A 56935-nucleotide genomic window follows, 5' to 3' on the forward strand; every position below is an offset into this window, starting at 1 on the left:
TTCGATCACTCCGGAATACATCGGCGAACGGTCGAGGTTGGCCGCGATGATTTCGTGGGTATGCGCATTGGTGTGGGTGATCCAGCAGCTGATCTGACGCGGTTGCTGTTCGGCGCGACCGAGGAACGACATCAGCGGGGTTGGCGTGTCGCCCGGTTGTTCGGTCATCACCGAGAAATCCACCGAACGGCCATCGATTCGGGGCGGCGTCCCGGTTTTCAGGCGACCGACGCGCAGCGGCAGCTCGCGTAGACGTTGTGCCAAGGCAATCGAAGGTGGGTCGCCAGCGCGACCGCCTGAGTAATTCTGCAGGCCTATGTGGATAAGTCCGCCGAGGAAGGTGCCAGTGGTCAACACCACGGAATCCGCGAGGAAGCGCAGGCCCATCTGGGTGACAACGCCTTTGACTTCGTCGTTTTCGACGATCAGGTCATCAGCTGCCTGCTGAAATATCCACAGGTTGGCCTGGTTTTCCAGGGTTTCGCGAATCGCAGCTTTGTACAGCACACGATCAGCCTGGGCACGAGTGGCGCGTACCGCTGGGCCCTTGCGGCTGTTCAATACACGGAACTGGATACCACCTTTGTCGGTGGCTTCAGCCATGGCACCGCCGAGCGCGTCGATTTCCTTGACCAGATGGCTCTTGCCGATCCCGCCAATCGCCGGGTTGCAGCTCATCTGCCCGAGTGTTTCCACGTTATGGGTCAGCAGCAGGGTTTTTACCCCCATGCGTGCAGCTGCCAACGCAGCTTCGGTACCGGCATGACCGCCGCCGATGACGATCACCTGAAAACGGGAAGGGAAATCCACCACGCACCTCGTGCCTGTTGAGAAATGGGGGGCTTTTTGGGTTGAAAAGCGGGAAAGGCGGCAAGTATAGGGATTTAGCTGGTGTGAAAGAAGCCTTTTGCACAAAAAATAGCCAGTTGGTTTTGGCCGTGTGCAAGTCGCTCGGTTAATAAAGAATAAAAGAGAGAATTTTTATAAAGCCTTGTTTATATGTTTATTACTTAGCAACGGCTTTTCTGTGGATAGATTGCTGCAGGGCAATGAATTAAAGGCTTTCAGCGTTTAAAAAGTCTGTGCTGATCCTGCCATCTGCCTGTTCAGTTGCCGTACGCAAGTTGTGGATGAAACCTGTAGTTATCCACAAGTGCGGTTATCCTCCGTTTTATCACCGGGTTATAGGCAGGGCTTAGGCCGGGTTTTCCACAGGGCTTAGGTGGATAAATAATTGCTTGGCCGTACCTATTTCGCCCAGGCTAAGACCTTCCCGAACGGCATTAGTTGGGACTTCAGGGGGCAGGATGGATTAGACGCAGAGAGGGTATTGCGGATGCAGGCATGATTCGATGCGCCGCAACCCATCAGAAATATCGTGCAGCTGATGGGTTAGGCGATGTGTTGACAGGTGAGACGGGGTGCGCCGTCCCGCCTATTTACCGATACAGAAGCTGGAAAAAATTCGCCCCAGCAGGTCATCGGAACTGAATGCACCGGTGATTTCGCCCAGGGTCTGCTGAGCCATGCGCAGGTCTTCGGCGAGCAGTTCGCCTGCGCCGGCCAGGGTTAGCTGGGCATGACCATGCTCAAGGTGAGCGGCCGCCTGACGTAGTGCCTCCAGGTGACGCCGGCGCGCGCTAAAGCTGCTCTCGGCGGTTTGCTCGTAACCCATGCAGGCTTTCAGGTGTTCACGCAGTAGATCCAGGCCCTCAGTCGACTTGGCCGACAGGCTGATGGTCACGTGGCCGTCATTGCACACCTCTAGTACCACCGACTCGCCAGACAGGTCAGCCTTGTTGCGAATCAGGGTGACCTTGGCCGGATCAGGCCGCTGGTCGAGAAACTCCGGCCATAAAGCGAAGGGATCGTCGGCTTCCGGTGCCGTAGCATCGACAACCAAAAGAATACGATCAGCTTCGCCAATAGCCTTCAGCGCACGCTCGACGCCAATGCGTTCAACTTGATCCTCGGTATCACGCAGGCCGGCGGTGTCCACTACGTGCAGTGGCATACCATCGATGTGGATATGTTCGCGCAGCACGTCACGGGTGGTGCCGGCGATTTCGGTGACGATGGCCGCTTCGCGCCCGGCCAGGGCGTTAAGCAGGCTGGACTTGCCGGCATTGGGGCGGCCGGCGATCACCACGGTCATGCCATCGCGCAGCAGGGCCCCTTGGCCGGCCTCACGCAGCACACCGGAAAGGTCAGCACGCACGCCATCGAGCAGGCTGAGTACGTGGCCATTGGCGAGAAAGTCGATTTCCTCTTCGGGAAAGTCGATGGCGGCTTCAACGTAGATACGCAGGTTGATCAGTCGCTCGGTCAGGCCGTGTACGCGGCGGGAGAACTCGCCCTGCAGCGAGCGCAGGGCATTGCGCGCGGCCTGTTCGGAACTGGCTTCAATCAGGTCGGCAATCGCCTCGGCCTGGGCCAGGTCGAGCTTGTCATTGAGAAAGGCGCGCTCGCTGAATTCGCCGGGGCGTGCCAGGCGTGCACCGAGTTGTACACAGCGACGCAGCAGCAGATCGAGCACCACTGGCCCGCCGTGGCCCTGCAGTTCCAGCACGTCTTCGCCGGTAAAGGAGTTGGGGCCGGGGAAGTACAGGGCCAGGCCTTCATCCAGTACCTGCTTGGCGTCGGCGTAGAACGGCCCGTAGTGGGCGTAACGCGGCTGCAACTCGCGTTGGCAGATCGCCTGCGCCAATGTGCCGGCCAGCGGCCCGGAAATACGCACGATGCCAACGCCACCCCGGCCCTGGGCGGTAGCGACGGCGGCAATGGTTTCAACAACGGGGGGCATGCGCTTCTCCTGAATACGACATAGCAAAACGCCCCTGAAAAGGGGCGTTTTTTACAGCTTAGAAGCAATCACCGCTAGGCGTCTGCGGCCTTGGTTGCGGCTTCGATCTTGCGCGTAATGTACCACTGCTGAGCGATGGACAAGACGTTGTTGACCACCCAGTACAGCACCAGACCAGCCGGGAACCAGAGGAAGAAGAAGGTGAAGATGATTGGCATCATTTTCAGCACCTTGGCTTGCATCGGGTCCGGCGGCGTCGGGTTGAGTTGCTGCTGGATAAACATGGTCGCGCCCATGATGATCGGCAGGATGAAGTACGGGTCCTTGATCGCCAGGTCGGTTATCCACAGCAGCCACGGTGCTTGGCGCATTTCCACGGATTCCAGCAACACCCAGTAGAGTGCGAGGAATACCGGCATCTGCACCAGGATCGGCAAGCAGCCGCCCAACGGGTTGATCTTCTCTTTCTTGTACAGCTCCATCATCGCCTGGGACATTTTCTGGCGATCGTCACCATGCTGCTCTTTCAGCTGAGCGAGTTTCGGTGCAACGGCACGCATGCGCGCCATGGATTTGTAGCTGGCAGCGGACAGCGGGAAGAAGATCAGCTTGATGATCACGGTCAACATGATGATCGACCAGCCCCAGTTGCCGAGCAGGTTGTGGATAACTTCCAGCAGCCAGAAGATCGGTTGAGCCAGGAACCACAGAATACCGTAGTCGACAGTCAGCTCAAGACCTGGAGACAGAGTCTTCAGATGGCCTTGTAGCTTCGGGCCGGCATACAGAATTGCACTGGTTTCACCCTGAGCGCCGGCAGCAACCTGAATGGCCGGGCCGGTAAAGCCGACAATGTAGTTGCCTTGGCTGTCTTTGCGGGTCTGTACTTGGTTAGTGCTGTCTTTGCTTGGGATCCAGGCAGTGACGAAGTAATGCTGTAGCCAGGCAACCCAGCCTCCTTGAACAGTTTCTTTGAAGGCTTGTTTGTCGATGTCTTTCATCGACACTTTTTTGTACGGCTCTTCGCTGGTCCACAGTGCACCACCGAGGTAGGTCGCAGTGCCAGTAGCAGTGGTGGAGGACGGATCGTCGCTGCCATCACGCTTGAGCTGGGCAAACATATTGCCGCTCCAGGCCTGACCACTCTGGTTGTCGATCAGGTAGCTGACAGTCACCTGATAGGACGAAGGATCAACGCAGCCGGGTTTCTTCTGCTGTTGGTCCTTGGCCGCACATTCAGCGTTTAGACCACGCTTGAAGGTAAAGCGCTTGATGTAATTGACGCCGTTTTCGCTGAGCTTGAGGTCAACCTGCAGTTGGTCCTGATCGTCGGCCAACTCATAGCTCTTCTGTTCGCTGCTCCAAAGAGCACGACCGCTGGATTTGTCCGGTGCATTGCTGCCAATCAAACCGCTCTGCGCCAGGTAGGTGCGCTCGCCACCGTTGTCGAATAACTGGAACGGCACATCCGGACGATCCTGACGACGCGGGTACTGCGGCAAACGCAGTTGCACCACATCACCACCGCGCGGGTCGATGGCCAGATCCAGCACATCGGTCTTCACCCGAATCAGCTCATCGCTGGCTGCAGCCGGTGCAGCACTGATGGCGCTGGGCTCAACAGCCGGAGTGGCGCTCGGAATATCGTCGCTGCCAGCTGGAGTTGAAGTGTTGGCAGTGGTATCCGGCAAACCGGGTACGGTGCTGCTGGTCGCGGCAATTTCTGTCGGCAGGGCAGCTTGACCGTAGTCCTGGTTCCACTGGAGAACCATCATATAGGACACGATTGCCAGGGCGACGATCAGGATCGAGCGTTGAATATCCATGATTATTCGGCCATCGAAGAGGAACGGGAGGTTTTCACGCAGGGAACCGGGTCATAGCCACCGGGATTCCACGGGTGACAGCGGCCAAGCCGACGCAAAGTCAGCCAGCCACCGCGCATGACGCCATGATGTTCAATGGCTTCAAGCGCGTAGCAAGAACAGCTTGGGTAGAAACGACAGTGACTGGCCATCAAGGGGCTGATGGCGTAGCGGTAAAACTGGATAGGAAGCAAAGCCAGTTTACGCATGGGGACTGTCGTTCACCCCAGATGTTGCGACGGCTTCCGGGCTTGGCTTACTGCGTTCGAGGCGTTTCCAGAGTTTGCCAAACTGGCGAGCCAGTTCGATATTTTCCAGATCACCAAGGCCTTTACGCGCAACCACAACGATGTCCCATCCCACCAGGTTGTCCTGATTGAGACGGAACGATTCGCGGATCTGACGTTTCAGACGATTGCGCTCAACAGAGAGCTTGACGCTCTTCTTGCCGATCACCAATCCCAGTCGGGGGTGATCAAGTTCGTTGTTGCGCCCCAGCAGCAGGACATTTTTGCCCGGAGCTTTGCCGCTAGGGGAGTCGAAGACTGCCTTGAATTGTCGGGGGGTTAGCAGACGCTTTTCCCGACTGAAGTCTCGACTCACCACAAGACCGAAATTTAGACGGCGAGACGCTTACGGCCCTTGGCGCGGCGACGCGACAGGACAGCACGGCCGTTCTTGGTGGCCATACGAGCACGGAAACCGTGGGTGCGAGCGCGTTTGATAGTGCTGGGTTGGAAAGTACGTTTCATGGTGCGGTACCTGGGTGGTCGACTACGGGCCGGAATGGCCCCCGTTTTAAGAGACCGGCAATTCTAGAGAAACCCGAGGGTCAGGTCAATTTCCAACCAGGCTTTTCCTGAATAAAGAAATATAAAGAAGAGAATATTTAAAGATGTTTAGTGATGTTAGTAGCTATTAGCTGGTCATCGGTCTGTGCATAAGTGCTTGAAGGCCAACAGGTTAGGGCTGTTCAGCCAAGGGTAAGTCTGTCGAAAAGGCGTGCTGCAACTGTGTGGAACCCGTCCACAAGCTGAGGATGGAATGCCGTTTTACCCACAGCAGGGTTTTCCACCGGGTTTTACCCTGGGTTATCCCGTGAGCTTATGATTGGTTATCCACAGCCTTTTTCCGCCTTGCTCATAAGCAAGCTTACATGTGGATAACTCAAGCCTCGGCGGCTACAATGACGGCTGTTTTTTGCCTCGCGCCTTGCGATTTAGGGGATGTCCGTGTCTGTGGAACTTTGGCAGCAGTGCGTCGAGCTTCTGCGCGATGAGCTGCCTGCTCAGCAATTCAACACCTGGATCCGTCCACTGCAGGTCGAAGCCGAAGGCGACGAGCTTCGTGTCTATGCGCCGAACCGTTTTGTCCTCGACTGGGTTAATGAGAAGTACCTCAGCCGTTTGCTTGAGCTACTGACTGAACGGACCAATGGTCTGGTTCCTGTGCTTTCCTTATTAATAGGTAGCAAACGCAGTTCGGCACCGCGCGCGGCAGCTGCCAGTACCCCGTCCGCGGCACCGAGCATGCCTGCACCTGCTGCAGCGACTGCATCTGCATCTGCATCTGCGGCCGTGCAGGCAGAACCCTCGCGCGCCAGCTTTGATCCAATGGCAGGTGCGGCCAGCCAGCAGGCGCCGGCACGCACTGAGCGTACGGTGCAGGTTGAAGGCGGGCTGAAGCACACCAGTTATCTGAACCGTACCTTTACCTTTGATAATTTCGTTGAAGGTAAATCCAACCAGCTGGCCCGCGCAGCGGCCTGGCAGGTGGCAGACAACCCAAAGCACGGTTACAACCCGCTGTTCCTTTATGGTGGTGTTGGTCTGGGTAAGACTCACTTGATGCACGCGGTGGGTAATCACCTGCTGGCGAAGAACCCGAATGCCAAGGTGGTGTACCTGCATTCCGAGCGGTTCGTCGCGGACATGGTCAAGGCCTTGCAGCTGAATGCGATCAACGAATTCAAGCGCTTCTACCGTTCGGTGGACGCACTGCTGATCGACGACATTCAATTCTTCGCTAAGAAAGAGCGTTCCCAGGAAGAGTTCTTCCACACCTTCAACGCCTTGCTCGAAGGTGGGCAGCAGGTGATTCTCACCAGTGACCGCTATCCGAAAGAAATCGAAGGCCTGGAAGAGCGTCTCAAGTCACGTTTCGGTTGGGGCCTGACGGTTGCCGTCGAGCCGCCTGAGCTGGAAACCCGCGTGGCGATTCTTATGAAGAAGGCCGACCAAGCCAAAGTCGATCTGCCACACGATGCCGCCTTCTTTATTGCCCAGCGTATTCGCTCCAACGTGCGTGAGCTGGAAGGTGCCTTGAAGCGTGTTATCGCCCACTCGCACTTCATGGGCCGTGACATTACCATCGAGCTGATCCGCGAATCGCTCAAGGATCTGTTGGCCCTGCAGGACAAGCTGGTCAGTATCGACAATATTCAGCGCACGGTCGCCGAGTACTACAAGATCAAGATTTCTGATCTGCTGTCCAAGCGTCGCTCGCGTTCTGTTGCTCGCCCGCGTCAGGTGGCCATGGCCTTGTCGAAAGAACTGACCAACCACAGCCTGCCGGAAATTGGTGATGCCTTCGGCGGCCGCGATCACACAACGGTATTGCATGCATGCCGTAAGATTGCTGAACTTAAGGAATCCGACGCGGACATCCGCGAGGACTATAAGAATTTGCTGCGTACGCTTACAACCTAATACGCAACTCCACTAGGCAAGGGACTAGACCATGCATTTCACCATTCAACGCGAAGCCTTGTTGAAACCTCTGCAACTGGTCGCCGGCGTCGTGGAACGCCGTCAGACCTTGCCGGTTCTCTCTAACGTGCTGCTGGTGGTCGAAGGCCAGCAGCTGTCGCTAACCGGCACCGACCTGGAAGTCGAGCTGGTCGGTCGCGTCACCCTGGAAGAGCCTGCGCAGCCGGGTGAGATCACTGTACCCGCCCGCAAGCTGATGGACATCTGCAAAAGCTTGCCGGCTGATGCGCTGATCGATATCCGTATCGACGAGCAGAAGCTGCTGGTCAAAGCCGGCCGTAGCCGTTTCAGCCTGTCCACCCTGCCCGCCAATGATTTCCCGACTGTTGAAGAAGGCCCAGGCTCGCTGACCTTCAGCCTCGTACAAAGTCGGTTGCGTCGCCTGATCGAACGCACCAGCTTTGCCATGGCCCAGCAAGACGTGCGTTATTACCTCAACGGCATGCTACTGGAAGTACAGACCGGCATCCTTCGCGCAGTTGCCACCGACGGTCACCGTCTGGCCATGTGTTCGATGGAAGCGGCGATCGAGCAGGTTGAACGCCATCAGGTCATCGTGCCGCGCAAGGGTATTCTTGAACTGGCCCGCTTGCTTACCGAACAGGACGGCAGCGTCAGCATCGTTCTCGGTCAGCATCATATTCGCGCCACCACCGGCGAGTTCACCTTCACCTCTAAACTGGTCGACGGCAAGTTCCCGGATTACGAGCGTGTACTGCCACGTGGTGGTGACAAGCTGGTGGTTGCCGATCGTCAGGGCCTGCGCGAAGCTTTCAGCCGTACCGCGATTCTGTCCAACGAAAAGTACCGCGGCATTCGCCTGCAACTGGAATCTGGTTTGCTGAAAATTCAGGCCAACAACCCAGAGCAGGAGGAAGCAGAAGAAGAGATCGCCGTGGACTACAACGGCAGTTCGCTGGAAATCGGTTTCAACGTCAGCTATCTGCTCGATGTGCTGAGTGTAATGACTACCGACCAGGTGCGTCTGATTCTCTCCGATGCCAACAGCAGTGCCCTGGTGCAGGAAGCTGACAACGACGACTCCTCTTATGTCGTTATGCCGATGCGTCTGTAACCGCTGAATGTCCCTTACTCGCTTTACCGTCACCGCGGTGCGTAATCTGCACCCGGTGACCCTCTCTCCCTCCCCGCGCATCAACATCCTTTCCGGCGACAATGGCAGCGGCAAAACCAGCTTGCTGGAAGCCATTCATCTGCTGGGTCTGGCTCGCTCGTTTCGCAGCACTCGTCTGCTTCCTGTCATTCAATATGATCAGCTCGCCTGCACGATTTTTGGTCAGGTGCAGATGTCTGATGGTCGGCAAAGCAATCTGGGCATTTCGCGTGATCGTCAGGGCGAGTTTCAGATTCGTATCGACGGGCAGAATGCGCGCAGTGCTGCGCAACTGGCCGAGACCTTGCCGCTGCAACTAATCAATCCGGACAGCTTCCGTCTGCTTGAAGGCGCACCGAAAATTCGTAGGCAGTTCCTCGATTGGGGAGTGTTCCACGTGGAACCTCGTTTTCTGCCGGCCTGGCAGCGCCTGCAGAAGGCCCTGCGCCAGCGGAACTCATGGCTGCGGCATGGTACACTTGACGCCGCTTCGCAGGCGGCCTGGGACCGTGAGTTGTGCCTGGCCAGCGACGAAATTGATGGTTATCGGCACGCCTATATTCAGGCCCTGAAACCTGTTTTTGAACGCACCCTGAATGAGCTGGTTGAACTGCAAGATTTGACTCTCAGTTACTACCGCGGCTGGGACAAAGAGCGCGAGCTGAATACAGTGCTTGCCTCTACCCTCTCCCGCGATCAGCAACTGGGTCATACCCAGGCTGGCCCACAGCGCGCCGATTTAAGGTTGCGCCTGGGTGCGCACAATGCCGCCGAGATACTCTCGCGCGGTCAGCAGAAATTAGTTGTATGTGCTCTGCGCATTGCGCAAGGCCATTTAGTCAATCAGGCCAAGCACGGCCAATGCATCTATCTGGTGGATGACTTGCCGTCAGAACTGGATGAACAGCACCGTCGTGCGTTGTGCCGATTGTTGGAAGACTTGCACTGCCAGGTGTTTATCACCTGTGTAGACCATGAATTGTTGAGGGAAGGCTGGCGCACGGATACGCCAGTTGCCATGTTCCACGTGGAACATGGTGGCATTACCCAGACCCACGACCACCGGGAGTGAAGGCATGAGCGAAAACCAAACGTACGACTCCAATAACATTAAGGTCCTCAAGGGCCTGGATGCCGTACGCAAGCGGCCTGGTATGTACATCGGCGATACCGACGATGGCAGCGGTCTGCACCACATGGTGTTCGAGGTGGTCGATAACTCGATTGACGAGGCCTTGGCTGGGCATTGCAGCGAAATCACCATCACCATCCACCCGGATGAGTCGATCAGCGTGCGTGACAACGGCCGTGGTATTCCGGTCGATGTGCACAAGGAAGAAGGCGTTTCCGCCGCTGAAGTGATCATGACCGTCCTGCACGCCGGCGGTAAGTTCGACGACAACAGCTACAAGGTTTCCGGCGGTCTGCACGGCGTGGGTGTTTCCGTGGTTAACGCCCTGTCTAAGGAACTGGTTCTGACCATCCGTCGCAGTGGCAAGATCTGGGAACAGACCTATGTGCATGGTGTGCCCACAGCACCTATTGCCACGGTGGGCGACAGTGACACTACCGGTACGCAGATCCACTTCAAGCCGTCCGAAGAGACCTTCGCCAATATCCATTTCAGCTGGGATATTCTGGCCAAGCGCCTACGCGAACTGTCGTTCCTCAACTCCGGCGTGGGCATCCTGCTCAAGGATGAACGCAGCGGCAAAGAAGAGCTGTTCAAGTATGAAGGAGGCCTGCGTGCCTTCGTTGAATACCTCAACCACAACAAGACTGCGGTCAACCAGGTGTTCCACTTCACCGTGCAACGTGATGACGGTGTTGGTGTCGAAGTCGCCCTGCAGTGGAACGACAGCTTCAACGAGAACCTGTTGTGTTTCACCAACAACATTCCGCAGCGCGATGGTGGTACTCACCTGGCCGGTTTCCGTTCGGCGCTGACACGTAACCTGAACGCCTATATCGAGCAGGAAGGTCTGGCCAAGAAGCACAAGATCGCCACCACCGGTGACGATGCCCGTGAAGGCCTGACCGCGATTATTTCGGTAAAAGTACCGGATCCCAAGTTCAGCTCGCAGACCAAAGACAAGCTGGTTTCCAGCGAAGTAAAAACTGCGGTCGAGCAGGAAATGGGCAAGTACTTCTCCGACTTCCTGCTGGAAAACCCCAACGAAGCCAAGGCCGTGGTCGGCAAGATGATCGACGCTGCGCGCGCCCGTGAAGCGGCGCGTAAGGCGCGTGAAATGACCCGCCGTAAAGGCGCCCTGGATATCGCCGGGCTGCCAGGCAAATTGGCCGACTGCCAGGAGAAAGACCCTGCCCTTTCCGAACTCTATATCGTGGAAGGGGACTCCGCGGGCGGTTCTGCCAAGCAGGGCCGTAACCGCAAGACCCAGGCCATCCTGCCGCTCAAGGGCAAGATCCTCAACGTCGAGAAAGCGCGTTTCGACAAGATGATTTCCTCCCAGGAAGTCGGCACCCTGATCACCGCCCTGGGCTGTGGTATCGGTCGCGATGAGTACAACATCGACAAGCTGCGCTACCACAACATCATCATCATGACCGACGCAGACGTTGACGGTTCGCACATCCGTACCCTGTTGCTGACCTTCTTCTTCCGTCAGTTGCCTGAGCTGGTCGAGCGCGGCTACATCTATATCGCCCAGCCGCCGCTGTACAAGGTCAAGAAGGGTAAGCAGGAGCAGTACATCAAGGACGACGAGACCATGGATGAATACATGACCCAGTCGGCCCTGGAAGACGCCAGCCTGCACGTCAACGAAAGCGCGCCAGGTCTGTCTGGCGAGGCGCTGGAGCGTCTGGTCAACGATTACCGTCTGGTGATGAAAACCCTCAACCGTTTGTCGCGCCTCTACCCGCTGGAGCTCACCGAGCACTTCGTCTACATCCCGCGCGTGGAAGCCGAGCAACTGGCGGACAAGGCAGCCATGGAGCAATGGCTGGGCCTGCTCGATGCTCGCCTCAAGGGGATGGAGAAGTCCGGCCTGGTCTACAAAACCAGCCTGCACGAAGACCAGGAGCGTCATCTCTGGTTGCCGCAGGTGAAACTGGTGTCCCATGGGGTTTCCAGCTACATCATTTTCAACCGCGACTTCTTCGCCAGTAACGATTACAAGACCGTTACCACTCTGGGCGATCAGCTCAACAGCCTGCTTGAAGAAGGTGCCTTTGTGCAGCGCGGCGAGCGCAAGAAACACGTCAGCACCTTCAAGGATGCACTGGCCTGGCTGATGGCCGAAAGCACCAAACGCCATAGCATCCAACGCTATAAGGGTCTCGGTGAAATGAACCCGGATCAACTCTGGGAAACCACCATGGACCCGGAAGTGCGTCGCATGCTCAAGGTGCGTATCGAAGACGCGATCGCCGCCGATCAGATCTTCAACACCCTGATGGGCGATGCCGTTGAACCGCGTCGGGACTTTATCGAGACCAATGCACTGGCAGTGTCCAACCTGGACTTCTGATCAGCTGTCGACGGGCAGGTTAATTGTCATGATTGTGCGAGTTATTGTCATGATAAAACCTGTTACTACCCCGGCCTAGCGCCGGGGTTTTTCATTTTGGATCAGTACTTTAGAGAAAGCTGTGCAGTGTCGTTGAGCGTTATTTGTAGTGAAGCTACAGGGAAAGTAAGGAAAATATCGTTTTACGGATGTAAAAATCTGGGCGATCCGAGAGGCGGTCGATGCGTGGCAATTTAGGGCAATCGATACAGCGTCGCCCATCAGCGTTATAAAGGTGAGTCTATGAAGGCTGATGCGATGCGCTAGCCCTAACGCTTCAACAATCGATTCCTAGAGCGCTCGTTGCTTTGATCAAGAATTGATATCAATTAGCTCAACGTAGGAAGAAATATGAGCGACCAATACACCTTCGCGAAATTCTGGCGCTGTGCCCTACAGGTCAACCCTGTCGGCTACAACGGCACTTATCGGGGCGCTGACCACGGTCTGGATGAGCAGAGCTACAACCAATCCCTGCTCCAAAAATGCCTTGAGCTGGGCATCACTGTGGTTGGTTTGGCCGATCATGGCAGTGTTGGCAGCGTCGATGCTTTGCGTCAGGTTCTCCAGCCGCATGGGATCGTGGTGTTCCCTGGCTTTGAGATTGCCTCGAACGATAAGACCCATTACGTCTGCCTATTCTCTGAGGATACAACCGGGCAACTGCTCGAACGCTACTTGGGCAGCCTCGACCTGCTTGACCCGTCGGATGGTGTTCGTCCATCTAGGTTGAGTTCAGAGCAGTTGATCGAGAAGGTAGATCAGCTCGGTGGATTTATTTATGCCGCGCATTGCACGCAGGACAGTAGTCTTCTGAAAAACCACCTCCAGCATGTGTGGAAGCACCCCAAGTTGCGTGCGGCTCAGATTCCGGGCTCGATAGATGATTTGGCAGGTGTAGAAAGTGATTTCTATCGAAAGGTGTTACTGAATAAAAACGACGCCTACCGGCGCGACCGTCCCATGGCAGTCATCAATGCCAAAGATATCGCGAAACCAGAGGACTTGGAGCAGCCTGGGGCCACATGCCTGATTAAGATGACACACCCCAACTTTGCAGCCTTCAAGGTTGCGTTTCTCGACCCTGGATCGCGTACTCGGCTGAACTCGCAACAAGCTCAAAGCCCGATTGGAAAAGTGGTCAGCATGACCGTTTCGGGTGGCTACCTTGATGGCGTCCGAGTGGATTTCTCCGATCACCTAAACACTGTTATTGGTGGACGCGGGACGGGCAAGTCAACTTTGCTGGAATGTCTGCGCTTTGCCTTGAACTGCCCGCCCAAAGGGAAGCAGGCTCTGAAGCTTCATCTAGAGATCATCAAGGAGAACCTCGGGTGCTCGGCAGGCCGTGTAGATCTGGTTGTGGTCTCATCGACCCAGAATGGCAAGCAATACACCGTTTCACGGCGTTATGGCGAACCGCCAATGGTTCGTGACTCGGACGGCAACGTTTCTACCTTCCTCCCGCGAGATCTACTGCCCGACATTGATATCTATGGGCAGAACGAGATTTACGAGTTGGCACAGGATGAAAGCAGTCGGGTGCAGTTGTTGGATCGCTTCCTTCCTCAAGATGGGGAGTATGAGGAGAAGAGCGCTGATGTTCGCATGCGTTTGACCGAGAACCAGCAGAAGCTCGCTAAGTCCTTGTCCGACCTCGATGATGTGACGGCGCAGGTGGATCGCTTGCCCAAGCTAGAGGAACAGCTAGCCGGTTTTGAAGAACTGGGCATCAAGGAAAAACTAGCCAAGACAGCACTGCTCGCCAGAGAGCGGGAGATAGCGAAAAGCTCCACGGAGAGCGAGCAGTCCCTACGGGATGCCCTTACCAATTTTCGTGACAGCCTGCCTGACCTCACCTTCATCAATGATGAAGCCCTTGAAGGCGTGCCTGATGCTGCCCAGTTGATTGCCATGCGCACGACGCTGGAGGGAGCCAGACAAGGTTTCGCCTCTCATCTGGCTGAAATGAGTGCTTTGCTGGATAAGGCGGCCGGTTTGTTCACCGCACAGCATGAGGCTTGGCAGCAGGCCATTCAAAAACATGAGGTAGAACTGGAAAAGGCGCTTAGGGCGTTACCTGATACGGCGGGCAAGAGCGGGCAAGAGGTCGGTACTGCATATCAGAAGCTCATGACCGACATCGAGCGCATCAAGCCAATGAAGCCACGGCTGACGACGCACGAGGGGCAAGGCAACATTTTGAAGCATGAGCGTCGCAATCTGTTGGCCGAGTTATCTGACTTACGAGGGCAGCGCATTCAAGCCTTGCAGAAGGCCGCAAAGCGCTTGAGCAAGAGGCTAGATGCAAAGCTCAAGATCGAAATCGTGCCAGAAGCGGATCGCTCTCCACTGAAAAGCTTCCTGTTAGGATGCAAACTTGAAGGTGTCGGGGAAAAGCGGCTGGCCTGGATAGATGAGGCTGATGCGATCAGCCCCCTGTCGTTGGTGCAGTCTATCCAGGGAGGCTCAGTTCTTGTTCAGCTGGACTGGGGGGCCTCGCAGCTGGTGGCTGATGCCCTAACCAAGCTCCAACCGTCTCAGCTTATGGAGCTAGAAGCTCTGGAGCTGGAGCACCGGGTAGATATCTTCCTGAACGTTGCTCATGGGCAGGCTGATCCAGTGTTCCGCCCGCTCAACAAATTGTCGACTGGGCAGCAATGCACAGCAATCTTGCACATGTTGTTGCTGGAGAACACAGATCCGTTGTTTATGGATCAGCCGGAAGACAACCTTAGATAACGCTTTCATCGCGGATCGGATTGTTACCGAGCTGCGGGATGCCAAAACCACTCGACAGTTTCTTTTTGCGACGCACAACGCGAACATCCCCGTCTTTGGTGATGCTGAGTGGATTGGCGTTTTTACTGCTGCTGAGAACCAAGGTTGTCTCGGGCTGGATGCTCAACGGTCGATTGATGTGCCTGAAATCCGTGATCAGGTGGCCAGCATTTTGGAGGGCGGGCGTGATGCCTTTATTCAACGCAAGGAGAAATACGAGTTCTAGGCTAAACGCGCCGCCTTGGAGACTGTCGGGCGAATTTTCTGATGGCGTGGGTCGGCGGTTGGGGAGTCGAACCGGGCTGCGCATGACGGGCGCTATGTTCAATGATGCCCAGCTCCGGACAGGGTGCTGGCGACTACTTCAGCATTATGTGGCTACCGGGCACCTGGGGTGTGGTGCCGCAGTCAGGAGGCACTTGGTCGGTGTGTTACTGGCGGGGGTGCCAACCCGCTTGCCAAACGACGGCTACCCTGTCACTGTAAATACGAATGTCATTACAGTGAGGACCGCACCATGGCGTCCATCAATATCCGCATCGACGACGAGCTTAAGGCGCGTGCTTACCAGGAGCTGGAAAAGCTCGGCGTCACCCCCTCTGAACTGATGCGCCAGGCTTTGCAGTATGTGGCCGAGCGCGGACAGTTGCCATTTCGCCCGGTGCTGATGACCGAGGAAGATGAAGCGTTAGTCGCCACGGTTCGTGAGCGCCTGGCCGCTCCGCAGCGCGTGAAGGTCTCGCTGGATGATCTATAGCCTCGAATTTGATGCACGGGCATTGAAGGAATGGCAAAAGCTGGGTGATACCGTTCGCCAGCAGCTCAAGAAAAAGCTCGCTGAGGTATTGCTGAATCCGCGAATCGAAGCCAACCGCCTCCATTCGCTGCCTGACTGCTACAAGATCAAACTGCGCAGCAGTGGTTATCGCTTGGTGTACCAGGTGATCGACCATGAGGTGGTGGTATTTATGGTGGCGGTTGATCGCCGTGAACGTGAGCAGGCATACCGCAAGGCAGCCGAGCGCCTTAAGTAGCGGATTAGGCCAGCTGTTTCCCTAACGACTGAAAAAGGTGGTCTCGGCACGATGGATGGCGGTGATCTGCTTGAGCATTTACGGGCCGAAAATGCGCGCTTGATCGCGTTGTTGCAAGTGCATGGCATTGAGTGGCGTTTGCCTGACGAGCCTCCGCTAGTTGAACTGGCTAGCCCGCCTCCACTGATAAGTTCGAGTCTAGACACGGATGCCAAGCTGGCGCTGTTCAAGCGATTGTTTCAGGGGCGAACCGATGTGTTTCCCATGCGCTGGGAAAGCAAGGCCGGTAAAACAGGCTATTCACCCGCGTGCGCCAATGAATGGCGAGTGGGTGTGTGCGAGAAGCCACGGATCAAATGTGGGGACTGCTCGTACCGCCAGCTTCTGCCGCTGAACGATCAGGTGCTCTATAAGCATCTGGCCGGAGATATTGTTATCGGCGTTTACCCCTTGCTGCCGGATGACAGCTGCTACTTTCTGGCGGTGGATTTTGACGAAGCCGATTGGCGCGCGGATGTCACGGCTTTCGCTCAGTCATGCCGTGAGCTGGGTGTGCCCATGGCATTGGAAATATCCCGCTCAGGCAACGGGGCGCATGCATGGATTTTCTTCGAGCGTAATGTCCCTGCCCATGAGGCTCGCCTGCTAGGCTCCGCGATCATCAGCCATACCTGCGAGCGTACCCGGCAACTGACGCTGGGCTCGCATGACCGGCTGTTTCCAAATCAGGACAGCATGCCCAAAGGCGGCTTTGGCAACTTGATTGCCCTGCCCTTGCAGAAGCGAGCCCGCGCGCTTGGAGGCAGTGTTTTTGTCGATGAGACGCTGACGCCCTATCCCGATCAGTGGGCATTTCTGGCCAGTATTCAGGCTATGCCTGTGCAGGACATTGCGCCGACAACCCTGCGGGCCACTGGCGGTCGCCATCCACTGGATGTCAGCGCAGTGGCGGATGACGATGAGCTGAAACCCTGGCATCGCACACCGGTCAAGACTCAGAAATTAGCGTGTGCGCTGCCCGCATCAGTGAACGTGACCCTGGCCAACCAGATCTATTTCAACAAATCGGAATTGCCGCAGCCATTGGTCAACAAGCTCATTCGCTTGGCGGCTTTTCAGAACCCTGAGTTTTACAAGGCACAGGCTATGCGCATGTCCGTGTGGAATACGGCGCGGATCATCGGCTGTGCGGAAAACTTTCCCCAGCATATTGCTGTGCCGCGTGGTTGCCTGGATGACGTGCAAACGTTATTGCATGACAACGGGATTGAGCTGGTACTGCACGATGAGCGCTTCGCAGGAGAGCCCATCGATGTCTACTTTGCGGGCACGCTACGCCCGGATCAAGAGGCTGCTCTCGAAGGCATGTTGGCGCACGACACCGGCGTCCTCTGTGCGCCCACTGCTTTTGGGAAAACCGTCACGGCTGCCGCGCTGATTGCCCAGCGTGGTGTGAACACGCTGGTGCTGGTGCACCGGACGGAGTTGCTCCAGCAGTGGAAGGAGCGGTTGCAGGCGTTTCTGGGTGCAGACAAAACGAAAGTCGGCACCATCGGCGGTGGTAAGGCCAAGCCGACAGGCATCATCGATATTGCCGTAATGCAGTCCTTGTCGCGGCAGGGCGAAGTCAGCGAGCAGGTGAAAAACTACGGGCAAATCATCGTAGATGAGTGCCACCACCTGTCAGCTTTTTCGTTCGAGGCCCTCCTCAAGGCTGCTGGGGCTAAATATGTGGTGGGGCTGACCGCTACACCCATACGTCGTGATGGTAAGCAGCCGATTATTTTCATGCAGTGCGGGCCCATTCGGCATACAGCGAGTAGGCCTGAGAGTGCTCCAGCTGATCTGGCCGTGACGCCGCAGTGGCTTTCTCGACCGATAGTCATGCCTGAAGGGGCAGGCATCCAGGATGTTTTCTTGCAGGTGTGCAGCGACACAGAGCGAACAGCCAAGATAGTTGCCGAGGTAGGTGACTCTTTTGACCAAGGTCGGAAGATTCTGGTGCTGACTGAGCGAACGGATCACCTCAACGCCATTGAGGAGCAGCTGGTTGGTCGGGTCGAGAATCTGTTCACTCTGCATGGGCGGATGTCCAAGAAGCAACGCGCGGTGCTAATCGACGGATTGGAAGCACTGCCACCCGATGCCCCACGGGTGATCCTGGCAACCGGGAAATTGGTTGGGGAAGGTTTCGACCACCCGGCACTGGATACCTTGGTACTGGCTATGCCGGTTTCCTGGAAGGGCACTCTCCAGCAGTATGCGGGCCGCCTTCACCGGGAACATGCGAGTAAGGCGGATGTGCGCATCATCGACTTCATTGATGCCGGACATCCTGCTTTGCTGCGGATGTGGAGCAAGCGCCAGGCGGGATACAAGGCTATGGGGTATCGACTTGCTGATTCGTCCAGCTCAATGGAGCTGCTGGCAAAGGGCTAATGAGTCCTCATACAGCCACCAAGCTTTCCGTCCGTCGGAGGTGGAAAGTGGCTGTTTCCTACTCTGTGGATTCGCCGTAATCTGAGCCGCATTGACAGGTTGTCAATCCAACCAAGCCCTCAGGCCGGTAGGTTGTATGACTGAAATGTAGTGCCGATGGCAGCTAGTTTCAGGTGCTTGCGGAAAATGACATTAATAGTGGTCATTTCTACAGGAAATGACACTTAATGTGGCTCAATCATGCCAATTATCGCGCCCAATTCTCCTGTAAGTTATTGATTTATATAGAGTTGTGAATGACAGGTTTATCGCCCGTCGACACAGCCACCGCTCGTATCAGCCAAAAAAAATGCCCCGGATATCCGGGGCATTTTTATTCCGCTCGGCTCAAGCCAATGACACCCACCAGTAGCGCACGAAGTGGAAGAAGATCGGCGCGGCGAAACACACCGAGTCGAGGCGGTCGAGCATGCCGCCGTGGCCTTCGATCATATGGCCCCAGTCCTTTACCCCGCGGTCGCGTTTGATCGCCGACATCACCAGGCCACCGGAAAAGCCCAGCAGGTTGACGGTCAGGGCCATCAAAGCGGCCTGCCAGAAGCTGAACGGGGTGATCCAGCACAGCAGCGCGCCGACCAGGCAGGACAGGCTGACGCCGCCGACAAAGCCCTCGACGGTTTTCGACGGCGACAGACGTGGCGCGATCTTGTGCTTGCCGAACAACTTGCCGCAGACGTACTGCAGCACATCAGACAGCTGCACCACGATGATCAGCCAGGCGATCAGCAGCAGGTTGTGCCCTTCATAGCCCGGTATGTCCAGGGTCAGCAGTGCGGGAACCGAGGAGATGCAGTACACCGCGATCATCAGCCCCCACTGCACCTTTGACGCACGTTCGAGAAAGCGCGTGGTATCGCCGCCCAGGGAGGCCAGGATCGGCAGCAGCAGGAACAGATACACAGGTATAAATATGGCGAACAGGCCGTACCAGTCCAGGGCGATCAGCAGGTATTGCATGGGTAGGGCGAAGTAGAAGGCCGCCACCAGAGCCGGGTAGTCGCTGCGCCGCGTTGGTGTGAGGGTCATAAACTCGCGCAGGGCGTAGAACGAGACGAAGTAGAACAGCAGAATCACGCCCAGGTTGCCGAGCAGGAAGGCGATGCCAATCACCAGCACCATGACCCACCAGGCGTTGATCCGTGCATTGAGGTTGTCGACTACCGGGTTGGCGCTGCCGCCACTGCGCCACTTGAGGAAATAGCCGATGGCCGAGGCGAGCAGCAACAGCGCGCCGATACCGGCGAACAGCAGCAGGGTGTTGTTATCCATCTCAAGCTTCCTCGGGTGCTAGGGCCAATAAGGCGTTACGGGCGCGCTCGAGGAACGCCTGCTTGCTTTCATCTTCCATATGTTCCAGCGGCGTGCCGAAGCTCAGGGTGCACAGCAGTGGCAACGGCAACGCCCTACCCTTGGGCATGACCCGGTTAAGGTTGGCAATCCACACCGGCACCAGTTCGATCTCGGGACGCAGCCGGGTCAGGTGGTACAGGCCGCTCTTGAACGGCAGCAAGCCGTCCTCCAGGTTGCGCGTGCCCTCGGGAAAGAGGATCAGCGAGTCGCCTTGATCCAGGGCATCGAGCATGGGCTGCAGTGGGTTGGCTTGTGGCGTGGCGCGCTCGCGGTCGATCAGTACGCCGTTGAATACGTTATTGATCAGGTAGCGCCGCACGCCGTCACGCTGCTAGTAGTCCGCGCCGGCTACCGGTCGGGTACGGCGCCGCAGTTCATCGGGCAGCGATGCCCAGAGCAGGACGAAATCGCCGTGGCTGCTGTGGTTGGCGTAATACAGCCGTTGCACAGGTTGTGGCGTGCAACCGAGCCACAGCGCGCGGGCGCCGGTAAGCAGGCGCGCAGCCGAGGTGATAACGAAGGCGGTGAGGGATGCGAGCATGGACGACTCCTTATCCAGTAATTGAAAACCAGGGCAGGCCCAGCACGATCAACACGGCCAACAGCAGTTGCGCCAGTAGCCAGAGCGCCTGTTGGCGCAACAGGCGCAACGCACCGAGGCTACGTTCCTCCCAGCTGCGCGTAGACGGCTTAGCCGACTGCAGCTTGAGCTGGGCAAGGGTTTGGTCGAGCTCGGCGGTGTGCACGGCTAACTGATCGACCCGACTGGCAAGCTGCTGGAACAGTTCGGCATCCAGCGCCACGCGCAGCGCCCAGTATTTCTGGCCCAGACCCAGTACCAGCAGCAGCGCGCAGAACAGCGCCGTCAGTGGCTGTGCTTGGATGCCGAGCAACGGCGCCAGGCCGATCAACAGGGCGACCAGGCTGAGCACGCTGGACAGCTGATCCAGCGCCCTACCCCGACGCAGCAGACTGGCCACGGTCAACAGCTGCATTTCAGTAGCCATGGGTGGCTCCTGCTGGCATGGAGCTGCTGCTGAGTTCCAGCATGCCTTGCAGCGCCTGTTGATGAGCGTCGCTCAAGACCACCTGAGGCCGCGCTCGACGTAGATGTGCCAGCGCTTCGGGCACGTCCTTGCAACGTCCGCTGTGCAGCAGCCAGGCGGCTACTGCCGTGGCGCTGCGTGAATAGCCCAGGGCGCAGTAGACCAGCAGGTTGCCATCGCTGCGTAGCGCCTCGATGGTCTGTGCAGCTTCCAGGCAGTCGGCTGGACCGGGCACGCAGAGATCGAGCAGCGGCAACGAGCGATAGGCCTTGGCTTGAGCTCTGGCTGGCAGCTCGGCGCACAGATCGAGCTGGGCCTGGAACTGCTCGGCCTGCCCTGGCGCCGGAATGCGCCCCAGCCAAATACCCGGTTCGATCTCATCGGCATGCGGCTGAGCGCGGGTCCATAGCCGTGAGTTAAGCCAGGCGGCGGCCAGGTAGGGCGCGAGCAACCAGGTTGCGGCGCTGCTCAGCCGACCATCAGCGGCCTTCTGGAAACCCGCCGCGCCGAACAGCAGGTAGTTGAGCGCCACAAGCAGCAAGGAGAACGCCGGCCAGAGCAGCCATAACCAGGCGCCACTCAGGTTTACCGCCAAGGCGCTGAGCAGCGCTGCACCCAGGCTGTAACGCAAGCTCAGGCGCAGACACTGCGTGTCACGGGTCAGCTGCCAGGCCAGCAGTGGGCTACGGCCTTGCAGCGGCCATAACCAGACGCACAGCCAGCCGGCGAGAACCCCGGTGGGCACATCAATAAAATGGTGCTGCCAGGTGGTCAGCACCGACACGCCGATCAGGGCCATCCAACCGTGCAGCAGGCCACGCAGCCACAGGCCATGGGTATGCCGGGCGAACATCACCCAGATCACCACCAGCAGGGCGATATGCAGAGAAGGCGCTTGGTTAAAGGGTTTGTCGAAGCCCATCAGCACGTCGAACATGCCGCCGAACAGACCATCCAGTTCGGGCCGCTCGAAGGTAAAGCGCAGCGGCCAGAGCAGAAAGCAGGCAATGCACAGCACTTGCACACTAAGCAGGCGCAGGCCGTGGCGATCCATTTCCCGCCGGGTGGCCGGCAGCAGAAAGGACAACCCATAAAGTAGGTCAATTGACCAGTAAGGAACAATAGTCCACGGCCATAGCGGCATCTGGCTTTCCCAGGCAAACACCAGGGTGCCGACGTCGTCGCGTTGTGCGCTCAGCCAGTTGGCGAAGCTGTAGCTGGCGAAGAACAGTGGCGCCAAGAGCAGCAGCCAGAGCACGCCGCGCTTCCACAATCCTGCTTCGCGGCTAAGGCTAACCTCCGCCATCAGGACACCCGCTGCGCCAGGGAGACGCTGAAAATGCCCCACTCGTCGATACGCTGGGTGATCTTGCGAAATCCTGCGGCCTCGACCAGCTGATCCATCTCCGCCTGGCTACGCCGCCGCATCACCCAGGCTACGCCGCCGCGGTGGCTGGTCAGGGCGCGGGCGATCAGCTCCAGCTGTGGGTGCCACGGCTGTCCGGTGTACACCAGATAACCGCCCTCCTCGACGGCTGCCGCCAGCCCGGCGAGCGAGTCGCCAACCATCTGGTTGCTGCCGAACAGCTCATACAAACCGGAGACCACAGCCAGAGTCGGTTTGGGCTCCAGTGCCGCAAGGTCAGCCCGGTCGAAGGCATCGCCTTTGACGAAGCGGGCGATATTGCTCAGGCCCTTTTGTTCGATCAAGGCGCCGCCGTCGCGCACGTTGATATCGCTGTAATCACGCAACAGGATCGAGTCTGGCTTCTGCTCCATCCCTTCCAGAGCTTCGAGGATATAGCGGCCATGGCCGGCGGCGATATCGACAATGCGCACGCCACGGCCTTGCTCGCGCAGTTTGCCCATCGCCAGGCGCAGCAACTCTTCGGCGTGCAGCTTGCGTTGGCGAATGCCGCGCCAGCCGATGGAGTTGAGATAGTTCTGATCGATCAGCCGGCCGATAGGCGACTTGCCGCTGGGCTGGTTGCGGTAGACGTAATCCAGGGTGCTGCCGGAATCGAAGCCTGTGTCGAAGCCCAGTTTCACCCCGTCGGCCAGACTGCTGCCGAGCTGCAGACTGGCACGGGTGGCGCGCCAGTAAAGGTCGCTGAGGGAGTTATGTGGCAGCGGTGCGGCCAGGCTTTCCGATTCGGCGCAGGTCACGCCCAGGCGGTCGGCATCAAGTAAGGAGGGGCGTGTTACCGGCTCTTCGAAACAGCGCAGCAGAAAGCGCTGGGCGCGGCTCAGGGCGTGGCTACGGTCGCGCTCGCCGAGGGTGTCGTGGAAGAAGCCGGGAAGAATGTGCATCTCCTTGCGCAGGCTGCCCAGACGCTCGAAGAATTGCTGCTGGGGTTTGCGGTGCACCACGAAGTCGGCGCCAGAAATCAGCAGCTGAGTGGGAATCTGGATCGCCTGGGCATCGGCCACCACGCGCTCGGCGGCGTCATACAGGCCCAGCAGCATAGTTACAGAGATCGGCCGGGCGATCAGCGGGTCGTTATTGAAGGAGGCAATCCGCTGCGGGTCATGGCTGAGGTACTTGGCCTTCACATAGCTGTTGACGAAGAAGTTGCCGCGCAGCGCGCGCATCAACTTGAGGCCTGGCCGGGCAAAGGGTACGTAGAGCTTGACCTTGAACGCAGGCGAGGCGAGCACCAGGGCGCGGATCTTCGGCGCATAATCATGCGCCCAGGTGGCGACCACCACCGCCCCGACGCTTTGCGCCAGCACCGCAATATCCTCCACCGGTATGCCGTGGCTGTAGACGATGTGATCGATAAAGGTCTGCACATCGCGCACGCTGGTGGCGAAGCTCGGGCTGTCGCCGCGCTCACCTGGCGACAGGCCATGGCCGCGCGCGTCCCAGGCGAAAAAGTCGAAATCCGCCATCTCCAGTTCATCGACCAGATGGGCCATGCGCCCGCCGTGTTCGTGACCGCGGTGGAACATCACCACTGCGCGCTTCGGTGCGCAAGCGTCAGGATTGCTGGCCGGCCAGTGGCGGTAGAACAGCTCTACGCCGTCATGGGTGGTAAAGCTGAATTCTTGGGCTTCGCGCATCGAGACATCCTTATTTCGAATCAGTTGATTGCGCCGCTTCGGCCAGACCCTGGCGTACGCGGTTATAGAGGGTGTAGAGCAACAGGGCGAGAATCACCGCGAGCAGGCCGTTGAGCCAAGTGGCAGGCAGCAACCCGCAGGCCACGCCAGCGCCCAGCACGCCAAAGCAGAAGGCACGGTCACTTTTGCCCATGGGCCCGTCGTAACGCCGTGAGGCACCGACCATGGGCCCGAGTACGCCGGCGTACTCGCTGATCAGGGCTAGCAGCACGACGAGTACAACCAGCAGCGGCGAGACCCCGGGGAGCAAGGCGAAGGGTAGAAACAGCGCGCTGTCGGCGATCAGGTCGCTGAGTTCATTGAGGTAGGCGCCGAGCCGCGATTGCTGGCCGAACTCGCGGGCGAGCATGCCGTCGACGGCGTTCAGCGCCATGCGCAGAATCATCCACAGTGGGATCAGGGCGAACTAGCCAGGTGTGCTCGGGCAAGGCCAGCAGCAGGGTGCCGAGCAGCACGGAAACCACGGCGGCGAACAGGGTGACCTGATTGGCCGTCACGCCTTTGTCGTAGAGGTACTTGACCCCCGGGCGCAGGAGGTTCTGAAAAGCCGGCTTGAGCTGGTAAATGGAGAGCATGGCGAAGAGTTCCTTTTCGCTGCTTGGGCACGTCGATCCAGCTTAGCCGCTTTGCCTGGCGCGCAGGCTGATAAGACTGTGCGCAAACGCCCGGATTTGCTGGTTGACAGCTACCTGTGCGTCATGGGGGAAACTTATCCCCCATCGTCTGATAGTTCGTTCCAGGCGTTAATTATCGTTAAATCAACTGCTTACATTGCGTGATAGCACTTTGACGCTATTCGGTGCACAGCTTATCCACAATTGTTCAAGCCGGCGCTTGGGTTTCCAGCGGCTGGCTTTGGGCATCCAGCGAGCCGATATCGCGTTGTGCCTGACTGACCCAGGCAAAGGCGCGGTCATTGAGTTCAGCGATGGCGCGTGGGCCTGTGCCTTCGGCGTACATCAGTGGGCCGATCACCACCTGAACGGTGCCGGGCGTCTTGCGCCAGCCCTGCTTGGGCCAGAACTCACCAGCGTTGTGGGCAATCGGCAGCACTGGCAGGTTGGCATTCACCGCGAGGGATGCACCGCCGCGGCTGAACTTGCCGATCTGGCCCGGTGGAATACGTGTGCCTTCTGGGAAAACCAGAACCCAGGCGCCCTGCCCCAGACGTTTGTGGCCGAGTTTGGCCAGCTGCTTGAGGGCCGCCTTGGGGTTGCTGCGGTCAATCGCAATGGGCTTGAGCATGGCCATCGCCCAGCCGAAGAACGGCACATACAGCAGCTCGCGCTTGACCACCTGGCTCAGCGGCTCGAAGTAGCCGCAGAGGAAGAAGGTTTCCCAAGTGCTCTGGTGTTTGGCGAGGATCACGCAGGGCTTATCGGGGATATTCTCCAGGCCCTTGATCTCGTAGTTGATGCCGACCACCACCTTGGCCAGCCAGGTGGCGCAGCGGCACCAGTTCTGCACGACAAAGCGGTAGCGTGCACGAAACGGCAGAAAGGGCGCGACGAAGACGCTGAGGGTGCACCAGAAGAACGAGCTGGAAGCCAGCAGCAGATAGAAGAGGAAGGTTCTGAGGGGCTGCACTGTCGACATGGGAGCTTTTACCGTCGCAGGCAGAGCCTGCTTTATAAGTGGAGAAGCTGATCGGCAACCGCCGCCAGATCATCGAATATCAGGGTGCCCGCTGGCAATCCTTTCGCCAGGGTGCGTTCGCCCTTGCCGGTCTTTACCAGAACTGGCTGACAATCGACGGCGCCGGCCGCTGTCAGGTCACCGCTGCTGTCTCCGACAAACCAGACGCCCTTGAGTGCCACGCCATAGTACGCAGCAATCTGCTCGAGCATGCCGGGTTTCGGCTTGCGGCAGGCGCAGCCTTCATCCGGGCCGTGGATGCAATGCGCGATAAGCCCTAGCTCGCCGCCCTGCGCCGCCACCAGCTCACGCAGGCGCGCGTGCATGGCTTCCAGGGTGGCCAGGTCGTAATAGCCGCGGGCAACCCCGGATTGATTGGTGGCCACGGCTACCGTCCAGCCGGCTTGTGACAGCCGCGCGATGGCTTCGATGGCTCCGGGCAGCGGAATCCATTCGGCGAGGCTTTTGATATAGGCGTCGGAGTCGTAATTGATCACGCCGTCGCGGTCGAGAATCAGCAGTTTCATGCGGTAATCCGTAACCGGCGCGCGGTGATGGCAGCACGCCGGTAAAGGTGATGATGGGCTGCGTGCAGCCCATCGGACTCGCGGCAGGCGTTAGCCGAGTACCGAGATATCAGCGACGACGAGGAACAGGCCACGCAGCTTGGCCAGCAGCGCATAACGATTGGCCCGTACGGCAGTGTCTTCGGCGTTGACCAGAACGGCCTCGAAGAAGGCGTCCACCGGCTCGCGCAGATTGGCCAGCTGGCTCAGCGCCAGGTTGTACTGACGGGCTTCAGCCAGCGGCCGTACTGCATGCTCGGCCTGTTGGATGGCCGCGTTGAGGGCGAACTCGCTAGGGTTGTCGAAGTGATGGGCCTCGACGCTCGCCGCGACCTGACCTTCGGCCTTGCTCAGCAGATTGGACACGCGCTTGTTCGCTGCTGCCAGAGCGGCCGCCTGCGGCAATGCACGGAAGGCCTGCACGGCCTGTACGCGCTGATCGAAGTCCAGCGGCGAGGTCGGGCTGACCGCGCGCACAGCCTGGTACACGGCCACTTCGACACCTTCGTCCTCATAACGCGCGCGCAGACGGTCGAAGATAAAGTCCTGCACCTGTGGCGCCAGCCCATCGGCCTTGATCTTGTCGGCGAACTGGGCGATGGCAAAGCCGACGGCTTCAACCAGGTCCAGATCCAGCTGCTTCTCGATCAGGATACGCAGCACGCCGAGAGCTGCACGACGCAGGGCGTAGGGGTCCTTGCTGCCGGTGGGCAGCATGCCGATACCGAAGATGCCGACCAGGGTATCCAGCTTATCGGCCAGGGCCACCGAAGCACCGGTGAGCGTGCTTGGCAGCTCCGCGCCGGCGCCGCGCGGCATGTACTGCTCGTTCAGCGCCAGGGCGACGTCTTCGGCTTCGCCGTCATGCTTGGCGTAGTAGTAACCGGCGATACCCTGCATTTCCGGGAACTCGCTGACCATTTCACTGGCCAGGTCGCACTTGCAGAGGATGCCGGCACGTGCGGGGCGGGTGGCGTCGCCACCGATGCGCTCGGCGATAAAACCAGCCAGGGCCGAGACGCGCTGCGCCTTGTCGTAGACCGAACCGAGCTGGGCCTGGAACACCACGTTGGCCAGGCGCTGGTTGAAGCTTTCCAGTTTCTGCTTCTTGTCCTGCTTGAAGAAGAACTCGGCGTCGGTCAGGCGCGGACGCACCACCTTCTCGTTGCCGGAAATGATTTGCGCCGGGTCTTTACTCTCGACGTTGGCCACGGTGATAAAACGCGGCAGCAGCTTGCCGTTGCCATCGAGCAGGCAGAAGTACTTCTGGTTGTCCTGCATGGTGGTGATCAGCGCTTCCTGCGGCACTTCAAGGAAACGTTCCTCGAATGAGCAGACCAGCGGCACCGGCCATTCGACCAGGGCGCTGACTTCATCCAGCAGCGCCGGCGGCACGATGGCGCTGCCCTGCTCGGCGGCGGCCAGTTCATTGACCCGCGCGATGATCTGCGCGCGGCGCTCGGCGAAGTCGGCAATCACATAGGCGCTGCGCAGGTCTTCGGCGTAGTTGGCCGGCGCGCTGATGCGCACTTCGTGGTTGGCGTGGAAGCGATGGCCACGGGAAACGCGACCGGCTTGCTGGGCGAGGATTTCGCAGTCGATCACCTCGTCACCGAACAGCATCACCAGCCACTGGCTTGGGCGGACGAATTCAGTCTTGCGTGCGCCCCAGCGCATGCGTTTCGGGATCGGCAGTTCGTTCAGCGAGGTCTCGACGATGGTGGGCAGCAGGCCGGCTGCGGCCTGGCCTGGAATGCTCTGGCTGAACTTCAGCTTGGGGCCGCTCTGGTCGATCTGGCTCAACTCAACGCCGCACTTCTTGGCGAAGCCCAGCGCGGCCTGAGTCGGGTTGCCGTCTTTGTCGAACGCCGCCTGAACGGGCGGGCCGTCGAGGTTGACGGTGCGATCCGGTTGCTGAGTCGCGAGTTGTTCCACCAGCACGGCCAGACGGCGCGGCGCAGCGTAATAGCGTACTTGGCCATAGCTCAGGCCAGCAGTTTTCAGGCCCTTTTCGATACCGGCGAGGAAGGCCTCACCCAGGGTTTTCAGGGCTTTCGGTGGCAGCTCTTCGGTGCCCAGTTCAACCAGGAAATCACGGGTACTCATTCTGCTGCCTCCAGCTTGGCCAGTACTTCATCACGCAGGTCGGGGGGGGCGAGCGGGAAGCCGAGTTTGCGCCGCGCTTGCAGGTAGCTCTGTGCCACCGAACGGGCCAGGGCACGCACACGCAGGATGTATTGCTGACGCGCGGTCACCGAGATGGCCCGGCGCGCATCCAGCAGGTTGAAGGTGTGCGAGGCCTTGAGGACCATCTCGTAGGTTGGCAGCGGCAGCTCCAGCTCGATCAGGCGGTTGGCTTCGCTTTCATAGAAGTCGAACAGCTCGAAGAGTTTTTCGACGTTGGCGTGCTCGAAGTTGTAGGTCGACTGCTCCACCTCATTCTGGTGGAACACATCGCCATAGGTGACCTTGCCGAACTGGCCGTCGGTCCACACCAGGTCGTACACCGAGTCCACGCCCTGCAGGTACATGGCCAGGCGTTCCAAGCCGTAGGTGATCTCGCCGGTTACCGGGTAGCACTCGATGCCGCCGACCTGCTGGAAGTAGGTGAACTGGGTGACTTCCATGCCGTTCAACCAGATTTCCCAGCCCAGACCCCAGGCGCCGAGGGTCGGCGATTCCCAGTTGTCTTCAACGAAGCGAATGTCGTGCACCAGTGGGTCGATGCCGATGGCTTTCAGCGAGCCCAGGTACAGCTCCTGGAAGTTTTCCGGGTTCGGCTTCAAGACCACCTGGAACTGGTAGTAGTGCTGCAGGCGGTTGGGGTTCTCGCCGTAACGGCCGTCAGCCGGACGACGGGAAGGCTGCACGTAGGCGGCGTTCCAGGTCTCTGGGCCAATGGCACGGAGAAACGTGGCGGTGTGGAAGGTGCCCGCGCCAACTTCCATATCGTAGGGCTGCAGCACCACGCAGCCCTGCTCGGCCCAGTACTGTTGCAGGGCGAGGATCAAGTCTTGGAAGGTGCGCACGGCAGGCGTAGTCTGGCTCACAAATTTCACCCGTACTTTGGCGGCTTCAGAAAGTCCGCGAGTATACCGAAGCTCAGGAAAACCCGCATGCCACGCTGCTCTTGGTGCTCTGACGACCCGTTGTACCAGGCTTATCACGACGAAGAATGGGGCGTGCCGCAACGCGACCCTAACGTGCTGTTTGAATTACTCCTGCTCGAAGCCTTCCAGGCCGGCCTGTCGTGGATCACCGTGCTGAAGAAGCGTGAACGCTACCGCGAGGTGCTGTTCGGCTTCGATGTGCAGCGCCTGGCGACGCTCACGGACGAGTACATCGAAGACACCCTGATGCAGGACCCCGGCATCATCCGCAACCGCCTCAAGCTCAAGGCCGTGCGCAAGAACGCTCAGGCCTGGCTCAAGCTGGAGGATCCGGTGACGCTGCTCTGGTCGTTTGTTGGCGGCGCACCGAAGATCAACCACTTCAGCGAACACGGCCAGGTGCCGGCAGTAACCGCTGAAGCCGAGGCGATGAGCAAGGCGCTGAAAAAGGTCGGCTTTACCTTTGTCGGTCCGACCATTTGCTACGCCTATATGCAGGCCACTGGCATGGTCATGGATCACACCACCAACTGTGACCGCTACGCACAACTGACCAGCCGCTAGCTCGGGTGGTTACAATAAGCGCCTTTTGATCGGCTGGAGTTGCCTGTGGAAAAGCTCAAAGGTGCCCTGGTGGTGGGTTTTCTGCGTTTATTCGCTTTGTTGCCCTGGCGCGCCGTGCAGGCTGTGGGCGCGGCGATTGGCTGGCTGATGTGGAAGCTGCCGAACCGTTCCCGTGAGGTTACCCGGATCAACCTGGGCGCCTGCTTTGCTCATCTGCCGGCCGAGCAGCGCGAACGGCTGGTGGGCGAAAGCCTGCGTGATATCGGTAAAACCCTCACTGAAAGCGCCTGCGCCTGGATCTGGCCTGCGAACAAGACGCTGGGGCTGATCAAACAGGTTGAGGGCATGCACGTGCTGCAGGATGCCCTGGCCAGCGGTAAGGGTGTGGTGCTCATCAGCAGCCACCTGGGGAATTGGGAAGTGCTGCTGCAATACGTGTGCTCACTGTGCAAACCGATCATTCTGTACCGCCCTATCAAGCTACAGGCCGTCGACGACCTGCTGGTCAAACAACGTGTGCAGTTGGGAAACAGCCTGGCACCGTCGACCAAGGAAGGCATCCTCAGCCTGATCAAACAGGTGCGTAAGGGCGGTGTAGCGGGGATTGCCGCTGATCCAGAGCCGAGTCTTTCGAGTGGGGTTTTTGTGCCCTTCTTCGGTGTCCCCGCGTTGACCAGCAAGTTTGTGCCGTCTTTGGTAAAGGATCGCAAGGCGGAGGCCGTTTTTATGCACGCTCTGCGCCTGGACGACGGTAGTGGTTACCGGGTGGTGATTGAAGCGGCGTCGGAGGCGCTCTATGGCGAGGACATTGAGGCCGCCGTGGGCGCTCTAAACCATGGCATTGAAAAGCAGGTGCAGCAGGCGCCCAGCCAATACATGTGGAACATGAAGCGCTTCAAAAAGCGCCCTGCCGGCGAGGCCAAGTGGTATTGAATGAGGCTGAGTTGCAGGCGAAGCCTGCTCTAGACTAGGCTGGGGAAATCCACTCTGACGGACGGCGCATGAGCAATAGTCGAAAGAATGTCCGCACCCCTCTCAAGGTACGCCTGCGTATCGATCATCCGGTGCATGGCGAGTTGCTGGTCACCACCCGGGATATTTCCGAATGCGGCGTCTATGTGCTGATAGACCAGGCGCAGGACGTACTGGCCATGGGCGAGCAGGTGCAAGGCCAGGTACAGGGGTTGCCGATGGAGGCGCCGATACTCATGCTCGAAGTGGTACGCGTTGAAGCTCTGGGAGTTGGCCTGCGTTTTGTGCAAACCGAGGAGTAGTCCGGGCTCTTTTTCTGGACTAGTGAGCCTGCTTGTCCAGGCGCTTGAGAAATACGCTGATTTCCTTCCCCGCCTGTTTGTCGCCCTTATCTTCTGCCGCTCGCAAGCCCTGCGTCCAGGCGTCTCGCGCCTCGGCGCTGAGCCCCTGCTTGTTCAGCGCCTGGCCGAGCAGCTTCCAGGCGGCTGAATACTGCGCATCGAACTCAACGCAGCGCTGCAAATGCTCCGCCGCGCGAGCGAACTCCGCCGTATCCAGATAGCCCTTGCCCAGGCCGAAGCGCAGCAGGGCGTTGTCCATGCCTTTGGCCAGCATCTTTTCCAGGGCTTCGGTGCTCATGGGCAACTCCTAAAAGAAGGTCAGGCCGACCTGGAACAAGCGCTCGGCATCGCGGATGTACTTCTTGTCGACCAGGAACAGAATCACGTGGTCGCCGGATTCGATCACCGTGTCGTCGTGGGCAATCAGCACTTCTTCATTGCGGATAATTGCGCCGATGGTGGTACCCGGCGGCAGGGCAATATCTTCGATCATGCGGCCGACCACCTTGCTCGACTTGGCATCACCATGGGCAATCGCCTCGATAGCTTCGGCCGCACCACGGCGCAAGCTGTGCACGCTTTCAATATCACCACGACGCACGTGGGTCAGCAGGGTGCCGATGGTGGCCAGCTGCGGGCTGATGGCGATGTCGATTTCGCCACCTTGCACCAGGTCGACGTAGGCCGGGTTGTTGATGATGGTCATCACCTTGCGCGCGCCGAGGCGTTTGGCCAGCAATGACGACATGATGTTGGCTTCGTCGTCGTTGGTCAGGGCCAGGAAGATGTCGGCGTCGCTGATGTTTTCTTCCACCAGCAGGTCGCGGTCCGAGGCACTGCCCTGCAGCACAATGGTGCTGTCGAGGGTCTCCGAGAGGTAGCGGCAGCGCGCCGGGTTCATCTCGATGATCTTCACCTGGTAGCGGCTCTCGATGGCCTCGGCCAGACGCTCACCAATATGCCCGCCGCCGGCGATCACCACCTTCTTGTAGCTGTCTTCCATGCGGCGCATTTCGCTCATCACCGCGCGGATATGTGCCTTGGCGGCGATAAAGAACACTTCGTCGTCGGCTTCGATCACCGTGTCGCCTTGCGGCATGATCGCCCGGTTGCGGCGGAAGATCGCCGCCACGCGGGTGTCGACATTGGGCATGTGTTCGCGCAGCTGACGCAGCTGCTGGCCGACCAGCGGGCCGCCATAGTAGGCCTTGACCGCCACCAGCTGAGCCTTGCCCTCGGCGAAGTCGATCACCTGCAAGGCGCCGGGGTACTCGATCAGGCGCTTGATGTAGTTGGTCACCACCTGCTCTGGGCTGATCAGCACGTCGACCGGGATCGACTCGTTGCTGAACAGACCGCCGCGGGTCAGGTAGGCCGCTTCACGCACCCGGGCAATCTTGGTTGGGGTGTGGAACAGGCTGTAGGCCACCTGGCAGGCGATCATGTTGATTTCATCGCTGTTGGTCACCGCCACCAGCATGTCGGCATCGTCCGCACCGGCCTGGCGCAGCACCGTGGGGAAGGAGCCACGGCCCTGTACGGTGCGAATATCCAGGCGGTCGCCGAGGTCACGCAGACGGTCACCGTCGGTGTCGACCACGGTGATGTCGTTGGCTTCGCTGGCCAGGTGTTCCGCCAGGGTGCCGCCAACCTGGCCGGCGCCGAGAATGATGATCTTCACAGGATCGCTCCGTTAGCCGCGGGGAGTCGCGGCGACTTTTATCAGCTTGGCATAGTAGAAGCCGTCGTGGCCGTCGACTTGCGGGAATAGCTGGCGGCCGTGGGGCGTTTGCACACCGAACGGGCCGCCGATATCCAGCTCGCGAGCACCGGGGGTGCGGGCGAGGAACGCGGCGATGTTGTCACTGTTCTCTGCGGGCATCACCGAGCAGGTGGCGTAGAGCAGGATGCCGCCGACTTCCAGAGTCTGCCATAGGCTATCCAGCAGCTCGCCCTGCAGTTTGGCCAGGGCGGGGATGTCATCGGCCTGGCGGGTCAGTTTGATATCGGGGTGACGGCGGATCACCCCGGTGGCCGAGCAGGGCGCGTCGAGCAGGATGCGCTGGAACGGCTTGCCGTCCCACCAGGCAGCTAAATCACGGCCATCGGCGGCGATCAGCTCGGCGTGAAGGCCCAGGCGTTTGAGGTTCTCGCGTACGCGCACCAGGCGTTTTTCTTCCAGATCCACCGCCAAAACGCCGGTCAGTGCGGGCTCGGCTTCCAGTAGATGGCAGGTCTTGCCGCCGGGCGCGGCGCAGGCGTCCAGCACGCGTTGACCGGGGGCCAGATCGAGCAGTTCGGCCGCTAGTTGCGCCGCTTCGTCCTGCACACTGACGCGACCTTCGGCAAAGCCCGGCAGGGTGGTGACATCGCAGGCCTGAAGCAGGCGGATGCCGTCGCGGCTAAAGGTGCAAGGCTCGGCCTCAAAGCCGACGCGGCGCAGCTCGGCCAGGTAGTCGTCACGGCTGCCGAGGCGGCGGTTGACCCGCAGAATCAGCGGCGGGTGGGCATTGTTGGCCGCGCAGATGCTTTCCCAGTGTTCCGGCCACTGGGCTTTCAGGGCTTTTTGCAACCAGCGCGGGTGGGCAGTGTGCAGCACCGGGTCGCGCTCTAGGCTGGCGATAATGCTCTCGCCATCGCGCTGGGCATTGCGCAGCACGGCATTCAGCAGGCCCTTGAGCGAGGGCTTTTTCAGTTTGTCAACACAGGCTACCGTTTCACCGATGGCTGCGTGGGCGGGAATACGACTGTAGAACAGCTGGTACAGGCCGATCAGCAGCAGTGCTTCGACATCGCGGTCTGCGGCCTTGAAGGGTTTTTGCAGCAGCTTCTCGGCGATCAGGGCCAGGCGTGGTTGCCAGCGTGCGGTGCCAAAGGCCAGGTCCTGGGCCAGGCCTCGATCACGCGGCTCGACCTTATCCAGCAATGGCGGCAGGCTGCTGCCCAGTGAAGCCTTGCCAGCCAGCACACTGGCCAAGGCGCGAGCGGCAGCGAGACGTGGGTTCATTGACCGAGCACCAGGCCAGGAGCGAACTGCTCGCGGCGGCTGTTGTACAGATCACTGAAGTTCAGTGCTTTGCCGCCGGGCAGCTGCAGGCGGGTCAGACGCAATGCGCCTACGCCACAGGCCACGGTCAGGCCAGATTTATCGGCAGCGAGAATAGTGCCGGGTTGGCCTTGCCCTTCACCCAAAGTAGCGGCGTGCACCTTGATGGCTTCGCCACTTAGCGTGCTATGGCAGATCGGCCAGGGGTGAAAGGCGCGTACTAGATGCTCCAGCTCAATGGCCGGGCGGTTCCAGTCCAGGCGCGCTTCATCTTTGTTCAGCTTGTGTGCATAGGTCGCCAGGCTGTCGTCTTGTACTTCACCAACCAGATTGCTGGCTGCCAGGCCGCTGATTGCTTGAATCACCGCCTGTGGGCCGAGGCTGGCGAGGCGGTCGTGCAGGCTGCCGCCAGTATCTTCGGCAGAAATGGGCGTGCTGACCTTGAGCAGCATCGGCCCGGTATCCAGGCCGGCTTCCATCTGCATTACGGTGACGCCGGACTCGGCATCGCCGGCCTCGACTGCGCGCTGAATCGGCGCAGCACCACGCCAGCGTGGCAGTAGCGAGGCGTGACTGTTGATGCACCCCAGGCGCGGTGTATCCAGCACCACTTGCGGCAGGATCAGGCCGTAAGCCACCACCACCATCAGGTCGGGCTTGAGCGCCGCCAACTCGGCTTGCGCAGCGTGATCACGCAGGGTTTGCGGCTGGTACACCGGGATGTTGTGCTGCAGAGCGAGCTGCTTGACCGGGCTGGGTGTGAGTTTCTGCCCACGACCGGCCGGCCGATCCGGCTGGCTGTACACGGCAATGATCTGGTGGGGCGTGTCGAGCAAGGCCTTGAGGTGTTCGGCGGCGAATTCCGGGGTGCCGGCAAAGACAATACGCAAAGACTCAGACATGGGTTCTCACTGCTAGAAAGAAAAAGGCTTGCCGTAGCAAGCCTTTGCAAGGTGTGGCTCAAGCCTGCTGGCGGTGCTGCTTTTCCAGCTTCTTCTTGATCCGGTCGCGTTTGAGATTAGACAGGTAATCAACAAACAGCTTGCCGTTAAGGTGGTCGCATTCGTGCTGGATGCACACGGCCAGCAGGCCTTCGGCGATCAGCTCATAGGGCTGACCATCGCGGTCCAGCGCCTTGATCTTGACCTTCTGCGGGCGGTCGACGTTTTCATAGAAGCCAGGCACCGAGAGGCAGCCCTCCTGGTACTGGTCCATTTCATCGGTCAGCGGCTCGAACTCGGGGTTGATAAACACCCGTGGCTCGGACTTGTCTTCGGACAGGTCCATAACCACCAGGCGCTTGTGCACGTTAACCTGCGTCGCGGCCAGGCCTATGCCCGGGGCGTCGTACATGGTTTCAAACATGTCATCGATCAGCTGACGCAAGGCGTCATCGACCACGTCCACCGGCTTGGCGATGGTGCGCAGGCGCGGATCGGGAAATTCGAGGATATTCAGGATCGCCATATGCGTTTGTGATGCACTTGTGGAATAAAGTCAAAATCCGCTGCTAAGATGATGAGCAGCATTGAAAAACGGCTTCACGCCGCAGCACGACTGGGTTTTGTAGCGGCGCTAGGGCGCTCCACGTGAAGACACATAATAAAGGGATTCACCGCATGAGGAAATCACTACTCGCCCTGCTGCTGCTTGCGGCAAGTGGCTTGGCCCAGGCCGAAGTGCAACTTAAGGACGGTCACCCAGACCGTTATACCGTGGTCAAGGGCGATACCCTCTGGGATATCTCCGGTAAATTTCTCAGCCAGCCGTGGAAGTGGCCAGAAATCTGGCACGCCAACCCACAGGTGGAAAACCCCCATCTGATCTATCCGGGCGACCAGCTTAGCTTGGTATATATCGATGGTCAGCCACGTCTGATGCTTAATCGTGGTGAGTCGCGCGGCACCATCAAACTGTCACCGCAGGTGCGTAGAACGCCGATGGCCGAAGCCATTCCGGCGATTCCCCTGGAGGCGATCAACAGCTTCCTGCTGAGTAACCGCATCGTTGACACCCCAGAACAGTTCCAGGGCGCACCCTATATCGTTGCCGGCAACGCCGAGCGCGTTGTTAGTGGTGCCGGTGATCGTGTGTATGCCCGTGGTGCCTTTGATGAGTCGGCGCCGGCTTACGGCATCTTCCGTCAGGGCAAAACCTACACAGACCCTGAGACCAAGGAGTTCCTCGGAATCAACGCCGACGACATCGGCTCGGGTGAGATCGTGGCCGAGGAAGGCGATGTCGGCACTATGCTGCTCAGCCGCTCGACTCAGGAAGTTCGCCTTGGCGACCGTCTGTTTGCTACTGAAGAGCGTGCGATCAACTCGACCTTTATGCCGAGTGAGCCGGCTGGCGAGGTCAATGGTGTGATCCTCGATGTGCCGCGTGGTGTGACCCAGATCGGTCAGTTCGATGTGGTCACCATCAACAAGGGCGCCCGCGACGGTCTGACTGAAGGCAACGTGCTGGCGATCTACAAAACCGGTGAAACCGTACGTGATCGGGTAACCGGTGAGTCGGTGAAGATTCCGGACGAGCGTTCGGGCCTGCTGATGGTGTTCCGCACCTACGACAAGCTCAGCTATGGTCTGGTGTTGGGGGCGTCCCGCTCGCTGGCGATCATGGATAAAGTGCGTAACCCGTAAAACCGAAAAGCCCCGCAAATGCGGGGCTTTTTATGGTGTGCCATCTTTGGCCATCACCCTGCCGCCGTGCGGCGCGACCGATCAAGGATGATCCGCATGTCGCAACTTTCCGCTATTTCCCCTGCTATCTCTCCCGCTGAACTGGAAGCGCGTCTGCGCTTGCACTGCTTGCCGGAGTTGGGCCCCCGGCGCTTTCGCAAACTCCTCAGTGCCTTCGACAGTGCATCTGCCGCACTCAGTGCGCCGGCCAGTGCCTGGCGTTCCCTGGGTTTGCCACAGGTGTGCAGCGAGGCGCGGCGTAGTGCCGAGGTGCGTGAGCGCGCCGCGCAAAGCCTGGTCTGGCTGGAGACCGATATGCATCACCTGCTGATGTGGGATGAGGCGATTTATCCAGGGTTGTTGGCCGAGTTGGTGGATGCACCGCCGTTGCTGTTTGTTGCAGGTGACCCGACTTTGCTGGAGCAGCCGCAACTGGCCATGGTCGGTAGCCGGCGCGCATCGCGGCCAGGGTTGGATACGGCGCAGAGCTTTGCACGTAGTTTGGCCGGCGGCGGCTTTGTGATTACCAGCGGCCTGGCCCTGGGCATCGATGGCGCGGCCCATCAGGGCGCACTGGATGCCGGCGGCAAGACGGTGGCGGTGCTTGGTACCGGTTTGCAGTGCCTGTATCCGGCGCGGCACAAGAAACTCGCTGCGGATATCGTTGCCCGTGGTGGCGCGCTGGTGTCCGAGTTGCCGCTGGATTGTCCGCCTCAGGCGAGCAATTTTCCGCGGCGCAACAGAATCATCAGTGGCCTTTCCGTTGGCGTGCTGGTGGTGGAAGCCAGCCCTTCCAGCGGTTCGCTGATCACTGCACGTTTGGTCGCCGAACAGGGCCGCGAGGTGTATGCGATCCCCGGCTCAATCCACCATCCCGGCGCCCGTGGCTGCCATCAGTTGATCCGCGAAGGGGCGACGCTGGTGGAATGCATCGAGGATATTCTGCAGGCCTTGCGCGGCTGGCAGGCGCAGCCACCCGTTAGCGCCGCGCTCAAGCCAGAGCCTCCCAGTCACCCATTGCTGGCCCTGTTGCATGCCGCGCCGCATAGCAGCGAAGCGTTGGTGGTCGCCAGTGGCTGGCCTTTGGCCGAGGTGCTGGCGGCGCTGACCGAACTGGAACTGGACGGTCGCGTAGCCTGTGAAAGTGGCTGCTGGGTGGGCCGCGTGCTTTAGCTTGGATACACTGCCCGCCAGGCCTTAGTGGAGAGCAGTGAATGGTCAGCAACTGGCAGATACAGCAAGCCGCACGGGTGGTGCGCAATGGCGGTGTGATTGCCTATCCGACTGAAGCGGTATGGGGGCTGGGTTGTGATCCCTGGAATGACGAGGCGGTGGAGCGCTTGCTGGCGCTGAAGGATCGGCCGGTGCACAAGGGGCTGATTCTGGTCGCCGCCGATATTGAGCAGTTCGACTTTCTTCTCGATGCCCTGCCGGAAATCTGGCTGGCGCGTTTGGCCGGTAGTTGGCCGGGCCCCAATACCTGGCTGGTGCCACATCAGAACCGTCTGCCAGTGTGGATCAGCGGTCAGCACAGCAGCGTGGCCTTGCGCGTCAGTGATCATCCGCAGGTGTGTGCGCTGTGTCGCCTGACCGGGCCGCTGGTGTCGACCTCGGCCAATCCGGCTGGCCGTCCGTCTGCGCGTTCGCGTTTGCGGGTCGAACAGTACTTCCCCGGCCAGTTGGATGCGGTGCTGGGTGGAGCTTTGGGCGGCCGCAAGAACCCCAGCCTGATTCGCGATCTGATCAGCGGTGATGTGGTCAGGGCGTCCTGACCATAACCCAGCCTAGGGCAGCAGGATGCTCGAACCGGTGGTCTGCCGCGCGCTCAGGGCCGTTTGTGCCAGCGCGGCGTCCTTGAGCGCATAGCGGTTGCTGATCTCCACCTGCAGCTTGCCGCTGGCGACCATGGCGAACAGTTCGTCCGCCATGCTTTGCAGCCGGGAAGGCGTATCGGCGTAGCCGGCCAGGGTCGGGCGGGTGACAAACAGTGAGCCCTTCTGCGCGAGGATGCCCAGGTTGACGCCGGTGACCGCGCCCGACGCATTGCCGAAGCTGACCAGCAGGCCGCGCGGTGCTATGCAGTCCAGCGAGGTTTCCCAAGTGTCTTTGCCGACGCCGTCGTAGACCACCGGGCATTTCTTGCCATCGGTCAGTTCCAGCACGCGCTGGGCGACGTTCTCATGGCTGTAGTCGATGGTCGCCCAGGCGCCCTGCTTTTTGGCCCGTGCAGCTTTTTCGGCGGAGCTTAGGGTGCCAATCAACTTGACCCCAAGTGCCCTGGCCCACTGGCAGGCGAAGGAGCCAACCCCGCCGGCAGCGGCATGAAACAGGATGGTTTCGCCACCTTGCAGCGGGAACGTTTGGCGCAGTAGGTACTGCACCGTCAGCCCCTTGAGCATCACTGCGGCGGCCTGCTCGAAGCTGATTGCATCCGGCAGCTTGACCAGCTTCTCGGCCGGCAGTACGTGCAGCTCGCTGTAGGCGCCCAGCGGCCCGGTGGCATAGGCCACGCGGTCGCCCACTTGAAAGTCGTTCACAGCAGAGCCCACCGCCTCGACGATCCCTGCACCCTCGGTGCCCAGGCTGGACGGCAGCGCCGGTGGTGCATACAGGCCACTGCGGAAATAGGTGTCGATAAAATTCAGGCCAATCGCCTGGTTCTGCACCCGCACTTCATTCGGGCCTGGTACGGCGGGGTTGTAGTCGGTGTATTCAAGGACGTCCGGGCCGCCGTGGCGGCTGAATTGGATACGCATGGTCATTTTCAGAGTCTTCCGCAATTGAATGCCTGGATGATGCCCGTAGGGGCAGAAACGTGCCGTTATCCAATCGTCTGCATTGACCGCCGTCAACTGCGGCCGTGGGGTGGCAAGAAATGGCCTGGAGCCATTTTTAACGTCGCGTAGCGACCCTATAGAGGGCAGGCCATAGGAAATCGTCAGGAATGATTTTTAACGTTGCGTAGCGACGGCCCGAAGGGTGGCCGCCATGGATGGCAGGCCATAATGTTATGCTGGCCGCCCATTTTTTCCCGCGGCCACGTGCCGCCTGGCCTTACCCGCTTTCAAGGTGCTGCCGTGAGTGACCGTACTGAGGCTGTCAAAGCCTACCTGCTGGATCTGCAAGACCGTATCTGCTCTGCCCTGCAAACCGAAGATGGCGGTGCCGAATTCTTCGAGGATGCCTGGCAGCGTCCGGCCGGTGGTGGCGGGCGCACGCGAGTGATGGAGAACGGTGCGCTGATCGAAAAGGGCGGGGTGAACTTCTCCCACGTGTTCGGCGATAGCCTGCCGCCCTCAGCCAGTGCACATCGGCCGGAGCTGGCCGGGCGTGGTTTCGAGGCCCTTGGCGTGTCGCTGGTGATCCATCCGGAAAACCCCTATGTGCCGACCTCCCACGCCAACGTGCGCTTCTTCAGCGCCGAGAAAGCCGGTGAAGAGCCGGTCTGGTGGTTCGGCGGCGGCTTCGACCTGACGCCCTACTACGGCAATGAAGAAGATTGCCGGCACTGGCATCAGGTCGCCTGTGACGCCTGCGCGCCCTTCGGTGCCGAGGTTTATCCGAAGTTCAAGGAGTGGTGTGATCGCTACTTCCACCTCAAGCACCGCGGCGAGCCGCGCGGCATTGGTGGGTTGTTCTTCGATGACCTCAACCAGTGGGATTTCGATACCAGCTTCGCCTTTATGCGCGCCATCGGCGATGCCTATCTTGCGGCCTATCTGCCTATCGTCCAGCGGCGCAAGCTGACCCCCTATGGCGAGCGCGAGCGCGAGTTCCAGGCCTTCCGCCGGGGCCGCTATGTCGAGTTCAACCTAGTGTTTGACCGTGGCACCCTGTTCGGCCTGCAGTCCGGTGGGCGTACCGAGTCGATCCTGATGTCGCTGCCACCGCACGTACGCTGGGGCTACGACTGGAAGCCGGAGCCGGGCAGCGAAGAGGCGCGTCTGACCGAGTACTTCCTGACCGACCGTGATTGGCTTGCAAATTTACCTTGATCGCTGCTGCGCTAGGCCATGCTGCGTTGAGAGCAGGCTCGGCAAGCCGCTTGCGGCTAACGCGCTTTAGCGCGACCCGAAGGGCGAGTGGAACGAGTAATCTCATTTACAGCTCGTAAACTCCGCTTCCTCGCCTGCTCTCGCCTTGCCTGACCGTCGCTCGCGACGCGCTGAAGGCAAATTTCAAAGAGGATTATTGATGGACCGCTACGGCGTATTCGGCAACCCCATCGGCCACAGCAAGTCGCCGCTGATTCATCGGCTGTTTGCCGAGCAGACCGGCGAGCAGCTGAGCTATGAAACCCTGCTCGCGCCGCTGGACGACTTCCCCGGCTTCGCCCGCGTGTTCTTTGCCGAAGGGTTGGGGGCGAATGTCACGGTGCCGTTCAAGGAGCAGGCGTTTGCCCTGGCTGACAGTCTGAGTGATCGGGCCCGCCGTGCCGGTGCGGTCAATACCCTGAAGAAGCTCGCTGACGGCAGCTTGCTTGGCGACAACACCGACGGCGCCGGTCTGGTGCGTGATCTGACTGTGAATGCCGGGGTAACCCTCAAGGGCAAACGCATTCTCCTGCTCGGCGCCGGCGGTGCCGTGCGCGGTGTGCTGGAGCCGTTGCTGGCCGAGCAGCCGGCGGCGCTGGTGGTTGCCAACCGCACGGTGGAGAAGGCCGAGCAGCTGGCCCGCGAATTTGCCGACCTGGGCCCGGTGGTGGCCAGCGGCTATGACTGGATCGACGCGCCGGTGGACCTGATGATCAACGGCACCTCGGCCAGCCTGGCCGGCGAGTTGCCGCCGATTGCCCCCAGTCTGATCCAGCCGGGGCATACCCTGTGCTACGACATGATGTACGGCAAGCAGCTGACCGCCTTTAACCGTTGGGCCAGTGAACACGGCGCAGCACGCACTTTGGATGGCCTGGGCATGCTGGTCGAACAGGCCGCCGAAGCCTTTGCCCTGTGGCGCGGTGTGCGTCCAGCCAGCGCCCCGGTGTTGGCCGAACTGCGCCGCCTGTTGGCCGAGGGTTGAGGCCGTGGGATTGAGCGCTGACGAATTGGCGCAGATCAGCGCGCTGACCCTGCGCCATTATCAGGACTGCGCCGAAGACTTTCGTGAGGGCACCCGCGATCACGATGTCAGCCAGAATATCGCCGCCCTGCTCGCGCATATTCAGGCCACTGCGCCCTACCAGATTCTCGATTTCGGCTGCGGCCCGGGACGCGACCTGCGCACCTTTAGCGCCATGGGCCACAGCGCCGTCGGTTTGGATGGCTGCGCGCGCTTTGTCGAAATGGCCCGTGCCGACAGTGGCTGCGAAGCCTGGCAGCAGGATTTTCTCGCCCTCGATCTGCCGCCTGAACGCTTCGATGGGGTGTTCGCCAATGCCTCGCTGTTTCATATTCCCCGCCAGGAACTGCCACGGGTGTTGAAGCAGCTGCATGCCAGCCTTAAACCCGGCGGCGTACTGTTTAGCTCTAACCCCCGTGGTGACAACCAGGAAGGTTGGAATGGCGAGCGCTACGGCGCCTATCACGACCTGGCCAACTGGCGCGTGCTGCTCAACGCCGCCGGCTTTAGCGAACTGCAGCATTACTACCGCCCGGCGGGCTTGCCGCGTGAACAGCAGCCCTGGCTGGCCAGTGTCTGGCGCAGGCTCTGACTACTCAGTACACATCACGCAGATAGCGCTTCAGTTCGGCCAAACGGCGAATATGTTCGGCGGCTTTTTCCTCGCTCAAACCGCCGTGCTCGCGCGCCACATCCCGTAGCGCCTGTTCGACATCCTTGGCCATGCGGTTGGCGTCGCCGCAGACATACAGCTGCGCACCCTCCTCTAGCCAGCGCCAGAGCTCAAAGCCCTGCTCGCGAATACGATCCTGCACGTAGATCTTCTGCGCCTGATCGCGGGAGAAGGCCAGGCTGAGATTGGTCAGCAGGCCGTCGTGCTGCATCGCGGTCAGCTCGTCGCGGTAGTAGAAGTCGCTGGCCGCATGCTGCTCGCCGAAGAACAGCCAGTTTTTGCCGGCATCGCCGCGCGCGCGGCGTTCGTGGAGGAAGCCGCGAAACGGCGCCACGCCGGTGCCGGGGCCGATCATGATCATCGGCACGTCGCCATCCTGGGGCACGCGGAAGTATTTGTTGCTCTGCACAAACAGCGGCACCTCGCCGTTATCCGCACGGTCGGCGAGAAAGGTCGAGGCCACGCCCTTGCGTTTGCCGTAGCGCACGGCGGACACGGTCAGGTGCACTTCGCCGGCATGCGCCTTGGGGCTTGAGGAGATCGAATACAGGCGCGGTTGCAGACGCTTGAGGCTGCCCAGCAGCTCGCCCGCTGAATGCTCGGCTGGATAGGCCTGCAGCACGTCGGCCAGTTGGCGGCCCCACAGCCAGTCCTTCAGCTCGGCCTTGCGCTCGCCAAGCAGGCTGCGCAATTCGCTGCTGGCGCTGCGTTCGGCGACCAGGGCGAGGGCCTCGTTGCTCGGCCAGGCGATTTCGAAATGGCTGGTCAGCGCCTCGCGCAGCGACAAGTCGCCGACCTTGGCCACGTTGACCCGTTGCTCGCCGTCCAGATGCGCCAGTTCGAGCACTTCCTCGACCAGCTCCGGGCAGTTGTGCGGCCATACGCCGAGGGCATCGCCGGCTTCGTAGGCCAGGCCGGAGTCGCCCAGGGCGAAAGCGAACTGACGGGTGTCCTTGCTCGCGCCTTCCGCGTTCAGACGCAGGTTAAGCGCCAGGCGCGCGGGCAGCGGCTGGGTTTTGCTCACCGTGCTGACGGGTTCAGTTGAAGCGGCGCTGTGTGCAGGAACTGCCGTTGCCGCCGGGCGCAGCAGTGGTAGCAGCTCGCTTAGCCAGGCCGAGGCAGCCTCGTCGAAATCGCTGTCGCAATCCAGGCAGGGCCGCAGCGGCGTGGCGCCGAGTTCGGCCAGGCGGCGGTCGAGGTTTTTGCCGTGCTGGCAGAACTGTTCGTAATTCGGGTCACCGAGGGCCAGTACCGCATAACGCAGATTTTCCAGGCGCAGGTCGCTGGCCTGCAGGGCGTTCCAGAAGGCCTGGCCGTTGTCTGGCGCATCGCCGTCGCCGAAGGTGCTGCTGAGCAGCAGCACCGAACCGGCGCTGGCCAGTTGCTGCGGCGGGTAATCGGCCATGCAGCTCAGCGCCACGGCTACCCCGGCTTCGCTCAGATTTGCGGCAAGGCGTTCGGCCAGCGCCTCGGCATTGCCGGTCTGCGAGGCCCACAACAGGGTTACCGCAGGATTTGTTGCCAGCGCCGCGGGTGCGACGCGGCTGAATATTCCGGCGAGCATGCCATCGAGCCACAGGCGGGTCGGCTCGGCCAGGGGCGCCTGGCTCGGCAGGCTGGGCACACCGCCGCCGGGGTTGCTGCGCAAGCCGCTGATATAGCCGGCCATATAGCTGCGCTCGCTTTCGCTGAGGGGCGGCGGCGCGCTGCAATCTACGCCGAGCAGGGCCGCAAAGGTTTCGATGCTCGACATCGCGAGTTCCTCGGGCGAGTGAGAGAGGCGAGTGCTGTCGACTGCCTCGGCGGCGGGCGTATCGAGGCGTTGATGGGCGATCAGTTCGATACGCCGCAGGCTGACAGCGCAGAACTTGAATTCCGGCTGCTGCGAGAGGGGGTCGATGGCGTCGCTGGTCACCGCGTTGATCGCCAGGTTGTCGCCGTACACATCGTTCCAGTGGAACGGCGCAAAGCAGCCGCCGGGCAGCACGCGGTCGCTGATCTGTACCGGCAGCACGGCATGGCCACGCCGCGAGCGGACTTCTAGCTGATCACGGTCGCGCACGCCGAGGGCGGCGGCGTCCTGCGGGTGCACTTCGATAAAAGGGCCGGGGTTGAGCTTGTTTAGCGTGGCGACCTTGCCGGTTTTGGTCAGGGTGTGCCACTGGTGCTGCAGGCGCCCGGTGTTGAGCACAAAGGAGAAGTCGGCATCGGGCATTTCCGCCGGGTCGAGGTGCGGGCGCGGGAAGAACTGCGCTTTACCGCTGGGCGTAGCAAAGGCCAGGCGCGGCGTGCTGCCGTCTGCGCGAATGTGCAGATGCTGGCTGATGCCGTCGTTGATGTAGCGCAGTGGCATGCGCCCGTCGCCCGCTGCGCTGGCGCAGGGCCATTGCAGCGGCGTTTGGCGCAGGCGCGGGTAGCTGGCGCCGCGCAGGTCGTAGCCGGTCTTGGGATTGTGGAAGCGCTTGATCTCCTCGAACACCTGCTCGGCCGATTCGTAGCTGAAGCCGTCGGCAAAGCCCATGGCGCAGGCCACCTCGGCGATGATCCGCCAGTCGGCCATGGCCTCGCCGGGCGGCTCGACGGCTTGCGGCATCAGAGTCAGGTTGCGTTCGGAGTTGATCATCACCCCTTCGGCTTCGGCCCACAGCGCGCCGGGCAGGAGGATGTCGGCGTAGCGATTGGTTTCGGTGTCGAGAAAAGCGTCCTGGGCGATCACCAGTTCGGCGGCCTTCAGCCCTTCGATCACCGTGCTGCGGTTGGCCATGCTCGCCACCGGATTGGTGCAGATGATCCAGCAGGCTTTGACCTTGCCGGCTGCCAGATCCTCGAACAGGGTTACGCTGCCGCCGCCCAGGCGGGTGTGCAGGGTGCCGGCGGGCACGCCCCAGACTTGCTCGACAAAGGCGCGGTCGTCGTCCACCAGCACGCTGCGCTGGCCCGGCAGGCCGGGGCCCATATAGCCCATCTCGCGGCCGCCCATGGCGTTGGGTTGGCCGGTAAGGGAAAACGGCCCGCTACCGGGGCGGCAGATCTTGCCGGTGGCCAGGTGCAGGTTGCACAGGGCATTGGTGTTCCAGGTGCCGTGGGTGCTCTGATTGAGGCCCATGGTCCAGCAGCTCATCCACTCGCCGGCTTCGCCGATCCAGCGTGCGGCCTGGCGGATCGCCGCTTCGCTGAGTCCGGTGTGGGTGGCGACGTTGTCAGGGGTGTAGCTCTCAAGGAAGTCCGGCATGACCTCCCAGCCTTCGGTGAACTCGGCAATAAAGGCTAGATCGGTGTGGCCGTTCTTGTGCAGCAGGTGCAGCAAGCCGTTGAGCAGCAGCAGGTCGCTGCCCGGTTTGATCTGCAGAAACAGATTGGCCTTGTCCGCTGTGGCATTGCGCCGGGGGTCGACGACGATCAGCTTGGCGCCGGCCTTGACCCGTGCCATCAGGCGTAGAAACAGGATCGGGTGACAGTCGGCCATATTTGCGCCGATGACGAAGAACACATCGGCGCGGTCGAAATCCTGGTACGAGCCGGGCGGGCCGTCGGCGCCCAGCGACAATTTGTAGCCACTGCCGGCGCTGGCCATGCACAGGCGCGAGTTGGATTCGATCTGGTTGCTGCCCAGGTAGCCCTTGACCAGCTTGTTGGCCAGGTACTGCGCCTCCAGCGACATCTGCCCGGAGACATACAGGGCGATGGCGTCCGGCCCGTGTTCATCGAGAGTCGTGCGCAGGCGGGCGGCGGCGTTGATAGCGGCATCCATGGTGACTTGCCCAGGGTCGCGGCTGCGTTCGCTGCGCAGGTAGGCGTGCTGCATGCGGCCGGATTCGTTCAGCGGTTGGGCGCAGGTGCTGCCCTTGGTGCACAGGCGGCCGAAGTTGCTCGGATGCTGTTGGTCACCGCTGACCTTGGCGATCTTGCCGTTTTCCACTTGCATGACGATGCCGCAGCCGACGCCGCAATAGGGACAGACACTTCGCACGGTTTTGTTCGCCACACCCCTCTCCTGCACCTGAAACGCAAAACGCCATGCAACCCTCCGTCGAAACGGGAGTGGCACGGCGTCTTTGTCGTGGATGGGCAATCAGCGTTGATTACCTGGGTGGGTCTATAGCAAGGCACGCGCCAGGGTTCGCCAAGGCAGCGTGAATGCCCGCTGGGCAAGGCCTGGCGAGGTGCGTGCGGGAGATAAAGGGCTATCGAGAAGCGACTCATAATGGGGCGCATAGACCTATGCTCGCCTCTTTTTGGGTCTTTATCGCGCCTGGCAGGTCAGCCTGTAACTGCGCCTGTAGCCCGCTGCAATGCGGGTCGCAGGTCGCTGTGGGGAAACTGGCACAGGCGCTGCATGAGCCTCAGCGAGCCCGCCACATTCGGGCCGCCCATTCGATCAATGGCGATCGTCAGCCTCTTTAGGCTATGGGTAATCAGGTGCCACTCGCAGGCACCGCACAGAACAGGCAAAGGCGCCTGAAACCGCAAGGTTTCAGGCGCCTTTTTTATTGCCGCAGAAAAACCTGATGAGCTTCGGCCGGGAAATGCCATGAACAGCACAGATACCTCCACAGACCAGCAACGGCTGATCATCATCGGCAACGGCATGGTCGGCCATCACTGCGTCGAGCAACTGATCGAGCGTGGCGCGCTGGCGCAGTACCGCGTGCATGTGTTCAGTGAAGAGCCGCTGCGCGCCTATGACCGCGTGCACCTCTCCGAGTATTTCACCGGCCGCGATGCCGAATCCCTGGCCCTGAGTGGCGCCGAGCTGTACCAGACGCCGGGCGTGACCCTGCACCTCGGCGTGCCGGTGCTGGAGGTCGACCGCGAACGCCGCGAAGTGATCACCGCCGAAGGCAGCTTCCCTTACGACCAGTTGGTGCTGGCCACCGGCTCCTACCCCTTCGTGCCGCCGATTGAAGGCGCCGAAGGCGATTCGCGCCTGGTCTACCGCACCCTGGCCGACCTCGACACCATCCAGGCCGCGGCCAAGAGTGCGCGCCGTGGCGTGGTGGTCGGTGGCGGCCTGCTCGGCCTGGAAGCCGCCAACGCGCTGAAATCCCTGGGCCTGGAAGCCCATGTGGTGGAATTCGCCCCGCGCCTGATGCCGGTGCAGCTGGATGACCACGGCGGCCTGGCGCTGAAGGCGCAGATCGAGGCCCTGGGCGTCAGCGTGCACCTGTCGCGCGGCACCCAGTCGATCACCCCGGGCAGCGAGTACCGTTACCGGATGAATTTCGCTGGGGATGAGTTCCTTGAGACCGACCTGATCGTGTTCTCCGCCGGCATCCGCCCGCAGGACGCCATCGCCAAGCAGTGCGGCCTGGAACTCGGCCCGCGCGGCGGTGTGGCCATCGACAGCCAGTGCCGCACCAGCGACCCGGCGATCTACGCCATCGGCGAGTGCGCGGCATGGAACGGCGGCATCTTCGGCCTGGTTGCGCCGGGCTACCAGATGGCCCGCAGCGTCGCCACCCAGCTGTGCGGCGAAGACAGCGAGCCGTTCATGGGCGCGGACATGTCGACCAAGCTCAAGCTGCTCGGCGTCGACGTCGGCTCCATCGGCGATGCCCACGGCGCCACCGCCGGCTCGCGCAGCTACCGCTTTATCGACGAGGCCACGGCCAGCTACCGCCGCTTGGTGGTCTCCGCCGACGGCAAGCAGGCGCTCGGCGCCGTGCTGGTCGGTGACAACAGCTACTACGACACCCTGCTGCAGTACGTGCAGAACGGCATTGCGCTTCCGGCCGACCCATCCTGCCTGATCTTGCCGCAAGGCGAAGGCGCCCCGGCGCTGGGCGCCGCCACCATCTGCTCCTGCCACAACGTCAGCAAGGGCGCGATCTGCGCCGCCATCGACGGCGGCTGCGGCGGCTGCTCGGCGCTGCTCAAGCAGGTGTTCGAGCATGAACTGACCGCCCGTGGCGTAGTGGTCGACAAGAGCCTCTGCGAGCACTTCGCCTACACCCGCCAGGAGCTGTACGGCATCGTCCGCGTTGAAGGCATCGAGAGCTTCGAAGAACTGCTGGCCAAGCATGGCCGCGGCCATGTCGGCTGCGACATCTGCAAGCCGGCGGTGGGCTCAATCCTCGCATCCTGCTGGAACCGCTCGATCACCGACCCGGCGCTGGTGCCGCTGCAGGACACCAACGACACCTTTATGGCCAACATGCAGAAGAACGGTACCTACTCGGTGGTGCCGCGTATTCCCGGTGGCGAGATCACCCCGGACGGCCTGCTGGCCATCGGCGCGGTGGCGAAGAAATACGACCTCTACACCAAGATCACCGGCGGCCAGCGCATCGACCTGTTCGGCGCGCAGCTGCACGAGCTGCCGGATATCTGGGCCGAACTGATCGCCGCCGGCTTCGAAACCGGCCACGCCTACGGCAAGTCGCTGCGCACGGTGAAGTCCTGCGTGGGCAGCACCTGGTGCCGCTACGGCGTGCAGGACAGCGTGGCCATGGCGCTGCTGGAGGACCGCTACAAGGGCCTGCGCTCGCCGCACAAGATCAAATTTGCGGTCTCCGGCTGCACCCGCGAATGCGCCGAGGCGCAGAGCAAGGACGTCGGCGTGATCGCCACCGAGAACGGCTGGAACCTCTACGTCGCCGGCAACGGCGGCATGCGCCCCCGCCACGCCGAGCTGTTCGCCACCGATCTGGATGACGCCACCCTGGTGCGCTACATCGACCGCTTCCTGATGTTCTACGTACGCACCGCCGACCGCCTGCAACGCACCTCGGTGTGGCGCGAGTCGCTGGAAGGCGGCCTGGATTACCTCAAGGACGTGATCATCGACGACAGCCTGGGTCTCGGCGCCGAACTGGAAGCGCAGATGCAGCTGGTGATCGACCGCTACGAGTGCGAATGGGCCAACGCCCTGAAGGACCCGGAGAAGCTCAAGCGCTTCCGCACCTTCGTCAACGAAAAGGGTGGCGACCCGGATATCCAGTTTGTCGAGGAACGCGGCCAGCGCCGCCCGATCAGCGCCGCCGAACTGCAACTTATTCCAGCCGAGGAGGTGGTCTGATGGGCCAGTCGAGCGCAACCGCAACAGTCGAGCAAACCAGCGTGCAATGGCGCGCCCTGTGCAGCCGTGCCGATCTGGTGGCCAACTCCGGCGTGGTCGCCTGGGTTGACGGCGCCCAGGTGGCGCTGTTCTTTCTACCCAATGAGGCCAGCGACAAGCAGCTGTATGCCGTGGACAACCGCGACCCCAAGTCCGGCGCCAACGTCATCGGCCGCGGCATCATCGGCAGCCTGGCTGGCGACCTGGTGATTGCGGCGCCGCTGTACAAACAGCACTACCGCCTAGAAGACGGCAGCTGCCTGGAATACCCGGAGCAGCAACTGCGCACCTGGCCGGTCCGCCTGCAGGGTGACCGGGTGGAGATCGGCCTGAGCTAAGGCGATGGGCGAGCGGGGCTGACGCCAGTCAGTCTCGGCATGCGAGCGGAATAGAGGGTTACTTGACTATTGAGTCAGTAATTGGCTTTATGCACCTCAGCCCGCAGCGCTGATGCCTGCGTAGCAGGGTTGTCGATTATCTCGGCAGCCCTGTTTTTGTTGCTCTGCTAAGTGGTTTATTGCGCAAATCGCTGTATATCGTGAGATATAGCGAGGGTAGAGTAGCCCGGCGAATCAGCGTCTACAGCACAGCCGTTGCCAGCGGCGGCACACTCAGGAGTTATCCATGCAAATTCGTATCGCGGCGATGTTCGCCGCCTTGATTTTCAGCAGCCAAGCCCTGGCTGAGCAGGTGCAGGTCGCAGTGGCCGCCAACTTCACCGCGCCGCTGCAGGTGATTGCCACCGAGTTCGAGAAAGACACCGGGCACAGCGTGCTCGCCTCCTTCGGCGCCACCGGGCAGCTGTATGCGCAGATTCAGCATGGCGCGCCGTTTGAGGTCTTTCTCAGTGCCGATGCAAGCACCCCGGCCAAGCTCGACAGCGAAGGCCTGGGCGTCAGCGGTTCGCGCTTTACCTATGCAGTTGGCAGCCTGGTGCTGTGGTCTGCCAAGCCGGGTTATCTGGATGGCAGCGACGCAGTGCTTAAGGCCAATCAGTACAAACATCTGGCGATCGCCAACCCGAAAGCCGCTCCTTACGGCCTGGCAGCCACCGAAGTGCTGGACAAGCTGGGCCTGAGTGCGGCGGTCAAGGACAAACTGGTCGAAGGGCAGAACATCACCCAGGCGCATCAGTTTATTGCCACCGGCAACGCCGAGCTGGGCTTTGTTGCGCTGTCGCAGGTGTACAAGGATGGCCAGCTCAGCAGTGGCTCGGCCTGGATGGTGCCGGCGCAGATGCATACGCCGATCAAGCAGGATGCGTTGATCCTCAAGAAGGGAGAACATAACCCGGCCGCTGTAGCCCTGACCGCGTACCTGAAAGGCGAGAAGGCGGCGAGGATCATCAAGTCTTACGGCTACCAACTCTAAGAACCCGTTTACGATCTGCTGCGCGTCGTCCCTGCTGCGTTAAAAACAGGCTCGGAATGCTCATTTACAGCTCGTAAACTCCGCTTCCTCGCTTGTTTTTGCCTTGCAGAGCTCTAGCTCGCTAGCTCGTAAAACAGGTTCTAAAAAGGCTGTTGCGATGCCACTGAGCAAAGCTGATTTCGCTGCGGTACTGCTGACGCTTGAGCTGGCATCGCTGACCACCCTATTGCTGTTGCTGATCGGCACGCCGATTGCCTGGTGGCTGGCGCGCACGTCATCCAAATGGAAGCAACCCGTCGGCGCCATCGTCGCCTTGCCGCTGGTGCTGCCGCCGACGGTGATCGGCTTCTACCTGCTGGTGAGCATGGGTCCGCATGGTTTTATCGGTCAGCTGACCCAAAGCCTCGGCCTCGGCACCCTGACATTTACCTTTACCGGACTGGTGATCGGCTCGGTGTTCTACTCCCTGCCCTTTGTCGTGCAGCCGCTGCAGAACGCCTTCGAGGCGATTGGCCGGGCTCCGCTTGAAGCGGCAGCCACTCTGCGTGCCGGGCCTTGGGATGCATTCTTTACAGTGGTACTGCCGTTGGCCAAGCCGGGCTTTATCACTGCTTCGATTCTCGGTTTCGCCCATACCGTAGGTGAGTTCGGCGTGGTGCTGATGATCGGCGGCAATATCCCCGGCAAGACCCAGGTGGCGTCGGTGCAGATCTACAACTATGTGGAAACCATGCAATACGCCCAGGCCCACTGGCTGGCGGGCGGCATGGTGCTGTTCTCCTTTATCGTGCTGCTGGCGCTCTACTCTGGACGAAGCAGCGGGCGCAGCAGTACGCGGGTGTGGCAATGATCTGGCCATTGGCACGGCGCAATCCGGCGATCCGCACAGTTGCCGAGCCGGGAGCAATCCACGCGAGTTTCAAGGTTGAACACTCAGGTTTTACCCTGGATGTTCAGCTGAACCTGCCCGGTCGCGGCGTCAGCGCCCTGTTCGGTCATTCCGGCTCGGGCAAAACCAGTTGCTTACGCTGTTTTGCCGGGCTGGACCAGCCGAGCGCAGGCTACCTGCAGGTCAACGGCGAGCTGTGGCAGGACAGCGCCAGGGGCATCTTCGTCCCTGCGCATCAACGCGCCGTGGGTTACGTGTTTCAGGATGCCAACCTGTTTGCCCACCTTACGGTGCGGCGCAATCTGCAGTACGGCTTGAAGCGCATCCCCGCTGTGCAGCGGCGGATTGCCCTGGAGCAGGCAGTGGAATTGCTGGGCATTGAGCATCTGCTGGAGTGCCTGCCGGACAAGCTGTCTGGCGGCGAGCAGCAGCGCGTCGGTATCGCCCGCGCTCTGCTGACCAGCCCGCGCTTGCTGCTGATGGATGAGCCGCTGGCGTCCCTCGACCTCAAACGCAAACAGGAGGTGCTGCCTTACCTGGAGCGCCTGCATCAGGAACTGGAAATTCCGATTGTCTACGTCAGCCACTCGCCGGATGAGGTGGCACGCCTGGCTGATCATCTGGTGTTGCTCGAGGACGGTAAGGTCAGCGCCAGCGGCCCGCTCAAGGAAACCCTGCTGCGCGCCGACCTGCCGTTTGTTTTTGAGGACGATGCCGAAGCCGTGGTCGACGGTGTGGTTACCGCGCATGATCAGGCCTACGGGCTGCTCTACCTGCAATTGCCAGATAGCCAGATCAACCTGCGCTTACCCCACGGGTCGCTGCCGTTGGGCCAGTCGGTGCGGATCAAGGTTAAGGCGCGCGATGTCAGCCTGAGCCTGCAACAGGCCGAGGACAGCAGCGTGCTCAACCTGTTGCCGGCACTGGTGCTGGACTGGATCAACGTCGCCGAGCAGGCCCATGTGCTGGTGCGTGTGCAGGTGGGTGGCGAGCAGCTGATCGCCCGCATCACCCGTTACTCCTTCGACCGCCTGCAGATCCAGCGCGAGCAGTTGCTGTGGGCGCAGGTCAAGTCGGTGTCACTGTTAAGCACCCACTGATGCCTGGGTGAACGCGCTGGGCACGACCTGCGAGCGTTTCAGGCCAAGCCACTCCAGCTCGATAAATACCAGCACGGCAATGGCCTGGACGATCACGAAGGCGTAGCCGAGCAGGTTTGGTGCGATCCAGCCGCTGAGCAGTAACAGCCCGCTGTGTAGCACCCACAGTGCATTCAGGCCGAGCACGCTGTAGACCGACGCCCGCGACATGCTTTCACGGCGCGACAGCCAGAGCAGAAAGGTCGCCAGCGGCAGCAGCACCAGGGCCGCGCCGATCAACAGCTCACGCGGTAGAGCCAGCAGGCTGCTGAGCCAGTCGGCCAGCAGCAAAATTTGTGCGGCAGTGGCCACACCGACCAGCCCATCGGCGAGCAGGGCGCGGCGCAGTAACAGCGAAGGTTGCAAGGTGGTCATGGTGAAGTCTCCACAAAGGACCGCCGAAATGGCGGGTTGGCCCTTAGATTTCGCCGATCCGCGCGTCGCGTCGATTACCTCGCAGGTAATGGCTGAATTGACCTCGCTGGTTTATCTTCGCTGCCCATGAACAGCCAAAGCCAGCCCGTCGGGGCCCTGCTGCGCCAGTGGCGTCAGCATCGTCGTTTGAGCCAGCTCGACCTCGCCTGCGAGGCCGATATTTCCACCCGCCACCTGAGTTTCGTCGAAACCGGGCGCGCCCAGCCCAGCCGCGAGATGCTGTTGTTGCTCGCCGAGCAGCTGGATATTCCGCTACGCGAGCGCAATAGGCTGCTTAGCGCCGCCGGCTATGCACCGCTGTTTACTCAGCATGAGCTGTCCGAGCCAGCCATGGCCGCCGCGCGAACCGCCATCGAACTGCTGCTCAAGGCCCATGAGCCCTACCCGGCACTGACCATTGACCGCCACTGGAACCTGCTGGCGGCCAACAGCGCCGTGGCCCCCTTTCTGCTCGGCTTGGCCCCGGAGCTGCTGGTACCGCCGATCAATGTGATGCGCTTGAGTCTGCATCCGGGTGGCCTGGCGCCGCGCATCGTCAACCTGGGCGCGTGGCGCGCCTACCTGCTGGCGCGGTTGCAGCGCGATTTTCAGGCCAGCGGTGATGCTCAGCTGCAAGCGTTATGGGATGAGCTGAACGCCTATCCGGGGCCGGCGGCACCCGCGCAGTTCGACAGCGACACGGTGCTGATGCCGTTGCAGTTTGTCAGCGAGCAGGGCGTGATCAGCCTGATCGGCACGACCACGGTATTCGGCACCGCCAACGACATCACCCTGGCGGAACTGGCGCTGGAAACCTTCTTCCCGGCCGATGCCTTCAGCGCGCAGTACCTGCGTGACTTGGCCGAATCGACGCATCTTTCCGACGAAATCACTCTTTAGGCTGCTTTTCTCCAGTATTCAGTGCAGTACCCTGTGGCGCGCGATTGTATAAGCTGACCTGGTTCAGCACTGCTCACAAAAATAATAAGGAGCACACCTCGTATGCGTTCTACAACGCTGTCTCGCTCGCTATTGCTCGCGGTTATCGGGTTGTTGAGCGGCCTCTCGCCGCTGACCTTTGCCCAGGCCGTGCCCCCCCAGGAACAGGTTCAGGTGCAGGCCAGTCGGGTTACCAGCAGCCTGATGCTGTTACGCGGAGAGGGTTTCCAAAAGAAACACCAGGACGCCCTGGAAACTGATCTGCAGGCCCTGGCCGCTGCGGTGCAGAGCCTGCCGCAAAACAGCGATGCCCTGCGCAGCGCCCATCAGGAACTGGTGGTGCAGATTCGTCGTGGCGTAGCCTTCGGCCCGAGTGAAGATGACATGCCCTGGCGCTACCCCGAGGACCTGAGCAAGGCCCTGCTTGGCGTGCTCGAGGAAACCCGCAAGCTGGCCGGACCGGGTGACAGCGAACTGTCCGCCAAGCTTGAATACCTCTCAGTGCAGTACCTCAGCCGCGCCTACTTCGGCAATTTCGAAACCGCTCGCGAGCAGCCCGACACCTACCTCGGTCAGGATGAACGCAAGATCGTGCCGTCGGTGGATGAGCAACTGGCCGCGCTGGACGGCAAGGCCGACCCGCAGATCGGCAAACTGAAAACCCGCTGGGATTACCTCAAGGCCGCGCTGGTTGACCTCAATAGCCAGAGCAGCGCCCTGCAGAGCGCCTCGGGTCGACCATTTGCGCCGATCACCGTGTATCGCCATACGCGGTCGCTGACCACGCAATGGATGGCGATGTACTAGAACTCGCTCGTAAGAGCGAAGTCGGTACAAGGCCGCCAATCAATGGCGGCCCCGCAGCGATCAGGCAGTAGCTTTCTTCTCACGAATACAGGTCGGCCCGGCGCGCTCGACGATGGCGTGCTCCACCTCTTTGCGCAGGTCCAGCAGGAAGGCCGCTTCGGCGGCGACGAACAGGGGGCCGATGACCAGGCCCATCACGTCATCGACAAACGCCGGTTTGCGCCCTTCGTAGTAATGGCCGACAAACTGGATGATCCAGCCGATCACGAACAGGCCGATGCCGCTGCTCAGCCACAGCGCCGTCGATTGCACGGCCAGGCAGGCCGCCGCCCACAAACTGAGCAGCAACAGCAGCGCCATCAGCAGGCCGAAGCGCAGGTCCAGGCGCAGGTAGAACACGCCCGCCGCCACGGCCACCAGCAGCGCAGGGGACAGCCATAGGCCGAGCAGCTCGAAGCCGGGGCGTGATAGCAGCACGGCCACCGCCACAACGATCAGTGGAATACCGATAAAGTGGCTGAGAATATTGCGTTGGTCGCGGTGATAGGCTGCGTATTGAGCCAGATGATCAACCAGGGTTTTCATTATTATTTTCCTCATGCAAGACAGGTGGCCAGCATGAACCCACGCCCACGCAGTGCTCTGTCAGCTAGCCGACAAACAGGCTGCCGGCGATGAGTAGCGCTCATAGCTATCAGGCGCGTCTGCGTCAGGGCCATTGGTTCAGCGCCCTGCCCGCCGCGCTGCAGGAGGCGCTGCTGGCCGCCGCTCAGGTGCAACAGCTGGCGCCCGGGCAGGTGCTGTTTCGTCGGGGCGACGAACCCTGCGGCCTGTATGCGGTGGTCGAGGGCGGCATGCGCATTGGTGCCGTGAGTGCCACCGGCAAGGAAGCGCTGCTGACCCTGGTTGAGCCGCCCTACTGGTTTGGCGAAATCTCGCTGTTCGATGGCCAGCCACGCACCCACGATGCCTTTGCCGAAGGGCCCACCACCTTGTTGCTGGTGCCGCAGGCGCCGCTACTGGCGCTGCTTGCCCAGCAACCACAGTACTGGCGTGATTTCGCCTTGCTGATGAGCCAGAAGCTGCGCCTGGCATTTATCGCCCTGGAAGAAATGAGCCTGCTGCCCGCCGCCCCACGCCTGGCTCGGCGCCTGCTGCTGATCGCGGAAAACTATGGCGAGGGCGAGCCGCGCCGGGTGCTTCACTTGCCGCAAGAGCAGTTGGCGCTGATGTTGGCGATCTCCCGGCAGACCACCAACCAGATCCTTAAAGAGCTGGAAGCCCAAGGTATTCTGCGTCTGACCTATGGCGAGATCGAGCTGCTCGATCTGCCGCGCTTGCGTCAGGCGGCGCAGTAGGCAGCGGCTGCAAAGACTGAACCTCTGGCGCAGAATGGCGCTCTATTACCGAACACTCATTGATAGAGCACGACGCCCTGATGCCGACCGCCCCCGCTGTTGTTCCTGCTGACCTGCCCCTGGTGCTGGCCGGCCCGCTGCTGCGTCGTATGGAAGCGCAGCGCCTGGTGCTCTGGCTGGTCGGCAGCAGGCCGCTGGCGCTTAGCCTGCAGCTGAGCCATGGCGACGCGGCCAAGGCACAGCGCTTGCCGCTGCAAGGTGACAGCTGCCAGGTTATCCAGATGGGTGAGCAGGCGTTTATCCACCTGATTGATCTGAAACTGGACGCACCGCTGCCCTGCGAAGTGCAGATTGATTACGACCTGCTGATCGAGCAGCCCGGTCAGGCCGCGCTGG

Annotated in this window: 50 protein-coding genes and 3 pseudogenes (2 of these 53 running past the window's edge); 27 read left to right on the forward strand and 26 right to left on the reverse strand. The window is 60.8% G+C overall.

Annotated features, from left to right (window positions below; translation table 11 throughout):
- The 6 genes from mnmG to rpmH form a co-directional block, all read right to left on the reverse strand.
- Window positions 1-810, reverse strand: partial view of a tRNA uridine-5-carboxymethylaminomethyl(34) synthesis enzyme MnmG gene (gene mnmG / locus BLW24_RS07520; RefSeq protein ID WP_090387655.1) — the 5' portion only. The gene continues 1083 nt to the left of window position 1, outside the view; only the first 810 of its 1893 coding nucleotides appear in the window; the start codon lies at window positions 808-810; the stop codon falls past the left edge of the window.
- A gap of 625 nt (window positions 811-1435) precedes the next feature.
- Complete coding sequence (gene mnmE / locus BLW24_RS07525) at window positions 1436-2803, reverse strand: tRNA uridine-5-carboxymethylaminomethyl(34) synthesis GTPase MnmE (RefSeq protein WP_090378686.1); 1368 nt, start codon at window positions 2801-2803, stop codon at window positions 1436-1438.
- 74 nt (window positions 2804-2877) lie between these two features.
- The gene (gene yidC, locus BLW24_RS07530; protein ID WP_090378689.1) at window positions 2878-4629 is read right to left on the reverse strand and encodes a membrane protein insertase YidC; all 1752 of its coding nucleotides are present in this window, start codon (window positions 4627-4629) and stop codon (window positions 2878-2880) included.
- Window positions 4630-4631: 2 nt separating this feature from the next.
- Window positions 4632-4877, reverse strand: a complete 246-nt coding sequence (yidD, locus tag BLW24_RS07535) for a membrane protein insertion efficiency factor YidD (RefSeq protein ID WP_090254202.1) — start codon at window positions 4875-4877, stop codon at window positions 4632-4634.
- Window positions 4870-5271 carry a ribonuclease P protein component gene (rnpA, locus tag BLW24_RS07540; RefSeq protein ID WP_208600150.1) on the reverse strand — a complete coding sequence of 134 codons (402 nt, stop codon included), beginning with the start codon at window positions 5269-5271 and terminating at the stop codon, window positions 4870-4872. The genes yidD and rnpA overlap by 8 nt, the downstream gene beginning before the upstream one ends.
- A 14-nt stretch (window positions 5272-5285) precedes the next feature.
- On the reverse strand, window positions 5286-5420 hold the full coding sequence (rpmH, locus tag BLW24_RS07545) for a 50S ribosomal protein L34 (RefSeq protein ID WP_002551315.1): 135 nt from the start codon (window positions 5418-5420) through the stop codon (window positions 5286-5288).
- Window positions 5421-5900: 480 nt separating this feature from the next.
- Between rpmH and dnaA the strand changes: the two genes are divergently transcribed.
- The 5 genes from dnaA (at window position 5901) to BLW24_RS07570 (ending at window position 14825) form a co-directional block, all read left to right on the forward strand.
- Entirely contained in the window at window positions 5901-7376 is a 1476-nt protein-coding gene (gene dnaA / locus BLW24_RS07550) for a chromosomal replication initiator protein DnaA (RefSeq protein WP_090387656.1), read from the forward strand.
- A gap of 31 nt (window positions 7377-7407) precedes the next feature.
- On the forward strand, window positions 7408-8511 hold the full coding sequence (gene dnaN / locus BLW24_RS07555; RefSeq protein ID WP_090378695.1) for a DNA polymerase III subunit beta: 1104 nt from the start codon (window positions 7408-7410) through the stop codon (window positions 8509-8511).
- Window positions 8512-8518: 7 nt separating this feature from the next.
- Window positions 8519-9622 carry a DNA replication/repair protein RecF gene (gene recF / locus BLW24_RS07560; RefSeq protein WP_090378697.1) on the forward strand — a complete coding sequence of 368 codons (1104 nt, stop codon included), beginning with the start codon at window positions 8519-8521 and terminating at the stop codon, window positions 9620-9622.
- A 4-nt stretch (window positions 9623-9626) separates the two neighbouring features.
- The gene (gene gyrB, locus BLW24_RS07565; protein ID WP_090378700.1) at window positions 9627-12044 is read left to right on the forward strand and encodes a DNA topoisomerase (ATP-hydrolyzing) subunit B; all 2418 of its coding nucleotides are present in this window, start codon (window positions 9627-9629) and stop codon (window positions 12042-12044) included.
- 390 nt (window positions 12045-12434) lie between these two features.
- Window positions 12435-14825 (forward strand): TrlF family AAA-like ATPase, encoded by a 2391-nt coding sequence (locus BLW24_RS07570; RefSeq protein ID WP_244161107.1) that lies wholly within the window; start codon window positions 12435-12437, stop codon window positions 14823-14825.
- On the opposite strand, the gene BLW24_RS27390 is transcribed toward BLW24_RS07570, so the two are convergent.
- Entirely contained in the window at window positions 14818-15174 is a 357-nt protein-coding gene (locus BLW24_RS27390) for a hypothetical protein (protein ID WP_244161108.1), read from the reverse strand. The genes BLW24_RS07570 and BLW24_RS27390 overlap by 8 nt on opposite strands.
- A 207-nt stretch (window positions 15175-15381) precedes the next feature.
- On the opposite strand from BLW24_RS27390, the gene BLW24_RS07575 reads away from it, so the two are divergent.
- From BLW24_RS07575 to BLW24_RS07585, 3 genes are read left to right on the forward strand one after another with little or no spacing between them, the layout of a single operon-like run.
- Complete coding sequence (locus BLW24_RS07575) at window positions 15382-15621, forward strand: type II toxin-antitoxin system RelB/DinJ family antitoxin (protein ID WP_090378703.1); 240 nt, start codon at window positions 15382-15384, stop codon at window positions 15619-15621.
- Window positions 15611-15898 carry a type II toxin-antitoxin system RelE family toxin gene (locus BLW24_RS07580; protein WP_090378706.1) on the forward strand — a complete coding sequence of 96 codons (288 nt, stop codon included), beginning with the start codon at window positions 15611-15613 and terminating at the stop codon, window positions 15896-15898. Before BLW24_RS07575 ends, BLW24_RS07580 begins: the two co-directional genes overlap by 11 nt.
- A gap of 51 nt (window positions 15899-15949) precedes the next feature.
- On the forward strand, window positions 15950-18337 hold the full coding sequence (locus tag BLW24_RS07585) for a TOTE conflict system archaeo-eukaryotic primase domain-containing protein (RefSeq protein ID WP_090378709.1): 2388 nt from the start codon (window positions 15950-15952) through the stop codon (window positions 18335-18337).
- Window positions 18338-18724: 387 nt separating this feature from the next.
- On the opposite strand, the gene BLW24_RS07590 is transcribed toward BLW24_RS07585, so the two are convergent.
- From BLW24_RS07590 to BLW24_RS07615, 6 genes and pseudogenes are all read right to left on the reverse strand, one after another.
- Window positions 18725-19666: a phosphatidate cytidylyltransferase gene (locus tag BLW24_RS07590; protein ID WP_090378713.1), complete on the reverse strand. Its 942-nt coding sequence runs from the start codon at window positions 19664-19666 to the stop codon at window positions 18725-18727.
- 1 nt (window position 19667) lies between these two features.
- A pseudogene (locus tag BLW24_RS07595) lies at window positions 19668-20288 on the reverse strand (lysophospholipid acyltransferase family protein).
- Between the two features lie 10 nt (window positions 20289-20298).
- Complete coding sequence (locus BLW24_RS07600) at window positions 20299-20754, reverse strand: hypothetical protein (RefSeq protein ID WP_090378716.1); 456 nt, start codon at window positions 20752-20754, stop codon at window positions 20299-20301.
- Window positions 20744-22099 (reverse strand): phosphatase PAP2/dual specificity phosphatase family protein, encoded by a 1356-nt coding sequence (locus BLW24_RS07605; protein ID WP_090378719.1) that lies wholly within the window; start codon window positions 22097-22099, stop codon window positions 20744-20746. The genes BLW24_RS07600 and BLW24_RS07605 overlap by 11 nt, the downstream gene beginning before the upstream one ends.
- Window positions 22099-23856, reverse strand: a complete 1758-nt coding sequence (locus BLW24_RS07610; protein ID WP_090378722.1) for a bifunctional alpha/beta hydrolase/class I SAM-dependent methyltransferase — start codon at window positions 23854-23856, stop codon at window positions 22099-22101. Before BLW24_RS07610 ends, BLW24_RS07605 begins: the two co-directional genes overlap by 1 nt.
- A gap of 10 nt (window positions 23857-23866) precedes the next feature.
- A pseudogene (locus tag BLW24_RS07615) lies at window positions 23867-24413 on the reverse strand (CDP-alcohol phosphatidyltransferase family protein).
- On the opposite strand from BLW24_RS07615, the gene BLW24_RS26420 reads away from it, so the two are divergent.
- On the forward strand, window positions 24333-24695 hold the full coding sequence (locus BLW24_RS26420; RefSeq protein WP_244161294.1) for a hypothetical protein: 363 nt from the start codon (window positions 24333-24335) through the stop codon (window positions 24693-24695). The pseudogene BLW24_RS07615 and the gene BLW24_RS26420 sit on opposite strands and share 81 nt — an antisense overlap.
- A gap of 43 nt (window positions 24696-24738) precedes the next feature.
- Here BLW24_RS26420 and BLW24_RS07620 read toward each other — a convergent pair whose 3' ends face one another.
- From BLW24_RS07620 to glyQ, 4 genes are all read right to left on the reverse strand, one after another.
- On the reverse strand, window positions 24739-25512 hold the full coding sequence (locus BLW24_RS07620; RefSeq protein ID WP_090378725.1) for a lysophospholipid acyltransferase family protein: 774 nt from the start codon (window positions 25510-25512) through the stop codon (window positions 24739-24741).
- Window positions 25513-25544: 32 nt separating this feature from the next.
- Window positions 25545-26078 (reverse strand): D-glycero-beta-D-manno-heptose 1,7-bisphosphate 7-phosphatase, encoded by a 534-nt coding sequence (gene gmhB, locus BLW24_RS07625; RefSeq protein WP_090378728.1) that lies wholly within the window; start codon window positions 26076-26078, stop codon window positions 25545-25547.
- 90 nt (window positions 26079-26168) lie between these two features.
- Complete coding sequence (gene glyS, locus BLW24_RS07630; protein ID WP_090378731.1) at window positions 26169-28223, reverse strand: glycine--tRNA ligase subunit beta; 2055 nt, start codon at window positions 28221-28223, stop codon at window positions 26169-26171.
- Window positions 28220-29167 carry a glycine--tRNA ligase subunit alpha gene (gene glyQ, locus BLW24_RS07635; protein ID WP_090387657.1) on the reverse strand — a complete coding sequence of 316 codons (948 nt, stop codon included), beginning with the start codon at window positions 29165-29167 and terminating at the stop codon, window positions 28220-28222. The genes glyS and glyQ overlap by 4 nt, the downstream gene beginning before the upstream one ends.
- Window positions 29168-29233: 66 nt before the next feature.
- Between glyQ and BLW24_RS07640 the strand changes: the two genes are divergently transcribed.
- The 3 genes from BLW24_RS07640 (at window position 29234) to BLW24_RS07650 (ending at window position 31065) form a co-directional block, all read left to right on the forward strand.
- Window positions 29234-29791 (forward strand): DNA-3-methyladenine glycosylase I, encoded by a 558-nt coding sequence (locus BLW24_RS07640; protein ID WP_090378734.1) that lies wholly within the window; start codon window positions 29234-29236, stop codon window positions 29789-29791.
- 45 nt (window positions 29792-29836) lie between these two features.
- Window positions 29837-30724, forward strand: a complete 888-nt coding sequence (locus tag BLW24_RS07645) for a lysophospholipid acyltransferase (protein ID WP_090378737.1) — start codon at window positions 29837-29839, stop codon at window positions 30722-30724.
- Between the two features lie 68 nt (window positions 30725-30792).
- On the forward strand, window positions 30793-31065 hold the full coding sequence (locus BLW24_RS07650) for a PilZ domain-containing protein (protein WP_090378740.1): 273 nt from the start codon (window positions 30793-30795) through the stop codon (window positions 31063-31065).
- Window positions 31066-31084: 19 nt separating this feature from the next.
- Here BLW24_RS07650 and BLW24_RS07655 read toward each other — a convergent pair whose 3' ends face one another.
- The 5 genes from BLW24_RS07655 to def are packed head-to-tail and all read right to left on the reverse strand — an operon-like array spanning window position 31085 to window position 35617.
- Window positions 31085-31402, reverse strand: coding sequence for a hypothetical protein (locus BLW24_RS07655; protein ID WP_090378743.1), 318 nt, complete (start codon window positions 31400-31402; stop codon window positions 31085-31087).
- 9 nt (window positions 31403-31411) lie between these two features.
- Entirely contained in the window at window positions 31412-32785 is a 1374-nt protein-coding gene (gene trkA, locus BLW24_RS07660) for a Trk system potassium transporter TrkA (protein ID WP_090378746.1), read from the reverse strand.
- A 12-nt stretch (window positions 32786-32797) separates the two neighbouring features.
- A complete protein-coding gene (gene rsmB / locus BLW24_RS07665; protein ID WP_090378748.1) occupies window positions 32798-34111 on the reverse strand; it encodes a 16S rRNA (cytosine(967)-C(5))-methyltransferase RsmB in 1314 nt (437 codons plus the stop codon).
- Complete coding sequence (gene fmt, locus BLW24_RS07670) at window positions 34108-35052, reverse strand: methionyl-tRNA formyltransferase (protein ID WP_090378753.1); 945 nt, start codon at window positions 35050-35052, stop codon at window positions 34108-34110. The genes rsmB and fmt overlap by 4 nt, the downstream gene beginning before the upstream one ends.
- 58 nt (window positions 35053-35110) lie before the next feature.
- Window positions 35111-35617: a peptide deformylase gene (gene def, locus BLW24_RS07675; RefSeq protein ID WP_090378757.1), complete on the reverse strand. Its 507-nt coding sequence runs from the start codon at window positions 35615-35617 to the stop codon at window positions 35111-35113.
- A gap of 152 nt (window positions 35618-35769) precedes the next feature.
- On the opposite strand from def, the gene BLW24_RS07680 reads away from it, so the two are divergent.
- The 3 genes from BLW24_RS07680 (at window position 35770) to tsaC (ending at window position 38606) form a co-directional block, all read left to right on the forward strand.
- Window positions 35770-36795 carry a LysM peptidoglycan-binding domain-containing protein gene (locus BLW24_RS07680; RefSeq protein WP_090378760.1) on the forward strand — a complete coding sequence of 342 codons (1026 nt, stop codon included), beginning with the start codon at window positions 35770-35772 and terminating at the stop codon, window positions 36793-36795.
- Window positions 36796-36891: 96 nt separating this feature from the next.
- Window positions 36892-38007: a DNA-processing protein DprA gene (gene dprA, locus BLW24_RS07685; RefSeq protein ID WP_090378763.1), complete on the forward strand. Its 1116-nt coding sequence runs from the start codon at window positions 36892-36894 to the stop codon at window positions 38005-38007.
- 41 nt (window positions 38008-38048) lie between these two features.
- Window positions 38049-38606, forward strand: coding sequence for an L-threonylcarbamoyladenylate synthase type 1 TsaC (gene tsaC, locus BLW24_RS07690; protein ID WP_090378767.1), 558 nt, complete (start codon window positions 38049-38051; stop codon window positions 38604-38606).
- Window positions 38607-38618: 12 nt separating this feature from the next.
- Here tsaC and BLW24_RS07695 read toward each other — a convergent pair whose 3' ends face one another.
- Window positions 38619-39596 carry an NADPH:quinone reductase gene (locus BLW24_RS07695; protein WP_090378770.1) on the reverse strand — a complete coding sequence of 326 codons (978 nt, stop codon included), beginning with the start codon at window positions 39594-39596 and terminating at the stop codon, window positions 38619-38621.
- 315 nt (window positions 39597-39911) lie between these two features.
- On the opposite strand from BLW24_RS07695, the gene hemF reads away from it, so the two are divergent.
- From hemF to BLW24_RS07710, 3 genes are all read left to right on the forward strand, one after another.
- On the forward strand, window positions 39912-40829 hold the full coding sequence (gene hemF / locus BLW24_RS07700) for an oxygen-dependent coproporphyrinogen oxidase (protein WP_090387658.1): 918 nt from the start codon (window positions 39912-39914) through the stop codon (window positions 40827-40829).
- A 199-nt stretch (window positions 40830-41028) separates the two neighbouring features.
- Complete coding sequence (gene aroE / locus BLW24_RS07705) at window positions 41029-41853, forward strand: shikimate dehydrogenase (protein ID WP_090378771.1); 825 nt, start codon at window positions 41029-41031, stop codon at window positions 41851-41853.
- A gap of 4 nt (window positions 41854-41857) precedes the next feature.
- Window positions 41858-42484, forward strand: a complete 627-nt coding sequence (locus BLW24_RS07710; RefSeq protein ID WP_090378774.1) for a class I SAM-dependent methyltransferase — start codon at window positions 41858-41860, stop codon at window positions 42482-42484.
- 4 nt (window positions 42485-42488) lie between these two features.
- Here the strand turns inward: BLW24_RS07710 and BLW24_RS07715 are convergent, their stop codons facing one another.
- On the reverse strand, window positions 42489-46550 hold the full coding sequence (locus BLW24_RS07715) for a bifunctional nitrate reductase/sulfite reductase flavoprotein subunit alpha (protein WP_090378777.1): 4062 nt from the start codon (window positions 46548-46550) through the stop codon (window positions 42489-42491).
- 546 nt (window positions 46551-47096) lie between these two features.
- On the opposite strand from BLW24_RS07715, the gene nirB reads away from it, so the two are divergent.
- The 5 genes from nirB (at window position 47097) to modC (ending at window position 52982) form a co-directional block, all read left to right on the forward strand.
- On the forward strand, window positions 47097-49583 hold the full coding sequence (gene nirB / locus BLW24_RS07720) for a nitrite reductase large subunit NirB (RefSeq protein ID WP_090378780.1): 2487 nt from the start codon (window positions 47097-47099) through the stop codon (window positions 49581-49583).
- Window positions 49583-49960 carry a nitrite reductase small subunit NirD gene (nirD, locus tag BLW24_RS07725; protein WP_090378783.1) on the forward strand — a complete coding sequence of 126 codons (378 nt, stop codon included), beginning with the start codon at window positions 49583-49585 and terminating at the stop codon, window positions 49958-49960. Before nirB ends, nirD begins: the two co-directional genes overlap by 1 nt.
- A gap of 286 nt (window positions 49961-50246) precedes the next feature.
- Window positions 50247-50993, forward strand: coding sequence for a molybdate ABC transporter substrate-binding protein (modA, locus tag BLW24_RS07730; protein WP_090378786.1), 747 nt, complete (start codon window positions 50247-50249; stop codon window positions 50991-50993).
- A 157-nt stretch (window positions 50994-51150) separates the two neighbouring features.
- Entirely contained in the window at window positions 51151-51843 is a 693-nt protein-coding gene (gene modB, locus BLW24_RS07735) for a molybdate ABC transporter permease subunit (protein WP_090378789.1), read from the forward strand.
- Window positions 51840-52982 (forward strand): molybdenum ABC transporter ATP-binding protein, encoded by a 1143-nt coding sequence (gene modC / locus BLW24_RS07740; RefSeq protein WP_090378792.1) that lies wholly within the window; start codon window positions 51840-51842, stop codon window positions 52980-52982. The genes modB and modC overlap by 4 nt, the downstream gene beginning before the upstream one ends.
- On the opposite strand, the gene BLW24_RS07745 is transcribed toward modC, so the two are convergent.
- Window positions 52968-53396, reverse strand: a complete 429-nt coding sequence (locus BLW24_RS07745; RefSeq protein ID WP_090378795.1) for a hypothetical protein — start codon at window positions 53394-53396, stop codon at window positions 52968-52970. The two genes, modC and BLW24_RS07745, sit on opposite strands and share 15 nt — an antisense overlap.
- A 126-nt stretch (window positions 53397-53522) precedes the next feature.
- Between BLW24_RS07745 and BLW24_RS07750 the strand changes: the two genes are divergently transcribed.
- A complete protein-coding gene (locus BLW24_RS07750) occupies window positions 53523-54335 on the forward strand; it encodes a helix-turn-helix domain-containing protein (protein WP_090378798.1) in 813 nt (270 codons plus the stop codon).
- Window positions 54336-54437: 102 nt separating this feature from the next.
- Window positions 54438-55181 carry a hypothetical protein gene (locus tag BLW24_RS07755; protein ID WP_090378801.1) on the forward strand — a complete coding sequence of 248 codons (744 nt, stop codon included), beginning with the start codon at window positions 54438-54440 and terminating at the stop codon, window positions 55179-55181.
- 60 nt (window positions 55182-55241) lie between these two features.
- Here BLW24_RS07755 and BLW24_RS07760 read toward each other — a convergent pair whose 3' ends face one another.
- Entirely contained in the window at window positions 55242-55766 is a 525-nt protein-coding gene (locus BLW24_RS07760; protein WP_090378803.1) for an Mpo1 family 2-hydroxy fatty acid dioxygenase, read from the reverse strand.
- Between the two features lie 89 nt (window positions 55767-55855).
- On the opposite strand from BLW24_RS07760, the gene BLW24_RS07765 reads away from it, so the two are divergent.
- Window positions 55856-56539, forward strand: coding sequence for a Crp/Fnr family transcriptional regulator (locus tag BLW24_RS07765; RefSeq protein ID WP_090378806.1), 684 nt, complete (start codon window positions 55856-55858; stop codon window positions 56537-56539).
- A gap of 80 nt (window positions 56540-56619) precedes the next feature.
- A pseudogene (locus tag BLW24_RS07770) lies at window positions 56620-56935 on the forward strand (metallophosphoesterase family protein); it runs 1651 nt beyond the window's last position.

The sequence above is a fragment of the Pseudomonas anguilliseptica genome (assembly GCF_900105355.1).
Classification (GTDB): Bacteria; Pseudomonadota; Gammaproteobacteria; order Pseudomonadales; family Pseudomonadaceae; genus Aquipseudomonas; species Aquipseudomonas anguilliseptica.

Excerpts from the sequence above, each read along its gene's own strand:
- BLW24_RS07755 (WP_090378801.1), top strand. The coding sequence starts at position 54,438 with ATGCGTTCTACAACGCTGTCTCGCTCGCTATTGCTCGCGGTTATCGGG.
- yidD (WP_090254202.1), bottom strand. The coding sequence starts at position 4,877 with ATGCGTAAACTGGCTTTGCTTCCTATCCAGTTTTACCGCTACGCCATC.
- BLW24_RS07620 (WP_090378725.1), bottom strand. The coding sequence starts at position 25,512 with ATGTCGACAGTGCAGCCCCTCAGAACCTTCCTCTTCTATCTGCTGCTG.
- BLW24_RS07695 (WP_090378770.1), bottom strand. The coding sequence starts at position 39,596 with ATGACCATGCGTATCCAATTCAGCCGCCACGGCGGCCCGGACGTCCTT.
- def (WP_090378757.1), bottom strand. The coding sequence starts at position 35,617 with ATGGCGATCCTGAATATCCTCGAATTTCCCGATCCGCGCCTGCGCACC.
- mnmE (WP_090378686.1), bottom strand. The coding sequence starts at position 2,803 with ATGCCCCCCGTTGTTGAAACCATTGCCGCCGTCGCTACCGCCCAGGGC.
- BLW24_RS07760 (WP_090378803.1), bottom strand. The coding sequence starts at position 55,766 with ATGAAAACCCTGGTTGATCATCTGGCTCAATACGCAGCCTATCACCGC.
- modB (WP_090378789.1), top strand. The coding sequence starts at position 51,151 with ATGCCACTGAGCAAAGCTGATTTCGCTGCGGTACTGCTGACGCTTGAG.
- BLW24_RS07575 (WP_090378703.1), top strand. The coding sequence starts at position 15,382 with ATGGCGTCCATCAATATCCGCATCGACGACGAGCTTAAGGCGCGTGCT.
- BLW24_RS07610 (WP_090378722.1), bottom strand. The coding sequence starts at position 23,856 with ATGCGCGAAGCCCAAGAATTCAGCTTTACCACCCATGACGGCGTAGAG.
- BLW24_RS07765 (WP_090378806.1), top strand. The coding sequence starts at position 55,856 with ATGAGTAGCGCTCATAGCTATCAGGCGCGTCTGCGTCAGGGCCATTGG.
- rsmB (WP_090378748.1), bottom strand. The coding sequence starts at position 34,111 with ATGAACCCACGTCTCGCTGCCGCTCGCGCCTTGGCCAGTGTGCTGGCT.
- BLW24_RS27390 (WP_244161108.1), bottom strand. The coding sequence starts at position 15,174 with ATGCGCAGCCCGGTTCGACTCCCCAACCGCCGACCCACGCCATCAGAA.
- modA (WP_090378786.1), top strand. The coding sequence starts at position 50,247 with ATGCAAATTCGTATCGCGGCGATGTTCGCCGCCTTGATTTTCAGCAGC.
- BLW24_RS07655 (WP_090378743.1), bottom strand. The coding sequence starts at position 31,402 with ATGAGCACCGAAGCCCTGGAAAAGATGCTGGCCAAAGGCATGGACAAC.
- tsaC (WP_090378767.1), top strand. The coding sequence starts at position 38,049 with ATGGTCAGCAACTGGCAGATACAGCAAGCCGCACGGGTGGTGCGCAAT.
- BLW24_RS07600 (WP_090378716.1), bottom strand. The coding sequence starts at position 20,754 with ATGGCTACTGAAATGCAGCTGTTGACCGTGGCCAGTCTGCTGCGTCGG.
- aroE (WP_090378771.1), top strand. The coding sequence starts at position 41,029 with ATGGACCGCTACGGCGTATTCGGCAACCCCATCGGCCACAGCAAGTCG.
- fmt (WP_090378753.1), bottom strand. The coding sequence starts at position 35,052 with ATGTCTGAGTCTTTGCGTATTGTCTTTGCCGGCACCCCGGAATTCGCC.
- BLW24_RS07640 (WP_090378734.1), top strand. The coding sequence starts at position 29,234 with ATGCCACGCTGCTCTTGGTGCTCTGACGACCCGTTGTACCAGGCTTAT.
- BLW24_RS07580 (WP_090378706.1), top strand. The coding sequence starts at position 15,611 with ATGATCTATAGCCTCGAATTTGATGCACGGGCATTGAAGGAATGGCAA.
- BLW24_RS07750 (WP_090378798.1), top strand. The coding sequence starts at position 53,523 with ATGAACAGCCAAAGCCAGCCCGTCGGGGCCCTGCTGCGCCAGTGGCGT.
- nirD (WP_090378783.1), top strand. The coding sequence starts at position 49,583 with ATGGGCCAGTCGAGCGCAACCGCAACAGTCGAGCAAACCAGCGTGCAA.
- yidC (WP_090378689.1), bottom strand. The coding sequence starts at position 4,629 with ATGGATATTCAACGCTCGATCCTGATCGTCGCCCTGGCAATCGTGTCC.
- BLW24_RS07745 (WP_090378795.1), bottom strand. The coding sequence starts at position 53,396 with ATGACCACCTTGCAACCTTCGCTGTTACTGCGCCGCGCCCTGCTCGCC.
- dprA (WP_090378763.1), top strand. The coding sequence starts at position 36,892 with ATGTCGCAACTTTCCGCTATTTCCCCTGCTATCTCTCCCGCTGAACTG.
- glyS (WP_090378731.1), bottom strand. The coding sequence starts at position 28,223 with ATGAGTACCCGTGATTTCCTGGTTGAACTGGGCACCGAAGAGCTGCCA.
- BLW24_RS07585 (WP_090378709.1), top strand. The coding sequence starts at position 15,950 with ATGGATGGCGGTGATCTGCTTGAGCATTTACGGGCCGAAAATGCGCGC.
- BLW24_RS07590 (WP_090378713.1), bottom strand. The coding sequence starts at position 19,666 with ATGGATAACAACACCCTGCTGCTGTTCGCCGGTATCGGCGCGCTGTTG.
- gmhB (WP_090378728.1), bottom strand. The coding sequence starts at position 26,078 with ATGAAACTGCTGATTCTCGACCGCGACGGCGTGATCAATTACGACTCC.
- recF (WP_090378697.1), top strand. The coding sequence starts at position 8,519 with ATGTCCCTTACTCGCTTTACCGTCACCGCGGTGCGTAATCTGCACCCG.
- modC (WP_090378792.1), top strand. The coding sequence starts at position 51,840 with ATGATCTGGCCATTGGCACGGCGCAATCCGGCGATCCGCACAGTTGCC.
- dnaN (WP_090378695.1), top strand. The coding sequence starts at position 7,408 with ATGCATTTCACCATTCAACGCGAAGCCTTGTTGAAACCTCTGCAACTG.
- BLW24_RS07605 (WP_090378719.1), bottom strand. The coding sequence starts at position 22,099 with ATGGCGGAGGTTAGCCTTAGCCGCGAAGCAGGATTGTGGAAGCGCGGC.
- gyrB (WP_090378700.1), top strand. The coding sequence starts at position 9,627 with ATGAGCGAAAACCAAACGTACGACTCCAATAACATTAAGGTCCTCAAG.
- BLW24_RS07680 (WP_090378760.1), top strand. The coding sequence starts at position 35,770 with ATGAGGAAATCACTACTCGCCCTGCTGCTGCTTGCGGCAAGTGGCTTG.
- rpmH (WP_002551315.1), bottom strand. The coding sequence starts at position 5,420 with ATGAAACGTACTTTCCAACCCAGCACTATCAAACGCGCTCGCACCCAC.
- BLW24_RS07570 (WP_244161107.1), top strand. The coding sequence starts at position 12,435 with ATGAGCGACCAATACACCTTCGCGAAATTCTGGCGCTGTGCCCTACAG.
- nirB (WP_090378780.1), top strand. The coding sequence starts at position 47,097 with ATGAACAGCACAGATACCTCCACAGACCAGCAACGGCTGATCATCATC.
- BLW24_RS07650 (WP_090378740.1), top strand. The coding sequence starts at position 30,793 with ATGAGCAATAGTCGAAAGAATGTCCGCACCCCTCTCAAGGTACGCCTG.